Genomic DNA, 55,321 nt, shown 5'->3' with positions numbered 1-55,321 from the left:
CTGCTTGCGCATGTGCTGGAACACGGCACCGAAAAGGCCGATCGCACCGGCACGGGTACGCGCAGCGTGTTCGGCTGGCAGATGCGCTTCAACCTGGCCGATGGCTTCCCGCTGGTCACCACCAAGAAGCTGCACCTGCGCTCGATCATCCATGAGCTGCTGTGGTTCCTGAAGGGCGATACCAACACTGCCTACCTGAAGGAGCACCAGGTACGCATCTGGGACGAGTGGGCCGACGCCAACGGCGACCTCGGCCCGATCTACGGTAAGCAGTGGCGCAGCTGGGCCACGGCCGACGGCGGCAGCATCGACCAGATGCAGTGGCTGGTGGACGAGATCAAGCGCAACCCGGATTCGCGGCGGCTGGTGGTCAGCGCGTGGAATGTGGGCGAGCTGTCGCAGATGGCGTTGATGCCCTGCCACAACCTGTTCCAGTTCTACGTGGTGGACGGCAAGCTCAGCTGCCAGCTGTATCAGCGCAGCGGCGACATCTTCCTGGGCGTGCCGTTCAACATCGCCAGTTACGCGCTGCTCACCCACATGGTGGCGCAGGCCACCGGGCTGGGCGTGGGCGATTTCGTGCACACGCTGGGCGACGCGCACCTGTATTCCAACCACTACGAGCAGGCCCGCGAGCAGCTCTCGCGCGAACCGCGCGCGCTGCCCACGCTGTGGTTGAATCCGGCGGTCACCGACCTGTTCGGTTTCCAGTTCGACGACATCCGGATCGATGGCTACGACCCGCACCCGGCGATCAAGGCGCCGGTGGCGGTATGAGGCCGTTCGCAGGCCTGGCGCTCGGCTTGGCGCTGGCGGCGTTGCTTCCGCTGACGGTGCAGGCGGCGACGCCCTCGGCGGCGCTGGCCGCACAGGTCAACGCCCAGATCGTACAGCGGGAGGTGAACGAAGGCGTGGCCGCCATGGCCGGTGCCTCCGGTGCGGGGCTGATGCCGCGTGACCTGCCGGCCGGCTGTGAGCCGGCCATGCGGTCGGCGGTGGCGGGCATGTCCGCTCAACTGGTGCGCTTCATGCAGGCGGCGTTCAATGACCCGACCTACCAGCGCGCGTTCGAGCAGCAGTTGGCTCAGGCCTACACGGCGGAACAGCTGCAGGGGTTCCTCGATCGCCGGGAGGCCGGCGATCTGGATGGGCTGAGTGCCGACGTGATGTCCGCCCCCGGCCTCCAGGCGGCGCAGGACGCGCACCTGGCCAAGCTGACCGATGTGGCCGACGCGTCCATGGACGCCGACCCGGGCGTGCAGAAAGCGCTTGCGGCGGTACGCGGCGCGCAGGAGCGTTGCGACGCGCTGCGGATGGAAGCCGCCCAGGAATGAAACTCTCGTTGATCGCCGCGCTCGACCGCGACCATGGCATCGGCCATGACAACCAGCTGCCCTGGCAGTTGCCCGACGACCTCAAGCGCTTCAAGGCGCTCACGATCGGCAAGCCGATCCTGATGGGCCGCAAGACGGCCCAATCGCTGGGTCGCGCACTGCCCGGTCGCCCGAACCTGGTGCTGACCCGTTCGGGCCAGGTGCCGTTCGAGGGCATGCAGGCGGTGGCGTCCATCGACGAGGCGCTGCAGTTCGCGGCGGCCGCGGGCGCAGACGAGCTGTGCGTGATCGGCGGTGGCGAGATCTACCGCCTGGCCATGGCGCAGGCCACGGACCTGCACCTGACGTGGGTGGCGACGCAGGTACAGGCCGACACGCACTTCCCGCCGGTCGACCCACAGCAGTGGATCGAGACAACCCGCGAACACCGCCCGGCCGACGCGAAGCACGCGTTTGCATTCGATTTCGTGGATTACGTGCGGAAGTCGTAAGGCCAACGCCAACGCCGTGGTCTGCGAGTGCCGCCGGCCCAGGCCCGACACATTCGCAGACGAGAGCTCCAAGGCTTCTACGCGGTGGTGGGCGTGTTGTTGCCTTCGCTGCCCGCGGGTTCGCGGGGCTGGCGAGGCTGCTGCTGCGGGCGCTGGCCGCGGTTGCGCGGTTGCCCGTCGCGCTGGCGCGGGGGGCGGCCGTTGCCGGGCGGGGTGCCTTCGGCAGCCGGACGGCGGGCCGGTGGGCGTGGCGGTGTGGCCGGCTTGGGTACGTCGCGGCCGGGAACCTGGACCACGCGCAGCTCCTCGGTATCGAGCTGCAGCGCGGTGAGCTTGCCGCCCCAGACCGCGCCGGTGTCGATCGCGTGCACGCCCTGGGTGATCGTCAGACCCAGCGCCGACCAGTGGCCGCACACGATCTTCAGATCGCGCTCGACCCGGCCCGGCACTTCGAACCAGGGATAGAGGCCCTGTTCCTGCGTGCCCGGCGTGCCCTTGTCTTCGATCCCGATCCGCCCGCGCGGCGTGCAGTAGCGCATGCGCGTGAGCAGGTTGATGATCGCGCGCGAACGGTCGTAGCCCGCCAGCCCGGGCGACCAGCCCGGCTTGTCGCCGTACATGTTGCGGAACAGCTTGCGGTAGCCGCTGCCGTGCAGCTGCGCCTCCACCTCGCGCGCGTGCTTCTCGGCCAGCTGCGTGGTCCACTTCGGGGCCAGCCCGGCGTGCACCATCATCCAGCCCAGCTCGCGGTCCACGTGCACCAGCTTCTGCAGGCGCAGCCACTCCAGCAGCTCGTCGCGGTCCTCGGCCTGCACGATGCGCAGCAGGTCCGGGTTGACCTTGCGCTGCTCTTCCTCGGTGCGTGCACCGACGGCCAGCAGTGACAGGTCATGGTTGCCAAGCACCACCACGCTCTGGTCGCGCAGCGAATGCACCAGCCGCAGGGTTTCCAGCGATTGTCCACCGCGGTTGACCAGGTCGCCACAGAACCACAGTGTGTCCACCGCCGGGTCGAAGCGGATCTTCTCCAGCAGGCGCTGGGTGACGTCGTAACAGCCCTGCAGATCGCCGATGGCCCAGACACTCATGCGTGCGCCTCCATCAGTGCAGTGTGCGCGGAACGGTCAGCACGAACGGCGCGATGGGCGCGGCGAACTCGGTGCCATCGTCGGCGACCATGTCGTAATGCCCCTGCATCGTGCCGTGTTCAGTTTCCAGCATGACACCGGAGGTGTAACGGAAGTCTTCACCCGGGCGCAGCCGGGGCTGCTCACCGATCACCCCGTCGCCGTCCACGTGCTCCACCCGCCCATTGCCGTCGGTGATCCGCCAGTGGCGGGCCACCAGACGCGCCGCGACGCGGCCCTGGTTGTGGATGCGGATCGTGTAGGCGAACGCAAAGCGACCGTCCTCGGGAATGGACTGGTCATCAAGGAAACGCGGGGCGACCTCGACCGAGATCGCATAGTTTGCAGCGTCGTTCATGCAGGCAGTTTAGAGGGTGTTGTGCAGTTTGAGGTGAGCGCCGGTGGGACATGCCACGTTGGCGGCGCTACTCGACCGGCGCAACCGGTACGTTGGCCAGGGCAATGAACTGCGCGACGTCCAGCTGCTCGGCGCGTGCATCGCTGCGCACCCCGGCGGCCTCGAACTGCTCGGCGCTGATCACGCCGTTGAGGGCATTGCGCAGCGTCTTGCGACGTTGCCCGAAAGCGGCGCGGACCACGTCGGCAAAGCGCTTGCGATCATGGATGTCGACCGTGGCCGGGTCGCGCGGCACCAGTCGCACCACGGCGGAGTCCACCTTGGGCGGCGGCCGGAACGCGCCCGGCGGCACCACGAACAGCGAGGTGACCTTGCACCACGCCTGCAGCATCACGCTCAGGCGGCCATATACCTTGCTGCCAGGTTCGGCCGCCATGCGGTCGACGACCTCCTTCTGCAGCATGAAGTGCATGTCGCGGATGACCGCGGCGTGCTCCATGGCATGGAACAGGATCGGCGAGGAGATGTTGTAGGGCAGGTTGCCGACCAGGCGGATCTGGCCGTCGCCGGCCAGCTCGGTGAAGTTCACCTGCAGCACGTCGCGGTGCACGATGGTCAGCTCGCCCAGTGGTGCGGCGGCGGCCGTCAGCGGTGCGATCAGGTCACGATCGAACTCGATCACGGTCAGGTGCGGATGGCGGCGCAGCAGCGGCAGGGTGATGGCGCCCTGGCCCGGGCCGATCTCGACCAGGCGGTCGTCGTCCTTCGGGTTGACTGCCAGCACGATCTTGTCGATATAGCTGCGATCGGCCAGGAAGTGCTGGCCGAGCTGCTTTTTGGCCGGCGCGGTGAATCCGGCGGCAGAGGGGGAATACGGGGAAGTCATGGCGCCATCTTACGTTGCCGCGCCAGCCGGGCACACAGCCCGGTGGCAGCGAGGAGACTGGAGGGATCGGCCAGGCCACGCCCGGCCAGGTCCAGCGCGGTGCCGTGGTCAACCGCCACCCGGGGGTAGGGCAGGCCCAGCGTGATGTTGACCGCCTGCTCGAAACCGCTGTACTTCAGCACCGGCAGGCCCTGGTCGTGGTACATGGCCAGTACCGCGTCGAACCCGGCCAGTCTGGCCGGCAGGAAGGCGGTATCGGCCGGAAGCGGCCCGACCAGGTCCATGCCGGCGGCGCGCAGGCGCTCCAGCAGCGGGATGATCAGGTCCAGTTCTTCGCGACCCAGGTGGCCGTCTTCGCCGGCATGGGGGTTCAGTCCCAGTACGGCGATGCGCGGCGCGGCGATGCCGAACTGGCGGTGCATCGCGTCGTGCACGACGCGCAGTGTGCGGCCGAGGCCGTCGGCCGTGATCGCATCGGCCACCGCGCGCAGGGGCAGGTGGGTGGTGGCCAGGGCCACCCGGACGATGTCGTTGGCCAGCATCATCACCACCTCGACCCCGGCCTGGTCGGCCAGCAGTTCGGTGGTGCCGCTGTACGCAATGCCGCCCTGGTTGATCACCGCCTTGTGCACCGGCCCGGTGACCACCCCGTCCAGTGCGCCGGACAGGCAGGCCTGACCGGCCTGCAGCAGGGCGCCGATCACCGCGCTGGCGTTGGCCGGATCGGCCTGGCCAAAGCGCGACGGGACCGCATTGCGCACCTCGCGCAACGGCAGATCGCCCGGCCGGCGGGCGATGGCATCTTCAGGCAACAGTGCGAGCGGCAGCGACAGCGCGGTGGCAGCGGCGCGCAGCGTATCCGGGTCGGCGAATGCCAGCAGCCGGCAATCAGTGCGCGGCTGCTGGATCAGGCGAAGGCAGAGTTCCGGGCCGATCCCAGCGGGCTCGCCCGGTACCAGAGCGAGCTGCGGGATCATCTGGCCAACCTCAGGGCTTGGCCGGCGCCAGGGCCGGGGTGGCCTGGGCGCGATCACCGCTGCGCAGGTCAACGTAGGCTTCGCCACGCAGTTCCTGCAGGTAACGGTTGTACTCTTCTTCCAGCTTGCGACGGCCAATGGTCTCGCGGATCTGGGAGCGCTTGTTGTCGGTGCCCGCATCGGTCTGGCGGGTCGCCACGCGCTGCACGATGTGCCAGCCGGCGTCGGTGCGGAACGGCGGGCTGACGCCGCCATCGGTGAGGCCGGACACCTGCTTGCCGAAGTCCGGACCAAATGCGTCCGCCGGGAACCAGCCGAGGTCACCGCCCTGGCCCTTGCTGTTGGTGTCTTCCGACGATTCCTTGGCCACGGCCTCGAAATCGGCGCCACCGGCAATGCGCGCGCGCAGGGTGTCGATCTTGGCCTTGGCCGCCGCGTTGTCCTGCTGGTCGGTGACACGGATCAGGATATGGCGGCCGTGGAACTCGGTGATGGTCTGGCCGCCGGCGGCGGCGCTGGCGTCGCGCTTTTCCACCAGCTTGAGCAACTGGAAGCCGCTCGGGCCACGCAGCGGGCCGACCACGTCGCCGGCGTTCATCTGAGCCATCATCTGCGCGAACGCATTGGGGATCTCATCCTGCGTGCGCCAGCCGAGGTCGCCACCTTCCAGTGCGTTGGGGCTGTCGGAATAGCGCACGGCGGCGGCATTGAAGTCCAGCTCGCCCTTGTCCAGCAGCGCCTTCACGCCGTCCGCCTTCTTCTGGCCGGTGCTGATCTGCTCGGCCGTGGCGCCTTCGGGCAGCGCGATCAGGATGTGCGCCAGGTGGTACTGGGTACCCACGGTCGCTTCCTGCTTCAGCGCGGCATCCACTTCACCTTCGCTGACGCTGATGCGGCTCTGCGCGAAGCTCTGGCGCAGGCGCTGCACGGTGATTTCGTCGCGAACCGAGCTGCGGAAGTCGTTGAAATCCACGCCGTCGGCGGCCAGACGCTGGCGCAGCGCGTCCAGGTTCGAGCCGTTCTGCTGGGCAATGGCGTTCAGGGCCTGGTTCAATTCCTGATCGCTGACCTTGATGCCGCTGCCTTCGGCACGCGTCACCTGCAGCTTGACCAGCACCAGGCGTTCAAGCACCTGCCGGCTGAGCACGTCATCCGGCGGCAACTGGGCCTCGCGGCCGGCGTACTGGGCCTTGATGTTCTGGATGGCGCGGTCCAGCTCGCTCTGCAGCACCACGTCTTCGTCGACGATGGCGGCAATGCGGTCCAGCGACTGGGACTGCTGGGCCAGCACCTGCAACGGGGCGGACACCGTGGTGACCGCGAGCAGGGAAGCAAGGAGGACAGGAAGAGTCTTGGTCATGGGATCAGGTTCGGATCGTAGTCGTCGCGCGTGGGGGCGCCCGTGTTGCTGGGCGGCACGAGATAGAGGTCGTCTCGGTAGTAGCCGAGAATAGCACGGCGCAAAGTGCGGTCCGTGTTCTGGCCGATGGAGCTCAGGCCCTTGAGCACGAACTCGATCTGGAAGGAATTGTTGAGCTCACCCTCGCGGTTGCGCACGTAGCGGCGGGCCAGGGCGCGCACGGCCAGGCAGCAGCTGTCCCACTGCACGCCGCCGATGATTTCCAGCGGCGCCTTGTCGGCGATGGAGTAGTAGTAACGGCCCACCACGCTCCAGCGCTCGTTGATCGGGTACAGGAAGGACAGGTCCGCCTGTTCCAGCAGGGTGCGCTCTTCCTTGGTCGCGGTGCTCGAGGCGGCCGCATTGATGCGGTAGCGGTAGGTCAGGTTGACGATGCCGTCGTTGGACATCAGGTAGCGCGCACGCACGCTGGCCAGGTCCTCCCGCTTGTACTTGGGGTCCCACTGGTAGGTGGCGCCCAGGTTCCAGCGGTCGTTGATGGCGTAGTTCGCGTCGGCGATCCAGGCCGACTTGCCCTGTTCCACCTGCGAGGCGGTGCCGGGCAACGTCACCCGCGAATCGTCGAAGTACAGGATCTGGCCGATGCTGCCGGAGAAGCGCTCGCGTCCGGTTTCCTGGTTGATGAAGCGGGTGCTCACCGCCATGGTCAGCTGGTTGGCATCGTTCTGGCGGTCCGCACCGGTATAGCGCGAATCGCGGAACAGCTGGCCCCAGCTGAAGGTGAAGTCGCGGGTGTCGAAGATCGGCAGCTCGCTCTGGTCGCGGTACGGCGTCCGCAGGTAGAACAGGCGCGGTTCCAGCGTGTGCAGGTACGAGGTGCCGCCGATCTCGGTCTCGCGATCGAAGAACATGCCCGCGTCGAGGCTGGCGATGGGCACGCTGCGGTGCGGCGAGGTGTTGCCACGCAGCTGGTCGGGGGTCGGGTTGGTGATGCCCGCGTCGTTCAGTGCCTGCAGCCGGGTCTGGTCGGCCAGCCCGCGGTCCAGCTCGTAACCGGTGTAGCGGTAAGCCAGGGTCGGGGTGACGTACCAGGATGCGCCGGCGAAGGGCAGGGTGACATACGGCTTCACGTCCAGGCGCGAGCCGTTGTAATACGGCGTCACCACGCCATTGCGGACGTATTCGCCATCGGCGTCCACGACTTTCTGGTTGACGTCGTCATGGGTGAAGTGCACCGCTTCGGCATACACGCCCACTTCCAGCCACGGCAACAGCGGCTTGTCCCAATTGAAGAACGCGCGCGGCTGGCGCGCATAGGGCAGCGAGGATTCGGTCAGGGTGTAGTCGGTGAGCTGCCAGTAGTCGGCCATCAGCCCGCCGGTCCAGTTTTCACCGGTCCCGTAGATGCCGACCTGGCTCTGGATGCTGGAAGTGGTCACACCGAGCAGCTTGCTGGAGAAGTCTTCGGTATAGCGTTCGTCGCTCACCCAGCCGATGTTGGCGCGCGCCTGCCAGTTGGGGTTGAGGTTGTGGTACCCCTCGTACTGCACCTGGCCACGGTCTTTGTCGCGCAGCTTGTCGTTGGGCAGGTAAGCGGTCCGCAGCTCGCCACGGCCGCCGTCGTACAGGTAGCGGAATTCGTTGTCGAGCATGAAGCCGCGCTTGCTCATATAGCGCGGCGTCAGCGTGTCGTCGTAGTTCGGCGCCAGGTTGAAGTAGATCGGCTGCGCGTAGTCGAAGCCGTTGCGCCCGGACAGGCCCAGCTCCGGGTACAGCAGGCCCGTCTGGCGACGGTCGTCGATGGGGAACTTGAAGTACGGCGCCCACAGCACCGGCACCTTGCCGATGCGCAGTACCGCGTTGCGTGCGGTACCGAAGCCTTCGTCATTGTCCACGTCGATCTGCGGGGCCGACAGCTTCCAGATCGGCTGCGACGGATCGCAGGTGGTGTAGGTGGAGCGGTGCATCTGGCCCACCGCACCCTGCAGGTCGATGGATTCGGCACCGCCGTTGCCACGCCGGGACACCAGCTGGTACTTGATGTCGCTGATCTTGTGGGTGTCCGACTCCTGGTTGCCCTCGGCGCGCTTGGCGACCATCCGGATCGAGGAGTCCTGGTACCGCACGTTGCCTTCGGCAATGTAATTGCCGCTCTCGGTGTCGAAGCTCAGGTGGTCGGTGCCCAGGAACTGGTCGCCGCGCTTGAGCGCCACGTTGCCCTGGTACTGCGGCACCGTACTGGTACCGAACAGCGTGTCGCCTTCGATATCGGTAGGTTGCTGGTCGCGGGTTTCGGCCGCGGCCTTGTCCGCCACGGGGGCATCATCGAACACGGGCAGGACATCGGTTACCGGGCACAGGCCCCAGTTCACCGGTTTGTCGTCGGCCATGGCCGGCAGGCAGATGGCGATGCTCAGGGGGAGGGGTAGCAGGCGGAGGGCTCGGCGCACGCGGGCTTCGGATTCGGGCGAAAACGGATCGTAGCTTGCCCCATCCCTTGCATAGGGGCAATGAAGGCCTTTCGCGGGGCGGGGTTCAGGTTCATCCGGAGCGCGGTAGCGCCGGCCGTTGGCCGGCACCCATCACAGCATCGCCCCGACGTGGGCGACCGAGCATTCGGCCAAGGCCTGCAGGTCGTATCCGCCCTCCAGCATGGACACCACGCGGCCACCGCCATGGCGCCGGGCCAGGCCCCGCAGCTCGGCGGTGATCCAGGCGAAATCGTCGGTCTCCAGCATCAGGTCGGCCTGGGGATCGCGCAGGTGGGCGTCGAAGCCGGCCGAGATCAGCAGCAGCTGCGGCCGGAAATCATCGATCGCCGGCAGCATCTCGTCGGCCCAGGTATTGCGGAAGCGGAAGCTGCCGCTGCCCGGGGGCAGCAGGATGTTGAGCAGGTTGCCCGCGCCACGGTCGCGGCGCAGCCCCGAATTGGGGAACAGCCCGGCCTGGTGGGTGCTGTAGTAGGCCACCCGCGGGTCGGCAACGAAGATGTCCTGGGTGCCGTTGCCGTGGTGCACGTCGAAGTCGACCACCGCGATGCGCTCCAGGCCGTAGCGGTCACGTGCATAGGCGGCGGCGATGGCGATGTTGTTGAAGAGGCAGAAGCCCATCGCGGTGCTGGCGGTGGCGTGGTGGCCCGGCGGGCGGACCGCGCAGAACGCCACGGGGTCGTCGCCCAGCATCACCGCATCCACGGCGGCCACGCCGGCGCCGGCGGCGTGCAGGGCCGCGTTGGCCGAGCCGGGCGAGGTCATCGTGTCCATGTCGATCAGGCGCAGCGGCGCGGTCTGCGGCTTGAGCACCAGGTCGATCAGTTCGCTGTCGTGCACCCGCGCCAGCTCACCGAACTTGGCCGGCGGGGCCTGGCGCCAGTCCAGCCGGTCCGGGTAGGCCGCCTGCAGGGCATCAAGCACCACCTGCAGGCGCTGCGGGCATTCGGGATGGCCGCGGCCGGGATCGTGTTGCAGACAGGCAGGATGGGTGAAAACCAGCATGCGGACAGGGTTCCGGTGGGCGGCTCAGCCGTGGCGGCGCGTGTGCTGCCAGAGCACTTCGCCGTGGCCGTCGGCACGGGCCAGCACCCGCGCCAGCACGAACAGCAGGTCGGAGAGGCGGTTGAGGTAGTGCAGCGCCTCGGCGCGAACCGGCTCGTGGCGGGCCAGGCTGACGGTCTCGCGCTCGGCCCGGCGCACGATGGTGCGCGCCAGATGGCAGCGTGCGGCCGCTTCGCCGCCGGCCGGCAGGATGAATTCCTTCAGGTCGGGCAGGTCGGCGTTGTACTGGTCCAGCTGGCGTTCCAGTGCCGCCACGTCGGCGGCCTGGATGGCGGCGTGGCCCGGGATGCACAGCTCGCCGCCAAGGTCGAACAACTGGTGCTGCACGGTGGTGAGCAGCGCCCGCACGTCGTCGGGCAGGGCCACGGCCAGCAGCACGCCCAGTGCCGAGTTGGCCTCATCGACGGTGCCGAAGGCGTTGACCCGCAGCGCGTCCTTCGGCACGCGGCTGCCGTCGCCCAGACCGGTGGTGCCGTCGTCGCCGGTGCGTGTATAGATGCGCGACAGCCGGTTGCCCATGCTGGCGCAGCTCAGTGCAGGGCGTCGCGGCGGGCCTGCAGCAGCTTGGTCACCTGTTCGGTGGTCAGCTGCAGCGCGGCCGCCAAGCCGACATAGATCGAGGCCGTGCGCAGGTAGGGCAGGAACCAGTCTGCATAGTTCTTCAGCCAGCCCCCCGGCGTCGGCGCGGCGACCACGTCGCTGGTCCAGTAGAAGCCACTCTGCGCGAACAGGTGGCAGACCGCCACGGCCGCGATCAGCAATGCCGCCGCCTTGCCCAGTGCCGCCCAGCTGGCGCCGCGATACCCCTGGCGCAGCACCGCACCCCCCGCCCACATGGCGAAGTAGGCCGGCACCAGCAGGGCGGTGCCCGGCGAAACGCAGTAATGCTGCCAGTAGCCGATGCCGCTGGCGCGGATCACCAGCACGTCGATCACGATCGCCAGCACCATCAGCAACGGGAAGGCCCAGCGCGTCCAGCTGCGCAGGTAGAAGCCACCGATGAAGAACACGGCCCACGATGCATCGGGGATCGCCGCGAAGTGATTGACCCGGCTGGCCGCCATGAGCAGCACGAGCACGGACAGGACGAAGGCGCGTTGGGCGTGGGTGGTCATGGCAGCGGCGATGGGAGTCCAGCATTCATTCTAGCGCCTGTGGCGCCGGGGCGGTGCCGGGCGTCCCGGCGCTCATCTCCCGGCAGGTCGCACGCACTATCATGGGCGGCATGAGTGAACGTCATGACGTAGTGATCGTGGGCGGGGGGCTGGTGGGTGCCAGCCTGGCCATCGCGCTGGACCGGGCCGGACGCACGGTCGGGCTGGTCGAGGCCGCGCCGGCCGGGGTGCTGCCGCCTGTATTCGACCAGCGCAACCTCAGTTTTGCCGCCGCCACGGTCAACGCGCTGACGGCGCTGGGGGTGATGCCGCTGCTGGGATCGGCGGTGGGGCCGATCACACGCATCCATGTGAGCCGGGCGGGTGATTTCGGCCGGGTGCAGATGGACGCCGCGCAGTACCAGCGGCCCTGGTTCGGGCAGGTGGTGGTGGCGCGCGATGTCGGCCAGGCACTGGAGACCCGGCTGCAGTCGCTGCCGCACCTGACCCGGTATCGGCCGGCCCGCTTCGTGCGGCTGGGGGCGACGGTGGATGGCCATCGCCAGGTGTTCATCACCGATGAGGGCGGTGAACGCTGCCTGCTGGCGCGGCTGGTGGTGGGCGCCGACGGCACCCGCAGCGCGGTGCGCGAGGCGCTCGGCATCGGGGTGGACGAACACGATTTCCAGCAGACCCTGTTCGTAGCGCGGGTGCGTGCGGCGCGCGCGCCGGATGGCACCGCCTACGAGCGCTTCACCGATACCGGGCCGACGGCGCTGCTGCCGCGCGGCGACCGCCACTACGGTGCCGTGCACGGCGTTGCACGCGACCAGGCCGATGCGGTGCTGGCGCTGGATGACGCGGCCTGGTTGCAGCGGCTGCAGGGCGCGATCGGCTGGCGTGCCGGTCGCCTGCTCGAGAGCGGCCCGCGCAGCGCCTACCCGCTGATCCAGGTGCTGGCCCGCGCGCTGACCGGCGAGCGCAGCGTGCTGCTCGGCAATGCCGCGCAGACCATCCATCCGCTGGGCGCGCAGGGCTTCAACCTGGGCCTGCGCGATGCGCTGACGCTGGCCGAGCTGGTCGCCGAGGCCGGCGACGCCGGCAGCGACGCGCTGCTGCAGGCGCACGTCGCGCGCCGCGAAGAGGATCGCCGCCAGACCATCGCGTTCTCCGGCGGGCTGGCCCGCGTGACCAGCAACCCGGCGCCGCTGCTGCGTCCGCTGCGCAGTCTCGGCCTGCTTGCCGCGCAGGCCACGCCGATGCAGTCGATGCTGGTGGGCGGCGCAATGGGCTTCCGCGGTGAGGTTCCCGCACTGTGCCGTGGAGCGGGCGCATGAACCGCCGCGCGCGCGATGTGACCGTGGTGGGCGGGGGCGTGGTGGGGGCCGCCTGTGCGCTGGCCCTGGCCGACGCCGGGCTGGAGGTGACCCTGGTCGAGGGCCGCGAGCCACCGGCGTGGCAGCCGCAGCAACCGGACCTGCGCGTCTATGCCTTCGCTCCCGACAACGCGCAGCTGCTGCGCACCCTGGGGGTGTGGCCATCGGTACTGGCGGCACGCGCCTGCGCTTACCGGCGCATGCGCGTCTGGGACGCTGCCGGTGGTGAGGAGCTGCGCTTCGATGCCGACACGCTCGGCCGCGAACAACTGGGCTGGATCATCGAGAACGACCTGCTGGTCGATCGCCTGTGGGCGGCGTTGCCGGCAGCGGGGGTGCAGATCTGCTGCCCGGCCCGGGTGGAGGCGTTGGAGCAGGACGCCGATGGAGTGCGCCTGCGCCTGGACGATGGCCGTCGGCTGGAGTCGGCGCTGGCGATCGCCGCCGACGGCGCCGAATCCACCCTGCGCCGGCTGGCCGGGCTGGAGGTCACCCGGCAGGACTATGGGCAACGTGGCGTGGTGGCCTACGTCGACACCGAGCACGACAATCAAGCGACCGCCTGGCAGCGCTTCCTGGTGACCGGTCCGCTGGCGGTCCTGCCGACCGGCACCCGGCGCAGTTCGATCGTATGGACGCTGCCCGACGCCGACGCCGAACGTGTGCTCGCCCTGGACGAGGCGGCGTTCGGGCAGGAGCTGACCCGCGCGTTCGGTGCGCGACTGGGCGCCATGCGGCTGGCCTCGGTGCGGGCCGCGTTTCCGCTGCGGCGCCAGCTCGCCACGGAGTACGTGGCGGGCCGGGTGCTGACGCTGGGCGATGCAGCCCACGTGGTCCATCCGCTGGCCGGACAGGGCGTGAACCTGGGCCTGCGTGATGTGGCCGCGCTGCATGCGCTGGTGCTGCGCGCGCAGCAGCGTCGCCAGGACTGGGCGTCGCCGGACAAACTGCAGCGCTGGGCGCGCGAGCGCCGCAGCGACAATACGGTGTCCGCGTACGGCTTTGACGCAATCAACACGGTGTTCTCCAACGACGAGATGCACGTGACCCTTGCCCGCGGGCGCGCGCTCGGCTGCGTCGGCAAGTGGCCGCCGCTGGTGTCGGCGTTGTGGAAACGCGCGGCGGGGCTGTAGGCGCGTCCGCGCGCCGGGTGATGGAAACATGGAAGCGGTGTTGGGCCAGCTGGGGGATGCTTCCCGGGCTAGCAGCCCCGCCAGCGATCTGGAATATCCATGAAGACCCACCCATCCGCACAGCAACTCTTCCACAAGCTGATGAACTGGGGGCCCACGCGCACCGCGCAGCCGAAGGATCGCTCCGCTGACCAGCTCCGGGCGGTCAACGGGCTGCTGACCGAGGTGAAGAATACGTACCGTTCCACCCCGATGCTCAAGCGGGAGATCGCGCTCCAGGCCTTCGTTGCCAAGGCGGCGGCCGCACAGCAGAACGGTTCGCCGGCATTGCCAAAGGCCGTGCGCGACGATGCCGCGCAGCAGATGCGCGGTATCCAGGGCGAACTGAAGGCACAGCTCAGCGCGGCGCGCCGGGAGCGTGGCCAGCAAGGCAGTACGTCGCACCAGCGCTGCAGGGACCTGGCCGAACTCGTCGCCCAGTCACGCGATGCAAAGCGTCTGTTGAAGAAGTGAGCCGGATTCTGGCGTGCGGTAGTGCGCACGCCGATGTCGCAATTCGCCCACAGTGATCGAAACCTGAAAGTGGCAGCGCCTATGCAACCGGCAGACTGAGTTCGCGTCGTCGATGTGGATCGGATGGATCGGCGGCGCATTCCGTCTTCCAGGACCTGTCGGAGTTCCATGAGCCTCTCCATCAATCCTTTCAGCGCGCTTTGGCAGAAGGTGCGCACGGACACTCACCCCCAAGCCGCAAAGGCCATGGCGGCGAGCCCTGACGAGGCGGTGAAAAAACTGGGCGACCTGGTGCTGTTGATCACCAACAAGGGCCACGAGCACGGCGTCGGCTACACAAGCCGGCCCGCACTCGACGCCGGCACCGAGCTGCAGCGTGTTGTCGACGAACGCAGAACGAATGCAACCCCGCTGACACCGGAGTTCTTCGAGACCCAATTGATGCACGTCGGACAGTTGGAGCCAGACCTGCGGCGCCAGTTGGGCGCCGCGCAGACCGATGCGGCGCGGCAGGTGTTGCAGGAGGCACTGGCGCTGACGGTCCGCCTGCAGCGCTTCCCGGACTAGTCGCGGCTCAGGGCAGCAGCCAGCCGCGCAGCTGAGCGCGGTCCAGCCGGCCGCGGTGCAGGGTGTCGAGCGACGTGAATTCGTCGGCCAGGGCCGGTTTGGCCTGTGCCTCATCGCGGCTGATGAAGCCATCCCCGTCCAGGTCCAGCGTTTCGAAGGCGAAGCGGTACTGGCCGACGACGCTGTCCGGGCGAACAGACCGCACCGTCACCGTGGCTTCGCCGGCAATCGGTGGCAGGGTGACTGCATGGGTGACCTCGCCACTGGACAGCGGCTGGGTGCGTACGCTGGCCGGGACGTCCCGCAGCGGTTCGCTGATCGCCGGCGCGGGCGTGCGCACCTGGGCTGCCGCAGACAGCGGCAGCAGTGCAAGCAGGATCAGCGCCCGCAGGCGCCTCACCGTCCCCTCCACGCCAGCACCGTGATCTCTTCGCGGTCGTGGTAGAGCTGTTTGGCGCGCAGGTTGAGCGGTTTGCCCGCCTGCGCTTCGAACAGTTCCAGGCACAGGCGGGTTTCGTCCCAGCGCTTCTTCATGGGCAGTTTGAGGTTGAAGATCGCATGCCGGCACCAGCCCTCGCGGAACCAGGTGGCCATGCGTTCGGCCACGCGGCGCGGCTGCTCGACCATGTCGCAGACCATCCAGTCGAGTGGTGTTTCCGGTTGCCAGTGGAAGCCGTCCGCACGCAGGTGTTCCACCAGGCCGGTCTCCAGCACGTGCTCGCGCAGCGGGCCGTTGTCCACGCTGATCACGTGCATGTGCTGGCGGGTGAGCACCCAGGTCCAGCCGCCGGGCGCCGCGCCCAGGTCGGCCGCGCGCATGCCGGGTTTGACCAGCTGCTCGCGTTCTTCCGGGCTCATCAGGGTCAACAGCGCCTCGTCCAGCTTGAGCGCCGAGCGTGACGGCGCTTCGGTCAGCAGCTTCAGGCGCGGAATGCCCAGGGCCCACGGCGCGCTGTCGCGGGTGTCAGCCACGCAGACAAAGGCGTGGCGGCCATCCACGAATACCACGTGCAGGCGCGGCAGGCTGGTATTGGGCTTGTCTGTGAGCAGGCCGGCCTTGCGCAGCGCCGGGCGCAGCGCATTGCCGAACGCGCGGGCCAGGCCGGCCAGCGGCTTGCCTTCGTCCGAATCGGGATGTTCCACCCACATGTCGCCGAAGCGCTGCTGGCCCTCCAGAGCCGCCAGGATCGGGGTGATCCGGTCGGTGGGATCCAGTTCGCGCAGCTCGGCCAGCACCACCAGCTTCTGCCGGGCGAAGATCAGCGAGCGCCACGGCAGGGCCTTGGACAGCGCGGCGCCTTCTTCGGTGGCAAACAGCACGTAGCCATCGTTGCGCTGCGTACGCGCATAGCCGGCGATGTTCGCGTAGGCGGCGCGCTCGCTGAGCTCACCGGCCAGTTCTGGTTCGAATCCCTGCCGGCACAGGCACAGCAGCCCGCTCATCGGCGCACGCCCGTGGCGTGGAGATCAGTAATGCGCACCGTTGGTCTCTCCGTACTGGCGCAGTACCGCGCGCGCTGCATCGCGCTCGATGTCGCGCACGACCTCGATGCCACGCGTGTTGAGTTCACCGATCCAGTCGGCCGGCAGGGGGCCTTCGTCGAACGGAGTGAGTTCTTCGACATCCTGCGCGCTGGCGCCGATCAGCAGCCGGTCGATGCCGGCCCAGATGGTGGCGCCATAGCACTGGCAGCACGGCTGCGAGGAGGTGGCCAGGGTGATCGGGGCCAGCACATCGTTCAGGCGCGGCGTCTGCAGGCGCTGCTGGGCCAGCATGTAGGCCATGTTCTCGGCATGGGCGAGCGAGGTGCTGTGTGGCACCACGCGGTTCACGCCCGCGGCGATGACGCGGTCGTCCGGGCCGAACACCACCGCGCCGAACGGGCCGCCGGTCTGTGCCTCGACATTAAGGCGCGACAGCTCGATCGCCAGCGCGACCTTGTCGGCGTCACCGGGATAGGCACGGCCCAGGTCGATCTGGTCGTGGATCCAGGCGGGCAGGGTGAGGTGGACTTGCGCGTACAGCATCGGAATGGGGCCTATGGGTATTCGGGTGGGGCGGGCGCAGTGTATCGGGCCGGGCGTGGCGCCGCCGTGTCCGCGCTGAACGCTGGCACGCAGGCGCGCCCGGCCAACCCTGCCTGGGCAGGATCGGCGCGGTGGAGATGGCAGGGCCGGCGCAGCACGCCGGCCCGGGCGGCTTACGCCGACCAGGTATCGCGCAGGGTGACGCTGCGGTTGAACACCGGCGCGGCGGCGGTGTGGTCACGGCGGTCGGCGACGAAGTAGCCGGTGCGCTCGAACTGGAACGACTGCTCCGGTGCGGCGGTGGCCGCGGCCGGTTCGATGTAGCCGGTCACGGTGCGACGCGAGTCCGGGTTGAGGTAATCGCGGTAGGTCTTGCCCTCGGATTCGTCGTCCGGGTTGGGCACCGAGAACAGGCGGTCGTACAGGCGGATCTCGGCCGGCACGGCATGCGCGGCGCTGACCCAGTGGATGGTGCCCTTGACCTTGCGGTTGGCGCCTTCCATGCCCGGGCGCGATTCGGGATCCAGCCAGCCGCGCAGCTCGGTGATGGTGCCGGCGTCGTCCTTGATCACCTCATCGCAGCGGATGATGCCGGCGCCGCGCAGGCGCACTTCGCCGCCCGGCACCAGGCGCTTCCAGCCCTTGGGCGGAACCTCGGCAAAGTCCTCGCGCTCGATCCACAGTTCGCGTGCGAACGGAACCTCGCGGGTGCCGAATGCTTCGTCCTTGGGGTGATTGGAGAAGGTCAGGGTCTCTTCGTGGCCGTCGGGCAGGTTGGTCAGCACCAGCTTGACCGGATCGACCACCGCCATGCGGCGCGCGGCGGCGCTGTCGAGGTCTTCGCGCAGCGCGCCTTCCAGCACGCTGAAGTCGATCATGGAGTTCTGCTTGCTGATGCCCACGCGTTCGGCGAACAGGCGCATTGCCGCCGGGGTGTAGCCGCGGCGGCGCAGGCCCTGCAGGGTCGGCATGCGGGGATCTTCCCAGCCGTCGACCAGCTGTTCGGTGACCAGCGCCATCAGCTTGCGCTTGCTCATCACGGTGTAGTTGATGTTGAGGCGCGAGAATTCGATCTGGCGCGGCTTGGCGGCCTCACGCGGCAGGCCGCGATCCACCAGCGGCTGGGTCAGCGCATCGTTGTGGGCGAAATCGACGTTGTCCACGCACCAGTCGTACAGCGGGCGGTGGTCTTCGAACTCCAGCGTACACAGCGAGTGGGTGATGCCTTCGATGGAATCACCCAAGGCATGGGCGAAGTCGTACATCGGGTAGATCGGCCAGGCATTGCCGGTGTTCTGGTGCTCGACATGCTTGATGCGATACAGCGCCGGATCGCGCAGGTTGATGTTGCCGCTGGCCATGTCGATCTTGGCGCGTACGGTGCGTGCGCCGTCCGGGAATTCGCCGGCGCGCATGCGCGCGAACAGGTCCAGGTTTTCTTCAACGCTGCGTTCGCGCCACGGCGACGGACGGCCGGGTTCGGTCAGGGTGCCGCGGTAGGCGCGCACTTCCTCGGCCGAGAGGTCGCAGACATAGGCTTTGCCGTCGCGGATCAGCTTCTCGGCGGCGAGATAATAGGCGTCGAAGTAATCCGAGGCGTGGCGCAGCTCGTTCCATTCAAAACCGAGCCAGCGCACGTCGTCCTGGATCGCGGCCACGTACTCGGGATCTTCCTTGGCCGGGTTGGTGTCATCGAAGCGCAGGTTGCACACGCCGCTGAACTCGCCGGCGATGCCGAAGTTCAGGCAGATCGACTTGGCATGGCCGATGTGCAGGTAGCCGTTGGGTTCCGGCGGGAAGCGCGTCTTGATCGCGGAATGCTTGCCGGCGGCCAGGTCCTCGCGGACGATCTGACGGATGAAATCCCGCTTTTCGAGGGTTTCCGGAAGGGCGTCGGTAGGGGCGGCAATAGGCTCGGACATGATGCGCAGGCAGAAGGCAGAAAGATCGCCAGTCTAACGCGTCCCTCCGGGACGCGTTAGACAGCGAATTTCCGGTGCCGCCTGGAGCCGGCCAGCGGCCGGCACTACGCGAATTTCCGGTGCCGCCTGGCGCCGGCCAGCGGCCGTCACTACACGGTCTCCGGCGTATGCTGGCCCTGTCCCCCTTCCGGAGCCCCGCCCATGCACGTGATCTACCAGGCCGACAACCTGTTCGACGCCCATCTGGTCAAGCATGCGCTGGAGGCGGCGGGGATCCCGGCGTTCGTGTTCGGTGAGTCGCTGCTGGGCGGCATGGGCGAGCTGCCGCTGTTCGGGGTGCTGCGGGTCTGCGTTCCTGATCTGGCGCGGCCGGAGGCGGAGCAGATCGTGGCCGGGCTGGACTTGGGCGGGCCGCTGGACGACCCCATATTCGATGGTGACGAAAGCGCCGGCCTGTTGCCGGCCTAGGAGACCGCCATGTTGGGAATTGCCAAGGGCCTGTTGGGCATCGGTGCGTTCAAGCAGCGCCTGCCACGGCCGGAAGAGGCGCTGCCGGGCCGTGAGCACGCGCTGCCGCTGCACAACCAGCACTACGTCAACAGCCACCCGCTCAAGGACGGTTTCGCGGGCCTGCAGCGCATCCGCTTCGCGATGGGGTGTTTCTGGGGCGCCGAGCGCATGTTCTGGACGCTGCCAGGGGTCTACTCCACCTCGGTCGGCTACGCCGGCGGGGTGACCGCGAACCCGACCTATGAAGAGGTCTGCTCCGGTCTGACCGGGCACACCGAAATCGTGGACGTGGTGTTCGACCCCGCCATCATCAGCCAGGACGCGCTGCTGCAGGTGTTCTGGGAAAACCACAATCCCACCCAGGGCATGCGCCAGGGCAACGACACCGGCACCCAGTACCGCTCGGCGATCCACGCCACCAGCCAGGCCCAGTTCGATGCCGCCCTGGCCAGCCGTGATGTCTACCAGCAGCGCCTGACCGAGGCCGGCCTGGGTGAGATCACCACCGAGATCGTGTTCCCGGCCCCGGAGTATTACTACGCCGAGGATTACCACCAGCAGTATCTGGCCAAGAATCCGAATGGCTATTGCGGGATTGGTGGGACCGGGGTTAGTTGCCCAATCGGCGTTGGGGCTTGACAGCTCCGGATTGCAGATGATTCTGCGGCTGACGGGCTGACGGGCTGACGGGCTGACGGGCTGACGGGCTGACGGGCTGCCGGGCTGCCGGGCTGTCGCACGGCAGCTGCATGCATCTGGGCGAACAGCCGCTGTCCATTGCATGGTCTGAGTTGGGCCGGCGGGTGCGTAGGTAGCCACGGAAGTTCAACCGCGGTGCCGATGATTTTCATGCGTTACCGGGCGCGGTGGCGTTCCGTGCCGCCGTTCGGGAATCGACGCTACCGCCCCCAGGTCCATTCCGCGTAGAGCCACGCCCTGCGTGGCTGCCTGTTGCATCCGGGCGCGACTCACCATCTGGGGCTGGCCGACGGCCGCCCTGCTCGGATGAACTGAAATGCCAGCCGTTCGCGGAAACCCTAAAAAAACGGGACGGATGCGATCTCAGCATCCGTCCCGCTTTTACATCGTCAAACAACCAGTGCTTACAGCCGCTCGCGGATCGTCTGGCGCAGGGCTTCCAGGTCCTTGGCGAAGGCGTCGATGCCGGCGGCCAGCTTCTCGGTGGCCATCGGATCGGCGGCCAGGTCGGCGGCGAATTGCGCGGCGTTGATCGGCGTGACCGCGATCGATTCGGCTGCACCGGCCACCAGCTTGCGCGGCAGCTCGCCGTGGTCGGCGTCCAGCTTTTCCAGCAGGTCCGGCGAGATCGTCAGGCGGTCGCAACCGGCCAGCGCTTCGATCTGTGCCGTCGAACGGAACGAGGCGCCCATCACCACCGTCGGCGAACCGCGACGCTTGAACTCGGCGTACACGCCGCGCACGAACACCACGCCCGGGTCCGCATCGATGTCCGCCGGTGCCTGGCCATTGGCCACGTACCAGTCCAGGATGCGGCCCACGAACGGCGAGATCAGGAACGCGCCGGCCTCGCTGCAGGCCAGTGCCTGGGTTGGGTTGAAGATCAGCGTCAGATTGCAGTCGATGCCTTCGGCCTGCAGCTGGCGCGCTGCGTCCACGCCCTCCCAGGTCGCCGCGATCTTGATCAGCACCTTGCTGCGCGGTACGCCGGCCGCCTCGTACATCGCGATGAACTGCCGCGCCTTGGCCACCGTGGCAGCCGTATCGTGGGCCTGGTCCGCATCCACCTCGGTGGATACGCGGCCCGGCACCAGCGAGCTCAGCAGCGTGCCCACACCCACCGTCAGACGGTCGGCCACGGCGTGCACGATCGTCTCGCGCTCACCCTGCTGTTCCCGGCCCCAGGCCAGCGCGCGTTCGATCAGGTCCGCGTATACCGGCAGGTCCAACGCCTTCTTCACCAGCGTCGGGTTGGTCGTGCAGTCGACCGGCTTCAAGCGCTTGATCGCCTCATAGTCGCCCGTATCGGCAACGACAACGGAGAGATCACGCAGCTGGGTGAGTTTGGACGGCGATGCGGTGCTCATTGCGACTCCTGGAGCGGAACGTGGGCCCTGCGCGATGCGCGGCAGGGACGGTCAATTCGGGGTGGGGTTGTGGACGGCCGTGACCCGCAGGCGCAACTTGCGGCCACCCGGCGCATCCCAGTCCATCGACTGGCCGACGGCCAGGCCCAGCAAGGCGGTGCCTACCGGCGCAAGGATCGACACCTTGCCCTGGTCGACATCGGCTTCGCGCGGATAGACCAGCGTCAGCACGTGCTTGTCGCCGTGCAGCTCATCTTCGCACTCCACGCGCGAATGCATCATGACGATGCCCTCAGGCATCTCTTCCGGCGCCACGACGGTCGCACGGTTGAGTTCCTGGGCCAGCGCCTGGCCGGCCGGACTCTGGCCGTTGGCGGGCGATTCCAGCATGGCGTCCAGACGGTCCATGTCGCGGCTGGAAACAGTGATGGATGGGGGTAGTCCGCTGGAAGTGGACATATGAAGCTCCTTACGTGTGTGGAAGACCCATGCAAAAGGCGGCGCCTGCTGGCACCGCCTCGTTCTATTGTGCTGCCTATCGTGAACGGATGCGACCCGTCGCCGGGTCGCCTTGATACAGCCGGTTCAGCGTTGGCGGTCAGGCCCTCGGCCGCGCCCGCGGGGGCGCCAGCGCGGTATCGCTGCTGTCCAGCGAGAACAGGCCCTGCGGCAACTTCTTGAACTGCTCCGCCAGCTGTTCCAGGAACCCGGTCATGGCCGAACTGCGCCGCCAGGCCATCGCGATGCGCCGGCTGGGGCGGTCATCGCCCTTGAAGTCGAGCAGGCGGATGTTCTCCGAACGCGGTACCGGCGGCTTTACCGACAGCGTCGGCAGCAGGGTGATGCCGACATCGGCCGCGACCATCTGTCGCAGCGTCTCCAGGCTGGTGGCCCGGAACTCGGACTTCTCGTTCGCGCCGAACAGCCGGCAGACCGCCAGTGCCTGGTCGCGCAGGCAGTGGCCGTCCTCGAGCAGCAGCAGCTTCTGCGACGACAGCTCCTGCACGTCCAGGTGGTGGCGACGCGCCAGCGGGTGTTGGCCAGAAACGGCCAGCAGGAAGGGCTCTTCGAACAGGAACTCCGCATGCAGCTGGTCATCGTCCAGCGGCAGCGCCAGCAGGGCCGCGTCGAGCCGACCCTCGCGGAGCCGGGTCAGCAGCTCGTCGCTCTTTTCTTCCACCAGCAGCAGTTCCAGGTTCGGGAACCGCCCCCGGATGTTGGGGATCACGTGCGGCAACAGGTACGGGCCGAGGGTGGGGAAGATGCCCAGCCGTACCGTGCCCGCTTCCGGGTCGCGGCTGCGCCGTGCAGCTTCCTTCATCTGTTCCACTTCGGCCACGATGGAGCGGGCGCGAGCGGCCGCCTCCACGCCTGCCGGGGTGAGCATGACCTTGCGCGGTGCGCGCTCGACCAACGGCAGGCCCAGCTCATCCTCGAGCTTGCGGATCTGGGTCGACAGCGTGGGTTGGCTGACGAAGCAGGAAGCAGCAGCCCGACCAAAGTGTCGATGGTCGGCCAGCGCCACCAGATATTTCAGATCACGTAGGTTCATTTCCTTGTACCTCTAGACGGTAATGGACCGGGTGATGGCGTGGTTTACCCAGCAGGTAAAAAAGGTTCCCGGCGAACCGGGAACCCGACGTTTCAGGCAGCTTCGGCGACAGCGCCGCTGCTCTTGGGAACGGATGTACGGATCAGGTGATCAAAGGCGCTCAACGCGGCCGTCGAACCGGCGCCCATCGCGATGATGATCTGCTTGTACGGCACGGTAGTGCAATCACCTGCTGCAAACACGCCGGGAATACTGGTCTGGCCGCGGTCGTCAATGACCACTTCGCCGCGCGGCGACAGCGCCACCGAGTCTTTCAGCCATTCGGTGTTCGGTAGCAGCCCGATCTGCACGAAGATGCCTTCGAGCTCGACCCGGTGCGCATCGCCACCGACGCGGTCTTTGTAGACCAGCCCGTTCACCTTCTGGCCATCGCCCAGCACTTCCTGGGTCAGGGCGCTGGTGATGATGGTGACGTTGCCGAGGCTGCGCAGCTTCTTCTGCAGCACTTCATCGGCGCGCAGTGTCTCATCAAACTCCAGAAGGGTCACATGCGTCACCAGGCCGGCCAGATCGATCGCCGCCTCGACGCCGGAGTTGCCGCCGCCGATCACCGCCACGCGCTTGCCCTTGAACAGCGGGCCGTCGCAGTGCGGGCAGTAGGCCACGCCCTTGTTGCGGTACTGGTCTTCGCCGGGCACGTTCATCTGGCGCCAGCGCGCACCGGTGGACAGGATCACCGAGCGCGACTTCAGCGACGCGCCGTTCTCCAGCTTGATCTCCACCAGGCCGTCGTCGCTGGCGGGCACCAGCGCGCTCGCGCGCTGCAGGTTCATGATGTCCACGTCGTATTCGCGCACATGCTGTTCCAGCGCCGTGGCCAGCTTGGGGCCTTCGGTTTCCTTGACCGAAATGAAGTTCTCGATCGCCATGGTGTCCAGCACCTGCCCACCGAAGCGCTCGGCGGCCACACCGGTGCGGATGCCCTTGCGCGCGGCGTAGATCGCCGCCGCCGCACCGGCCGGACCGCCGCCGATGACCAGCACGTCGTACGGAGCCTTGGCGGCGATCTTCGCGGCGTCGCGCTTGGCCGAACCGGTATCCAGCTTGGCCACGATCTGCTCCAGGCTCATGCGGCCCTGGTCGAAGATCTCGCCGTTGAGGTACACGGTGGGCACCGACATGATCTGGCGGGCCTCGACCTCGGCCGGGAACAGCCCGCCGTCGATCGCCACGTGCTGGATGCGCGGATTCAGCACGGCGGCCAGGTTCAGTGCCTGGACCACGTCCGGGCAGTTCTGGCACGACAGCGAGAAATAGGTCTCGAACTTGAAGTCGCCTTCCAGCCCCTGCACCTGCTCGATCACCTCGGCCGTCGCCTTGGACGGGTGGCCGCCCACCTGCAGCAGGGCCAGCACCAGCGAGGTGAACTCGTGGCCCATCGGCAGGCCGGCGAACGCCAGGTGGATGTCCTGGCCGGGCGTGGTCAATGCGAAGGAGGGGGTGCGCTCGGCGCCATCGCGGCGCACGTCCAGCGTGATCTGGTTCGACAGGCTCACCAGGGTCTCGAGCAGCTCCAGCATTTCCTGCGACTTCGCGCCGTCGTCCGCATGGGCGGTGATCTGGATCGGACGGGTGACGCGTTCCAGGTAGGTCTTCAGCTGGGACTGGAGGGTGGCATCCAACATCGAAAAACTCCTTGATTCAGGCAAAGGAACGGCGTCGACGTACCGCTACGGTACATCTGGGCGGCGTAGGGGTGAACCGAAGCGGGCGCGGCGCGCACCGGCTTCGGTTCACCCCCACCCCCGTCGGGACGGGAATGGGGATGAGGCGTTGCGGGATTAGATCTTGCCGACCAGGTCCAGCGACGGGGTCAGGGTCTTCTCGCCTTCCTTCCACTTGGCCGGGCACACCTGGTTCGGGTTGGCGGCGGTGAACTGGGCAGCCTTCAGCTTGCGCAGGGTCTCGGAGACGTCACGGGCGATCTCGTTGGAGTGGATCTCCAGGGTCTTGATCACGCCTTCCGGGTTGATGATGAAGGTGCCGCGCAGGGCCAGGCCTTCTTCGGCAATGTGCACGCCGAAGGCATTTGTCAGCTGGTGGGTCGGGTCGCCGACCAGCGGGAACTGGGCCTTGCCGACGGCCGGCGAGGTTTCGTGCCACACCTTGTGCGAGAAGTGGGTGTCGGTGGTGACGATGTACACCTCGGCACCGGCCTTCTGGAACTCGGCGTAATGGTCAGCCGCGTCTTCGATCTCGGTCGGGCAGTTGAAGGTGAAGGCGGCCGGCATGAAGATCAGCACGGACCACTGGCCCTTCAGGGTGCTGTCGGAGACCTTGATGAACTCGCCATTCTGGTAGGCATTGGCTTCAAACGGCTTGATCTGGGTGTTGATGAGCGACATCGATATTCCTCTTGGTGAAGGGCATGGGTGGAGCGACCAACACAGGTTAGCGGCTCCATTCCCATAAGGACAATCCATTGATTCCATCTATGCAATAGATACAGTCTATTGAAAAGGCCTGATCGGTAGATGAACATCAATGGCTATTTCAACCAGATCCTTTATGCCGCAAGGGTTTTGGCAAAATGACCGCTGACAGCAGCCGATAGTTTTTGCTTATCCGGGCGTTGAACAGGCTGAACAGCCGCGCGCGGGCCGTGGCCGTCGCGACCTTCGGTCGCAGACCGGGCGTTGCCCTACACTGCCGCCCCACTATTGCCCGGACCCGCCGATGACCGCCGCCCCGCAGGAGATCCGCCAGCTGCTTGCCGATGCCGCCCGCGACCTGCCCGGGGTGGAGGCGCGGCATGAGGCCGAACTGCTGCTGCTGCACGTGCTGGGCCGCGACCGCAGCTGGCTGTTCGCGCATGCCACCGACCCGGTCGACGCCGACATCGCGACCGCCTTCCATGTGCTGCTCCAGCGCCGAACGGCCGGCGAACCGGTGGCGTACCTGCTCGGCCGGCGTGGCTTCTGGACGCTGGACCTCGCCGTCAGCCCTGCCACCCTGATTCCCCGGCCCGAGACCGAGCGGCTGGTGGAACTGGCGCTGGACCGCCTGCCCGGCGACCAGCCGCTGCGGATCGCCGACTTGGGCACCGGCAGCGGTGCCATCGCGCTGGCGCTGGCCAGCGAGCGGCCGCTGGCCCAGGTGCTGGCCACCGACCTGAGCGCGGAGGCGCTGGCCGTGGCCGGTGCCAACGCCCGCCAGCACGCGCTGGGCAACGTCGGCTTCCGGCAGGGTGGCTGGTATGCGCCGCTGGCGGGCGAGCGCTTCGATCTGATCGCCAGCAATCCGCCGTACATCGCCAGCGACGATCCGCACCTGGCGCGTGGCGACCTGCGCTTCGAGCCGGCCACCGCGCTTGCCTCGGGTCCCGACGGGCTGGATGACATCCGACAGATCATCGACGGCGCCCCCGACCATCTGCGCCCGGGCGGCTGGCTGCTGCTCGAGCATGGCTGGGACCAGGGCGGGGCGATCCGCGCGCTGCTGGACGCTCACGGCTTCGTCGATGTCGCCACCGAGGTGGATCTGGAGCAGCGCGACCGGGTCAGCCTGGGCCGGCTGCCGGGCACGCCCGGCGCCGGCAGCCGCCGCGCGCAACGTTAGAATGAAGGCCCGCAGCGGGGCATGGCCTGATCGCCGCTGCGGCCGTTCATTCCACATGGAGTCACCCACATGCGCACGCTGTATCCCGCCATCACCCCTTACGACGTCGGCAGCCTGAAGGTCGACGACCGCCACACGCTGTACTTCGAACAGTGTGGCAACCCGGACGGCAAGCCGGTGGTGATGCTGCACGGTGGCCCGGGTGGCGGCTGCAGCGACAAGATGCGCCAGTTCCACGACCCGGCCAAGTACCGGATCATCCTGTTCGACCAGCGCGGTGCCGGGCGCTCCACCCCGCACGCCGACCTGGTGGACAACACCACCTGGGACCTGGTGGCCGACATCGAGACGCTGCGCGAACACCTCAAGGTGGAGCGCTGGCAGGTGTTCGGCGGCAGCTGGGGCTCGACGTTGGCACTGGCCTACGCACAGACCCACCCGGCGCGCGTGACCGAACTGGTGCTGCGCGGCATCTTCATGCTGCGCCGCTGGGAGCTGGAATGGTTCTACCAGGAAGGCGCCAATCGCCTGTTCCCCGACGCGTGGGAGCACTACCTCGCACCGATCCCGGTGGTGGAGCGGCATGACCTGATCTCCGCCTTCCATCGCCGCCTGACCAGCGACGACGAAGCCACCCGGCTGGCAGCGGCCAAGGCGTGGAGCGTGTGGGAAGGTGCCACCAGCTTCCTGCATGTCGACGACGACTTCGTCAACAGCCACCAGGACCCGCAGTTCGCGTTGGCGTTCGCCCGGATCGAGAACCATTACTTCGTCAATGGCGGCTTCTTCGAGGTGGAAGAACAGCTGCTGCGCGACGCGCACCGCATCGCCGACATTCCCGGTGTGATCGTGCACGGCCGCTACGACGTGGTGTGCCCGCTGCAGAATGCATGGGAACTGCACAAGGCGTGGCCGACGTCCACGCTGGAGATCAGCCCGGCCTCGGGCCACTCGGCGTTCGAAGCGGAGAACATCGACGCGCTGGTGCGCGCGACGGATCGTTTCGCCGGTTGATCCGGCGTGCCGACCAACGGTCGGCACCTGCCGGCGTGTCGTGGCGCCACCAGCCGGTAGGCCACGAAAGGAGCGGCGCAGCCGCGAGTAACGTCGCATCGCGACGGCCCCCAAGGGGTGCACGGCAACGCCGTGCATACCGTTGGTCGTGGCTGGCGTCACCAGGTGCCGGCGGACAATGCCTCCGCCAGCACCGTCAGTTTCGGAGACGCCTGCCGCGACGGTGGATACACCAGCGACAGCGCGCGGGTGCGGCCCTCGAACGGTTCCAGCACGCGCTTCAGGCGTCCGTCCGCCAGTGCGTCGGCCACCGCGAAGTCCATGACCTGCACGATGCCGATGCCGGCCAGTGCACCTTCCACCAGCGGATCGCCGCTGTCGAACACCATCCGCGCCGGCGCGGTGAACTCGCGCAGTTCGCCGCCTTCGCGGAACTGCCAATCCACCAGCCGGCCGCTGCGCAGGTTGCGCACCGCCAGGCAGGCGTGATCGTGCAGGGCATCGACCGTAGCCGGCGCGCCGTGCCGGGCGATGTAAGCGGGTGATGCCACCGTCACCCAGCGCAGCGGCCGCAGCGGCCGCGCCACCAGGCGCACGTCGCTGATCGGACCGGTGCGCAGCGCGGCGTCGAAGCCTTCTTCGGCAAGGTCCACCAGCCGGTCGTTGAGCACCAGCTCGAACTGCAGGTGCGGGTAAGCCGCCATCAGCGTTCCGGCCAGGGGCACCAGCACCTTGCGCCCGAACATCGACGGTGCGGTGACCTTCAACACGCCCGACGGCGTGCACGGCCGATCGCCCAGCCGGCGCTCGGCATCTTCCAGTCCGCACAGCAACGGCGTGCAGTGCTCCACGAACTGGCGCCCGTCCGGGGTGAGGCTCACTGCGCGCGTGGTGCGGTGGAGCAGGCGCACGCCCAGCTCGGTTTCGAGGCGACCGATCGCGCGCGACAGCCCCGACTGGCTGATGCCCAGCTGCCCCGCGGCCGCCGTGAAGCTGCGCGCTTCGGCCACCTGCACCAGCATGCGCACGGCGTTGAGATCCATGGCGGTCTCCGATTGATGCGAAAATGCATGACAGAAATCGAAGTATCCGGGTTTATTTGTTGAGCGTCATCAATGAGACTGCCCGCCTCCCCCTCGCACCGACCGGCATGACCCACTCTCCGTCTTCCTTCCCGCCGCGCCTGGCGCTGACCCTGCTGGCGATGGCGCAGCTGATCATTGCGCTGGACGCCACCATCATCTTCGTCGCGCTGCACGAGATGGGGGTGCAGCTGCAGATCAACGCGCAGCAGCTGCAGTGGATCGTCAGTGCCTACACGGTGGCCTTCGGCGGCTGCCTGCTGCTGGGCGGTCGCGCGGCGGACCTGCTGGGCCGGCGCCGGGTGTATCGCACCGGTATGGCCGTGTTCGCGCTGGCCTCGCTGGTCGGCGGCTTCAGCGACAGCGCTTTGCTGCTGATCGCGGCGCGCGCGGTGCAGGGCATTGGCGCGGCGCTGTTGTTTCCCGCCACGCTCTCGCTGATCAACACGATCTACGCCGAAGGCGCGCCGCGCAACCGCGCACTGGCGATCTGGTCGATGGCCAGTGCCGGTGGCCTGGCGCTGGGCACGCTGCTGGGCGGCGTGCTGACCCAGAGCTTCGGCTGGTCGTCGGTGCTGCTGGTGATCGTGCCCTTCGCCAGCGCCTGCGCGGTGCTGGGCGGCTGGTGGCTGCCGCGCGACGCGGCGGTAACGCGCGGACGTTCGTTCGACCTGGCCGGCTGCATCACAGTGACCGTGGGTGGCAGCCTGCTGGTGACCACGCTGGTGCAGGCGCCGGAATGGGGATGGTTGGCACCACGCACGCTGGCCTGCCTGCTGGCTTCGCTGGTGCTGCTGGCCGCGTTCGTGGTGATCGAACAGCGCAGCCGCGACCCGTTGATGCAGTTCTCGCTGCTGCGCCTGCGCAGCCTGCGTGCGGCGATGCTGCTGACCATGGTGTTCATGAGCAGCTTCGGCGTGCAGTACTACTTCCTGGCGCTGTACTTCCAGGACGGGTACGGCTGGACCGCGCTGCAGGCCGGGCTGGCGTTCCTGCCGCCGACGCTGGTGTGCACGTTCGGCATACGGATCAGCGAACACATGCTGCGCCGCCGTTCGCCGCGCCAGGTGCTGGCGCTGGGCATGGGCGCAGGCGCGCTCGGCATCGGCGCGGTAGCCGTGGCGTTGCCGTTTGGTGCCACCTACTGGGCGCTTTTGCCGGGGATCGTGGTGCTGAGCATCGGCCAGGGCATGACCTGGACGGCGATGTGGATCGTGGCCGGGCAGGGCGTGCCCGCCGCGCAGCAGGGCGTGGCTTCGGGCATGGCGGCCACGGCGCAGCAGATTGGCGGTGCGCTGGGGTTGGCGCTGCTGGTGATGCTGGCCAACGCGGGACGCGCCGCAGGTTCCGCCGGCACCGGCCCAGAGGCATTGCAGGGCCTAGTGAACGCGCAATACGGCGCGGCGCTGTTCGCGCTGCTGGGGGTGGGCGTGGCAGTGTGGTTGCGGCCGGAAAAAAACGCTGCGCACCCGCAGGATGTCCTGGAGCCGACTGGGTAGAGCCGACTGTTAGTCGGCTGCCGTCGGCGGGGTGTTGGGTCATTGCGCGGAGATCAGCCGACTAACAGTCGGCTCTACCCCGTCGTTAGCCCATCGGTACCCCGTGTGGGCCCCCCGTTGGCGCGCACCCCGTCGGTTTTATCCGCGCACGGTCTCCAACCGCGCAAACACGCGCGCCAACCGTTCCGCCCACGCCTGCTGCCCTTTCGCGTCCGCAATCAGGTCCTGGCGGATCTCCAGCTCCACATGCAGCAGGCCACGGCCTTCGCCGTGCACAGGCACCGCGTAATCGCTGGTGCTGCTGACCGAATACGGTTCGTTGTCGCCCACCACCAGGTCGCCTTCATCGTGCAGCGCCTGCAGCAGGGCATGCGCCAGCCGCGTGTCCTGGTGGTACAGCACGCCGGCATGCCACGGTCGCCGCACGTCGTTCATGCGCGGGGTGAAGCTGTGCATCATCACCAGCAGCGTTGGCCGGTTGTCGTTGGCGCGCGCGTCCAGTTCCGCCGCGATGCGCGCGTGGTACGGCGCGTGGATCGCGGCGATGCGCTGCTGTCGCTGTGCATCCGACAGCCCCGCGTTGCCGGGAACCACGGTGTGGTCGCTGATCTCGGGGATCAGCGTTGGCGACGCCAGCGGGCGGTTGCAGTCAATCACCAGGCGCGAATAGGTCTGGGTGATCGCCCACGCATCGAGCAGGCCCGACAGCGCGGTGGTCACGCCGGCGATGCCGATGTCCCAGCCGATGTGGCGATCGCGTTCGGCCTGCGCCAGGCCCAGCTCCGCCAGTGCCGCCGGGACCTGCTGTCCGGCGTGGTCGGCGATCAGTACGAACGGCGAGCGCCCGTGTGCCTGGTGCACTGTGAACGGTGCGGGGTCCGCGGTCCCCAGCAGCGGTGTGGCATGCAGCGGGTGGGCCAGCGCATCAGCCACGCGGGGTGCCGTCCAGGTGGTGCTCGATCATCCACAGCCCCGCCCACAACTTGGCATCGAGCTCGTAGCCCTGGCCCATCTTTTCCACCAGCCACGCGGCGGCGCGGGCGCGTGGCACCTCATGCACGATGATGTCCTCGCTGGCATCGCCACCGCCCTCGCCAACCTTGCGCAGGCCGGTGGCGCGCACGAAGGCGATCTTCTCGCTGCTGGCGCCTGACGAGGTCGGGCCGATCATCAGCACCTCGGCGTGCGCGGCGGTCCAGCCGGTTTCTTCCTCAAGCTCGCGCACCGCCGAGTCTTCGATCGACTCGCCCGCATCGACGTCGCCCACCAGCCCGGCCGGCATCTCGATGGTGCTGGCCTGCAGCGGCACGCGGAACTGCTCGACAAACAGCACGTTGTCTTCGGGGGTCACGGCGATGATGATCGCGGCCAGGCCACCGGCGTGGGTGCGCTCGCTGTATTCCCAGGTGCCGCGCACGACCATGCGCTGGTACTTGCCTTCATAGACGATCTTGGGGGCTTGCGTAGTGGGGCTCATGCGAACTCGCTGGAAGGGGAAGAGGCGTCGGACAGGCCGGCGGCCGTGAACAGCCGGCGACGGGTCAACGGACCGAAGCGCAGCGCGTCGCACAGGCCCTGCAGCATCTGTGCGTCGGCAGTGGAGCGGCTGAAGTCGGCCTGGGCCGCGTCGAGCGGCGCATCCAGCGCGATGGTGGTCAGCTGCCGCCACAGCAGCGCATGTTCGCGCTGCTCGCGCAGGCGCACGGCCATCTGGGCGGCACCCCGCAGGCGCAGGAACGGCACTTCGTCCAGGCGTTCATACAGGGTGTCCAGGCTGCCGAAGTGGGCCAGCAGTACTGCAGCGGTCTTGGCGCCCACCCCGGTCACGCCCGGGATGTTGTCGACCGCGTCGCCACACAGCGCCAGGTAGTCGGCGATCTGGTGCGCGTGCACGCCGTGGCGCGCCTTGACCCCGGCCATGCCCCAGCGCTGGTTGCGCGCGTAGTCCCACTGCTCGTCGTGCTCGTACAGCAGCTGGGACAGATCCTTGTCGGCGGAGATGATCACCCCGCGCATGCCGGCGTCGCGGCGCGCGTGCAGCGCGCTGCCGATCAGATCGTCGGCCTCGTATTCGTGGTGGGCCAGTACGGTGAGGCCCAGCGCCACGCACAGCGCCTTGCAATGCGCGAACTGGCGGCGCAGCGCATCGGGGGCCGGGTCGCGGTTGGCCTTGTAGGCGGCGTAGAGCCCATGCCGGAAGCAGCTGTCCAGTGCCTCGTCGAAGGCAATGGCGATGTGCCGCGGGCGCTCGCGTTCCAGCAGGTCGAGCAGGAAACGGGCGAAGCCGTGCACCGCATTGGTGGGCCAGCCCTGTTGGTCCTGGAACTCATCCGGCATCGAATGCCAGGCGCGGAACACATACAGGCTGGCGTCGACCAGGTACAGCGGCTGGCGTGGCGGCGGAACGGCAACGACCGACATCTCAGCCCACCCAGTCCTGCAGCAGCGCTGCCGGGTCGGGACGCTCGCGTTCGGGTACGGCGGTCTTGGGCGTGCCGATGTGGATGAAGCCGGCGATGCGCTCATCGGCGGCCAGGCCGAGGTGGGCATGCACGGCCGGGTCGAACGCCATCCAGGCGGTCAGCCACTGCGCGCCGAAGCCCAGCGCCTGTGCGGCCTGCAGCAGGGCGAAGCAGACGCAGCCGGCGGTCATCAGCTGCTCCAGCTCGGGCACTTTGGGGCTTGGCGTGGGGCGGGCGATGACCGTGATGATCAGTGGGGCGTGCGAGAAGCGCTGCCGGTCCTTCTCCACCTGTGCGTCGGAGGCGATGGGATCGCGCTCGCGGCTGCGCCGGGCCAGGAACTCGCCCAGCTGCGCTCGGGCATCCCCGGCGATGCGCAGGAAACGGAACGGCACCTTCTTGCCGTGGTCGGGCACGCGCACCGCCGAGGCCAGCATGCGCAGCAGCGTTTCCGGGTCCGGTCCGGGCGCGCCCAGTTGAAGGGCGGGGACCGAGCGGCGGGCGTCCAGGGCGTGCAGGGCAGGGGAGTCGAGCATGGGATCTCAATAGGCGTCGCAGTGCCGTTGATTATAGTCGGGGCAGTTTGTGACACGGACTTGGGCAATCTCTGGTCCATTTGCGACAAAGCGTGATGAACCGCACTTAATTAATGGCAATCCTTCACGTCGCTGTACTCGCTTCCCAAGGGCGCTGGCCTTACGATACAAGGCCTGCCGGCGCCCGGGTCATGAGGTTCAAAGTGCGGACTGTTTCACTGTCCCTGACCGGTGGGCCGTCCTACCATCCGTGTGCCGGTGTCTTGGGGACGCCCGTACCCGTTGTATCCATGTTGCATTCTGTACCTGCGAAGGTGGGGAGCCTTCTCGCATGAACGCCACGCCCAACGTACCAGGGCAGCCGGGTCGTGACCCGGCGCTGTTGAAGCTTGCGCGCGAGGCCGCCCTTCCCGGACTGGTCGAGTCGTTTGCGACCGTGCTGGCACGCTTTGACGATGTGCTGTTCGACCGTGCCGGTACCGCTGGCGCGTCGCAGCTGCTGTTCCTGGATGGCATGCGCGAGCTGCGCCGCCGCCGGGACGACATCGTGGGCGGGTTCCGCGGTCATCTGGGGCGGGCCTGGGAGGCGCTGGAGCGCGGCGAGCCGCTGTCGGCGGAAGCCACCCTGGCCGGCCAGGTCGAGGACGGCCTGAGCCTGGTGCCCGAACACGTGCTGGAATCCCGCCTGGCGGTCCGCAACTTCGCCACCGTGCTGCTGCGCGACTGGAAGCCGGTGCTGGGACGGCTGGACCGTCGCCTGGGCTGGATCGCCGGCGGCCTGGAACTCACGGCAGACCTCAACCCGATCAGCCCCGAGCATATCGGCGTGGCGATCCACGAGGCCTTCGCAGACTGTGAACTGGCGCCGGAAGTGCGTCTGGTCCTGATCAAGCTGTGCGAGCGCGACCTGCACGCGCCGATCGGCAAGCGCTACGAGAAGCTCGACGAGCAGTTGGCCGCCGCCGGGGTGATGCCGCAGATGTCCGCGCCGCGCCGTCCTGCCCCGCGGCCGCCGACGGCACGCCAGGAGCTGGACGAGCTGGTCGATGCGCTCGATCCGGACGCGCAGAACGCCGACGATGCCGCAGCGCCCGCGTGGGCACGGCGCTTCGCGGACCGGTGGGCGGCCAGTCGTGGCCGCATGCAGTCCGCGCAGGCCGCGCATGAACACGCCGACGGCGGCGACAACCTCAGCGGCAACCAGGGCATGCTGCTGGAGGCGCTGCACGAGCTGCTGCAGCAGACCCGGCACGTGCGCGAGGACGCCACCTCCGCCGCCAGCGTGGCGGTGGGGCAGCAACGCCCGCTCAGCCAGCGCGAGATGATGTCGGTGCTGTCGCTGCTGCAGGCCACGCCGAGCGCGACGCTGCGCGCGGCCATTGGCGAAGATGGTGAATCGCTGGCCCAGCGGCTGAAGAGCGAAGTGCTGTCCGGAGCGACCCGGCTCGGCGTGGATCCGGCGCAGGCACGCCTGGACCCGCAGGACGAGGACGCGATCGACCTGGTGGGCATGCTGTTCGATGTGATGCTGGACGAACGCGACCTGGAGGGCCGCTCGCGTGAGCTGATCGGCCGGCTGGTAGTGCCGTTCGTCAAGGTCGCCATGCTCGACCGCCGCATGTTCGTGCAGAAGACCCACCCGGCACGCAAGCTGCTCAACTCGCTGGCCGAGGCCTGCGAAGGCAATACGGGCGAAAGCCAGGCCGAGCGCGTGTTGATGGGCAAGGTCGAAGAGATCATCGAGCGCCTGGTGGCCGAGTTCAACGAGAACCTGGCGATCTTCCTGACGCTGGAAGAAGAATTCCGCGATTTCCTGACCCAGCACCGCCGCCGCATCGAGATTGCCGAGCGCCGTGCGGCGGAGACCCAGCGCGGCCAGGAAAAGCTGGAGATGGCGCGCACCCGCGCGGCCATGGAGCTGGACTGGCGCATCGACGATACGGCGCTGCCGCAGGCCATTGGCGAGTTCCTGCGCCAGCCGTGGCAGCACCATGTGACCCTGACCGTTCTGCGCGAAGGCGACGACGGTCCGTCGGTAAGTGAGGCGCTCGCGCTGGCCGATGGGGTGCTGGAAGAAGTGTCCGAGGCGCGCCGGCAGATCGTCGGCAAGCCATGGCTGCAGGCCTGGCAGCCGGCGCTGCGCAAGGTGTTCGCCAGTGTCGGCGTGCATGCGGATGCGGCCACGGCTGCGATCGATACGCTGCACGACACGTTGCAGTCCATTGCGGAATCGCGCCCGGAACTGGAGCGCGCGCTGCCCGAGCTGCCGCAGGTGGTGCTGCCCGCGCCGCCGGCACCGGAGAGCGGTGGGGTGGAACTGGGCAGCAAAGTGGATGTCAGCGATTTCGATAATGCCGACGCCGACCGCTTCCGCGGGCTGGAGATCGGCAGCTGGCTCGACTTCGTCGACAAGGACGGCAAGGTCCAGGCCGGCAAGCTGTCCTGGGTGAGCCCGATCTCCCAGCGCCTCCTGTTCGTCAACCGCCGTGGGGTGCGCTTCTGCGTGGCCTCGCCGGAAGAGCTGGCCGTCATGGTGCGCCTGGGCCGCCTGCGCGCGCACATCGACGACGGCGCGTTCGACAGCGCCATGCAGGGTGTGATCGATCGCCTGGACACCAAGGGCGCTACGGTTCACTGAGGTTGCGTTCAACGTCAACGTCCGAAGGCAGCGTTTCAGGTGCTGCGTGCTGGGGCGGCCGTCGGGTAGCCCCGCTCCGGGACACGCCGTGAACCGCCCTCCGGGCCCCGGCCCAACCGCAAGCGGTTGTGCGTTCAGTCGCACGCGAGGTATGCCTCGCAAGCAGTGCGCCTTCACCCATGGGGGCTGCTAGAAAACATCCATGTTTTCTAGCGTCCCTCCGGGGGCTACCCGACGGCCGCCCCCGATGGATGGCCGCATGCGGTAAGGAAGAGCAGACACGCAACAGAATCATGCCCCGTTGATGCGGATACCCCTGGGCGCGTGGCGACGCGTTCATCGCGATGGCGCACGCCGGTCATAGGGCGCGGCGTGTCCCTACGCGGTCCCGTCATCGCGTGGTTGCGAGGGCGATGTAGGGTCGGTTCCGGAACGACTGCCATTGCACATTCCCCGCCCGATAACGCATTGAATTGATCGAAATCGCTCTCGACCATGGCCACCGACCCACTGTCAAAGGCGGGTCGGGGTGGGTTTGCGGGGGCATGAGCCGCATGGATGCGGCGACTGAGCTTACATGGACGTACTTGCAGCGTCCCCCGCAAACCCACACCGTCCCGCCAACTCCAGTGAACCGCTGGCTACAGGCTGTCCGCCCAAATGCATGATGCTGTCGGCCAACGGCCGGCACGCTCGCGACGCCGGATTTCACGCGGTGCGTCTCGCGGAAGGGCTCCGTAGCCGATCAATCGGGTTACGATCCCCTCACTTACCGCTGCTCGGGGACATGCATGGCTGTCGAGGTGTTGGGGGTCAAGGAACATGCGCCGGGCGAACGGCGCGTCGCGCTGACGCCGGAAACGGCGCGCAAATTCATCGCGCTGGGTGCCTCGGTGTGGGTCGAACCCAGTGCCGGTACGCGCGCCGGCTTCACCGACCAGGCGTATCTGGACGTCGGCGTCCAGCTGGCGGACGACGCCCGGCTTGGCCAGGCCGATATCGTGCTGTGCGTGCAGCCGCCGGCAACGGCGCGGCTGGGCCAGCTCAAATCCGGTGCCAGCCTGGTGGGCATGCTGCATCCGCAGGCCGATGCCGGGCGCGCCGGGATGATCCAGTCGCGCGGGCTGCAGGCCTTCCCGCTGGAGCGGTTGCCGCGCACGACGCGGGCGCAGTCGATGGACGTACTCAGTTCGCAGGCCGGCATGGCCGGTTACAAGGCCACGCTGATCGCCGCGCAGTTGGCGCCGCGCTTCTTTCCGATGTTGACCACCGCCGCCGGCACGATCCGGCCGTCGCGGGTGCTGGTCGTGGGCGCGGGCGTGGCCGGGTTGCAGGCGATCGCCACCGCGCGCCGGTTGGGGGCGCAGGTGGAAGGGTTTGATGTGCGCCCGGAAACGCGCGAGCAGATCGAATCGCTGGGCGGCAAGTTCCTGGATCTCGGTGTGAGCGCGGTGGGCGAGGGCGGGTATGCGCGGCCATTGACCGAGGAGGAGCGGGCGGAGCAGCAGCGTCGGCTGGGCGAGCATCTGCGGCTGGTCGATGTGGTGATCTGCACGGCGGCCGTTCCCGGACGTCCGGCGCCGAAGATCATCAGCAGCGCGATGGTGGCAGGCATGCGCCCGGGCAGCGTGATCGTCGACCTGGCCGCGGAGACCGGCGGCAACTGCGAGGCCACCCGTCCGGGTGAAACGGTGGAGGTGGGTGGGGTGACCGTGGACGGTCCACTGGACCTGGCCAGCATGGGCGCGGTGCACGCGAGCGAGATGTATGCGCGCAACCTGTACAACTTCGTGGCGCTGTTCGTGAAGGACGGTGCGCTGGCGTTCGACTGGGACGATGAGCTGCTGGCGAAGACGCGGTGGATTGCCAATTGATACCGCGCAGCCACGCAGGGCGTGGCCTTACGGACGGGCGGCGGTAGATCCACGCCCTGCGTGGCTGCGCCGCTCTACGGATGGCCGGCGGTAGAGCCACGCCCTGCGTGGCTGCGCCGCTCTACAGATGGGCGGCGGTAGAGCCACGCCCTGCGTGGCTGCGCGGAGACGGATCACCGTTTCGGCGGCAGATCCTTCACCGGATTGGCCTTCAACCAGTCCTGGCGCTGCTCCGGGCTCATGCTCGCCCAGCGTTCGCGCAGGGCATCGCGCTGGGCCGGGGTCATTCCGCGCATCTGCGCGAACAATGCGCGGGCCTGTTCGCGCTGCTCCGGGCTCATGTTCTCGAACCGGTGGCGGCCGCGCCGGGCCAGCTCGCGCTGCTCGGGCGTCATGCTCTGCCAGCGTTGGCCGTGCTGCAGCATGCGCTCGCGCTGCGGCGGGGGGGCATCATTCCAGCGGTCGCGCACGGGCGCGATCAACGCCTCGCGCTGCTGCGGGGTCAGCCGGTCCCAGTCGGGCAGTGCCGGGTTCTGCGCCCCGCTCGTCGCGCTCAGCGACACCAGCAGCAACGCCAGGGTCAGTTGCAGTTTCATGATCACTCCATTGCCAGGTCGGTCGTGCCCAGCCACACGTACAGGTCGGGATTTTCGTCGAGCACGTCGCCATTGTCATCGGTCGCGGTGGCGGCGACCTGCACCGGCGGCGTCACCGGCGGATGGAGGGTGAAACTGTAGCCCAGGCCCAGTGCGACCACCGCCGAACAGGCGGTGGCCAGCCACCAGCCGTGTGCGCGCGTGCGCCGGGGGGCGGCGTGGCGCGCGCTGCGCAGCCGCGCCAGCGTGGCCGGGGAAAGCTGGGCCACCGCCTGCGCGTGCAGCTGCTGCAGGGAGGCGTCGTCGTGGGTGGGGGAAAGCGGGCGGCTCACAGTTCGATCTCCAGGTGCTGCTGCAGCGCCTGCCGGGCGCGCGAAAGGTGGGTTTTGACGGCGCCTTCGCTGCAGCCCATGGCGGCGGCGGTGGTGGCGCCATCGAGCTGTTGCAGGACGCGCAAGGTGAAGGCCTCGCGCTGGCGTGCCGGCAGTTCGCGCAGCGCCTTCACCAGCTGGGCGTACTGGTCGCGCTGCTCATGCGCCTGGGCGGGCCCCGGCGCGGGATCGGCCCAGTCGATGTCGTGGTCGCCGGCCACATCGTCGTTGCTGCGCCAGAACCGCAGGCGGAACCCGCGACGGCGCTGCAGGTCCACCACCCGGCGGCGCAGGATGCTCCAGAACAGGGGCGACCACTCGCCGGCGGGCTTGTCGCGGTAGGCCAGCATGCGCAGCATCGCGTCCTGCACCGCATCCAGCGCATCGTCGCGCTGGCGCAGGCCTGCTTCGGCGAAGCGGAACGCGCGCGGGCCGATCCCGGCCAGGAACACGTCGAGCGAGACCGGCAGCACGGTGTCGGCGTCGGCATCGGCGGGCAGCGTCGGCAGGGAGGGGCTCACCAGCACAGGGTAGCGCTCGCGCAGGGGGGATACGGTGACAACGCGCCAGGGCGGCAACGGTTGACCGCGCTGCAGAACGGTTCAGCGCATGGTTATGATGCAGGGGACGGGATGACCGCCTGGAAGAGGGACTGCAATGAGCGACGGGTTCGTGGCGTTGTACATCTTCATGCTGGCCGCGATCGCGGGCCACGTGATCATTTCGCGGGTGCCGGTGATCCTGCATACCCCCCTGATGTCAGGGTCCAACTTCATCCACGGCATCGTGCTGATCGGTGCGATGGTGGTCCTGGGCCACGCGCAGACCCCGCTGGAGAAGATCATCGGGTTCATCGCCGTGGTGCTGGGCGCGGGCAACGCGGCGGGCGGCTACGTGGTGACCGAACGCATGCTGGACATGTTCAAGCCCAGCCAGAAGCGGGATACCGGGGAGAAGGCACCTTGAACGTCACTACGGCGCAACTGCTGCAGTGGCTGGTGCAGGTGAGCTACCTGGTGGCCGCCACCCTGTTCCTGCTGGGCCTGCAGCGCATGGCCTCGCCGATGACCGCCCGCAGCGGTATCCGCTGGGCCGGGCTGGGCATGCTGATCGCCACCGTGGCGACCTTCTTCCTGCCCGAGCTGCACAACGTGCCGCTGATCCTGGCGGCGGTGGCGATCGGTACCGGCGTGGCCTGGTGGTCGGCCAAGCGGGTGGCGATCACCGACATGCCGCAGATGGTGGCGTTGTACAACGGCATGGGCGGCGGTTCGGCCGCTGCGATCGGCGCGGTGGAGCTGCTGCGTTTCTCGTTCCTGGCCAGCCGCGATACGAGCCACTGGAGCGAGCAGGCCATCGCCGAACTGGCCGCGCGCCAGCCCTCGGTCACGGTGCTGGTGCTGGCCATCATCGGTTCGGCGATCGGTGCGGTGTCGCTGTCCGGCTCGATCATTGCCTGGGCCAAGCTGGACGGGCGGCTGGACCGGCGCGTGACCTTCCCCGGCCAGCAGGCCTTCAACCTGCTGGTGGCGGTGGCCATGGTCGGGCTGGGGATCTGGGCCGGGGTAAGCCTGAGCCCGGTGGCGATCGTCAGCTTCTTCGTGGTCGCGCTGGCGCTGGGCGTATTGATGACGCTGCCGATCGGCGGCGCCGACATGCCGGTGGTGATCTCGCTGTACAACGCGTTCACCGGCCTGGCCGTGGCCTTCGAGGGCTACGTGCTGGGCAATGAGGCATTGATCATCGCCGGCATGATGGTGGGTGCCGCCGGCATCCTGCTGACCCGGCTGATGGCCAAGGCAATGAACCGGCCGATCAGCGGCGTGCTGTTCTCCAACTTCGGCGGCGGCGGTACCGCGCAGGAAATCAGCGGTGCACAGAAGCCGATCGAGGCCAGCGACGTGGCCGCGATGCTGGCGTTCGCCGAACGGGTGGTGATCGTGCCGGGCTACGGCATGGCCGTGGCCCAGGCCCAGCACAAGGTGTGGGAGCTGGCGCAGCGGCTGATCGAGCGCGGGATCAAGGTGAAGTTCGCCATCCACCCGGTGGCCGGGCGCATGCCCGGGCACATGAACGTCCTGCTGGCCGAAGCCGGGGTGCCGTACGACCTGATCGCCGACATGGACGACATCAATCCGGAGTTCCCCAACACCGACGTGGTGCTGGTGATCGGCGCCAACGACGTGGTCAATCCGGTCGCGCGCACCGACCCGGCCAGCCCGATCTACGGCATGCCGATCCTGGACGTGGTCAACGCGCGCAACGTGGTGGTGATCAAGCGCGGCAAGGGCACCGGCTTTGCCGGCATCGAGAATGCGCTGTTCTACGCCGACAACGCCCGCATGCTCTACGGCGACGGGTCTGGCGCGGCCAGCGCCCTGGTCAGCGAACTCAAGGCATTGGATGGCGGGCATTGACCCATTGCCGCGAAAAAAGGGGACGTACCCTGTTAATTCCCGGATTAACAGGGTACGTCCCCTTTTTTATGAGGCGCTTACCGCGCGACCCACCACCCCACGACCAGGGCGACGCCCAGCCACAGCAGCTCGCCGGCACCATTGGCCAGCTGCACCAGGGTGAACGCCATGAAGGGGCCCATGCGCAACGCTGAATCCCACGGATCCAGCCCCATCGAGCCGCCCAGGTAGGCCGAGGCGATGCCCCAGTTGGCGGCCACGGCCACCAGCAGGGTGAAGGCCAGGGTCAGCACGACCCGCAGCGGACCGGCCCGCAGGTTGCCCAGGCGCAGCATGAAACCCAGCTCCAGTGCGGCCAGCACGGCCATCCAGCCGGCCTGGCGGCCGCTCAGCAGCGCGATGAACAACCAGGCCAGCGTGGCCGTGACGACTCCAATCAGCAACAGCGGGGGCCAGAGCCAGTGGACGGACCTGGCGGGCGCAGACGTGGGCGACATGCATTCTTCCTGTAAGTCCCCACAGGATACCGGCTTGCGTGGTGACCGGCGCGTGGGCGGCCACTGGGCTAAAATGTCCGCCTTGCGGGAATTGGCCGCGACCCCCATATCGATCCACATGTACTCCCGTAGCAGCGAACCTGTCCACTTCGAACGCGACTGCGAGGCCGTCATGGTCCCGCAGGGCGAAACGGTCACCCTGCCGGCCGGCAGCTATGGCTATATCACCCAGGCACTGGGTGGCAGCTACACGGTGTTCGTCGAAGGCAATCTGTTCCGCATCGCCGGCAAGGACGGCGACGCCATCGGCAAGGAACCGCCGCCGGCCCTGGAACTGCCCGCCGACGCCTCCGACGAGGAGGTCGAAAAACTGGTGTGGCAGCAGCTGCGCACCTGCTTCGATCCCGAGATCCCCTTCAACATCGTCGACCTCGGCCTGGTGTACGAAGTGGAGCTCAAGCACCTGGACGACGGCCAGCGCGAGGTGGACATCAAGATGACCCTCACCGCGCCCGGCTGTGGCATGGGCGACATCCTGGTGGATGACGTGCGCAGCAAGCTGGAAATGATCCCGACCGTTGCCGAAGCGGATGTGGAGCTGGTGTTCGACCCGCCGTGGAACCAGCACATGATGTCCGAGGCCGCACGCCTCGAAACCGGCATGCTGTAATTGACCCGCCGCAGCTGTGCCGGCGGCGTGTGTTCCCCGTAACCAGAACAGGAAATATCCGGTGTCCCAGTCTTCCGTGAGCTTCACCACCACCCGTTCCGCCCAGCCGCGCAGCAGCGAGGAGCGTGATCGCATCCTGGCCGCCCCCGGTTTTGGTCTGCACTTCACCGACCACATGGTGGAAGTGCGCTGGGACAAGGACACCGGCTGGCACGATGCCAGCGTGCGCCCGTACGGCCCGCTGCAGCTGGACCCGGCCGCCGCCGTGCTGCACTACGGCCAGGAAATCTTCGAAGGCATCAAGGCGTACCGCCATGCCGACGGCTCGATCTGGACCTTCCGCCCCGATGCCAACGGCCGCCGCCTGCAGCGTTCGGCGCAGCGCCTGGCGCTGCCGGAGCTGCCGGTGGACATCTTTGTCGAATCGCTGAAGCAGATGATCGCCGTGGATGCGGACTGGGTGCCGTCGGCCGACGAATCCAGCCTGTACTTCCGCCCGTTCATGATTGGCGACGAAGCCTTCCTCGGCGTGCGCGGCGCGCAGAAGGCCGGTTACTACGTGATTGCCAGCCCGGCGGGCCCGTACTTCGCCAAGGGCGTGGCGCCGGTGTCGATCTGGCTGTCCACCGAGTATGCGCGCGCGGCCAAGGGCGGTACCGGCGCGGCCAAGTGCGGCGGCAACTACGCCGCGTCGCTGCTGCCGCAGCAGAAGGCGCAGGCGCAGGGCTGCTCGCAGGTGCTGTTCCTGGACCCGGTCGAGGGCAAGTACCTGGAAGAACTGGGCGGCATGAACGTGTTCCTGGTCTACAAGGACGGCACGCTGGTGACGCCCGAACTGTCCGGCAGCATCCTGGAAGGCATCACCCGCGAGAGCATCCTGCAGCTGGCCCGCGACCGCGGCATGAAGGTGGTGGAGCGCAAGGTGACCATCGACGAGTGGAAGCAGGGCGTGGCCTCGGGCGAGATCGCCGAGGTGTTCGCCTGCGGCACCGCCGCCGTGGTCACCCCGATCGGCCAGCTCAAAGGCGACGGCTTCGCGGTGGGCGACCTGAACGCCCCGGCCGGCGAAGTGACGATGTCGCTGCGCAAGGAGCTGACCGACATCCAGTACGGCCGCCTGCCTGACCGCCACGGTTGGCTGGTGCGCCTGGGCTGATCGGTCGATCCGCCGCTGGACCTGAAAGGCCCGCCTGGCAACAGGCGGGCCTTTTTCATGGGCGCCCGTAGAGCCACGCCCTGCGTGGCTGCGCAGTGCCCGGTAGAGCCACGCCCTGCGTGGCTGCGCAGTGCCCGGTAGAGCCACGCCCATGCGTGGCTGCGCGGTGCCCGGTAGAGCCACGCCCTGCGTGGCTGACGCCCTCCCGCCGAAACACGCCTCTAAACGATCCAAATCTCCCTAACCAATTGATGCGCAAGCAATGTCTTGCCCCTGACGCACAAGACAGTGACGCAGGACACGGAATTCCCTCCCGCAGACACGCCGCCTATCAAAAAGTTTCTTCACATTCACAAACCCTTGACCCTGGATGTCTCAGATCGAAACTTTCACAACACTGAAAGCGGGCTGAAACGTTGTTGGGGTGGGTCGAAACCACTAGCGTCCGGGATCGGGCGGTTCATCAGGGGAAACCGATCCATCTTTCAGGCTCGATCCGCGCCATCTCTCCACAGCGACCGGATTGCGCCGACCTCCGCCGCATTGACGGCATCCTTCAGTCTTAAAGGGAAATCCGATGTCTCATGATTCGCAGCACCGCTTGCGTCAGCGCGCATTGGTTGTACTGGGTGGTTCGGTTCTCTCGACCCTGCTGCTTGCCGCCCCGGCCTTCGCCGGCGATGTGCAGTTGAGCGGGCTGTCGTCCGCGCCGACCCATCAGCGCTTCATCGTGAAGTACCGTAACGGCGCCACCGACGTGGCCAACCCGACGGTGCTGGCCAGCTCGCTCAAGGCGGCGGCATCGGCGGTACCGGCTGCGCAGGGGCGCGCGCTGGGCCTGCAGAAGCTGCGCCAGCTGGCCATCGGGCCGACCGTGGTCAAGGCGGACCGTCCGTTGGACGCGGCCGAATCCGAACTGCTGATGCGCCGCCTGGCGGCCGATCCCAACGTGGAGTACGTGGAAGTCGATCAGCTGATGCAGGCCACGCTGGTGCCCAATGACGCGCGCCTGTCCGAGCAGTGGGGCTTCGGCACCAGCAATGCCTCGATCAACGTGCGTCCGGCGTGGGACAAGGCCACCGGCACCGGCGTGGTGGTGGCCGTGATCGATACCGGCATCACCAACCATCCCGATCTCAACGCCAACATCCTGCCCGGCTACGACTTCATCAGCGACGCGGCAATGGCGCGCGATGGTGGCGGCCGTGACAACAATGCCAACGACGAAGGCGACTGGTACGCCGCCAACGAATGCGGCGCCGGCTATCCGGCCTCCAATTCCAGCTGGCACGGCACGCACGTGGCCGGCACCATCGCCGCGGTGACCAACAACACCACCGGCGTGGCGGGCACCGCGTACAACGCCAAGGTGGTTCCGGTGCGCGTGCTCGGCAAGTGCGGCGGTTACACCTCCGACATCGCCGATGCGATCGTGTGGGCATCCGGTGGCACCGTCAGCGGCGTGCCGGCCAATGCCAACCCGGCCGAAGTGATCAACATGTCGCTGGGCGGCGGTGGCACCTGTTCCACCACCTACCAGAACGCCATCAACGGCGCGGTGTCGCGCGGCACCACCGTGGTGGTGGCAGCGGGCAACAGCAACGCCAACGTGTCCTCGTCGGTACCGGCCAACTGCGCCAACGTGATCGCGGTGGCGGCCACCACCTCGGCCGGTGCGCGTGCCAGCTTCTCCAACTACGGTGCCGGCATCGATATCTCGGCCCCGGGCCAGGCGATCCTGTCCACGCTCAACAGCGGCACCACGGTGCCGGGCACCGCCTCCTACGCGTCCTACAACGGCACCTCGATGGCGGCGCCGCATGTGGCCGGCGTGGTTGCGCTGGTGCAGTCGGTCGCGCCGACCGCGCTGTCGCCGGCGGCCGTGGAGACCCTGCTCAAGAGCACCGCACGGGCCCTGCCGGGCGCCTGCAGTGGCGGCTGCGGTGCGGGCATCGTCAATGCCGACGCCGCCGTGACCGCCGCACTCAACGGCACCAACCCGAACCCGGGCACCGGCACCGTGCTGCAGAACAACGTGCCGGTCACCGGCCTGGGCGCGGCCAGCGGTGCCGCACTGGCCTACACGGTCACCGTCCCGTCGGGCAGTTCGCAGCTGAAGGTGACCATCACCGGCGGTAGCGGCGATGCCGACCTGTACGTGCGCTCGGGCAGCGCGCCGACCGACACCGTCTACAACTGCCGCCCGTACCTGAGCGGCAACAACGAGACCTGCACCATCAGCGCGCCGGCCGCCGGCACCTGGCATGTGCGGCTGAAGGCGTACAGCACCTTCTCCGGCGTGACGCTGACCGCGCAGTACTGAGCCCAGCCCCTCTCCAGTGGGCAACGCCCCGGCCTCGGCCGGGGCGTTCTTGTTCATCGGTACGATGGACGAGAACGCGTGGGCACCCACCGTCGGTAGGCACACATACCGTTCAAAGGTCGCCCGACCAGCGGTCGGTGGCTACCGACGCTGGAGGCGGTTCCCGCCTCACGCGTCTTCGAACCGATTCGCGGCCACGTTCTTGCGCACGTGTTCGGGATTCCAGATGCGGCCGTTCATGGCGATGTACACGCCCGGCTGCAGCGACTGCACCGCGCCGATCGCGCAGCCGATGTTGAACTCGGCGTCCGAACCACGGAAGCGCGCCGGGCTCAGCGCACCGGTCATCACGATGGTCTTGTCGGTGATGCTCCTGAGCACCTGGCCGGTCTGCACCATCGAGTCGGTGCCGTGGGTCACCAGCACGTGGCGGGTCGGCTGGGCCGCGATGGTGGCGCGGATCAGTTCCCGGTCCTCGTCGGTGATGTGCAGCGAGTCCTTGCGCAGGATCGGAATCACGTTGAAACGGAAGGTCACGCCAAGCTCGCGCAGGATCATCCCGATCTGTGGATCGCCAATCTGGTAGTCCGACTTGTCGTCGAAGTAGATCTTGTCGATCGTGCCACCGGTGGTGATGATCAGTAGTTCTTCCATTGCAGCAATCCTGGTTGACGGTGAGCTGCGCGGAGACGCCGCGCCATGCGCCAATGATACGGCGGGTCTACGCGTTGCGCTTCCCGAAGCGGCGGCGCAGGCCCGGCGCGCTGGCGACACCGATGACGGCCAGTGCCAGCAGCAGCTCCAGCCAGGCCCACCGCGCGGTGTCGGGATGGCTCCAGGCGCTCATGACCCCATGGCTGAACCAGAACAGGGCCAGCACGCCCGCCCAGAACTCGGCCTTGCCGCGTCCGCTCAGCACGCCAATGGCAAGCAGCAGCGGCGGTGCCGTGAAAACCAGCTGGCTGGCCAGCCAGTGCCGGTCGTTGGCGAACCAGACCGCGAACACCACCGCCAAGGCGAGCAGCAGCGCGGCCAACGTTCCCTTCTGCGCGCGCGGGCTCATCCCAGCCGCCGGGCGATGTCGGCCACGCGGCGGCCCAGCGCCCTGGCCAGGATCGCCTCGTCCTCGCTGGGTACCGGGTTGTCGTCCGCGCCAGCTACATGGCTGGCGCCATAGGGCGTGCCGCCGGTGGTGGTATGGCTGAGCGCCGGTTCGGTGAAGGGAATGCCCACGATCAGGCAGCCGTGGTGGAGCAGCGGAACCTGCATCGACAGCAGCGTGGACTCCTGGCCGCCGTGCAGCGATGCGGTGGAGGTGAACACCCCCGCCGGCTTGCCGGCCAAAGTGCCGTTGACCCATTCGGCGCCCAGCCCGTCCAGGAAGTGCTTCACCGGCGCGGCCATGTTGCCGAAACGGGTGGGGCTGCCCAGCAGCAGCCCGGCGCACTCGGCCAGGTCGTCCACGCTTACGTAGGGGGCGCCTTCGTCGGGCACCGGCGGCCGTGCGGTCTGCGTCACTGCCGCGACCGGCGGCACCGTGCGCAGGCGTGCGCCCATGCCGGGCACTTCGCCGATGCCGCGCGCGATCTGGCGGGCAAGCCGTGCCACCGAACCGCCGCGGCTGTAGTACAGCACCAGGATCTCCGCCATCTCGCTTCCGTTGTGTCCAGTCGAACCGCAGTATGGCAATGCCGGTCGCCAAGGGCGAGCGTACGGTGCTGCGAATACGTATCCGTCTCCCCGCATCGGGTACGCTTGCCCCGATGGAACCCCTGGATACCCTCAACCTGTGGATGGAGCGCGTGCGTGACCGCGCGCGTACCGCCAGCTTCGGTCGCTTCCTGTGGCGCCGCTTCCTGGACGATCGCCTGTTCCAGGCCGCCGCCTCGCTGGCCTACACCACGGTGTTCGCGCTGGTGCCCCTGGCCATCGTGGTCTTCGGCGTGCTCTCGGCGTTCCCCGTGTTCGACCGCTGGAGCGACACGCTCAGCGACTACGTGTTCTCCAACTTCGTACCCAATGCGGCGCGCGCCGCCGAGGGCTACCTGCGCCAGTTCTCGGCCAGCGCCGGCCAGCTCACCGCCGCCGGTTTCATCGCGCTGGTGGTGTCGCTGCTGATCACCCTCAACAGCGTGGAGCAGACCTTCAACCAGATCTGGCGCGTCAGTTCGGCGCGACCCAGGCTCACCCGCTTCCTGGTGTACTGGACGGTGTTGACGCTGGGCGCGATGCTTGCCGCCGCCTCACTGGCGGTGTCGGCACGGGTGTTTGCGCTGCCCCTGTTCGGCACCAGCGAAGGCCGCCTGCTGGCCAACGCCTCGCTGACGCTGGCGCCGATCCTGATCGAATTCGTCTGCATCATGCTCGTCTACCGCGTGGTTCCGCATCACGTGGTGAAGTGGCGGCATGCCATCCCCGGCGCGATCCTGGCGGCGGTGATGCTGGAGCTGGTGAAGTGGGGCATGGGCGCCTACCTGGGCAGCTTCCAGTCCTACCAGAAGCTCTACGGCACGGTGGCCTTCGTGCCGATCCTGCTGCTGTGGATCTACCTGTGCTGGGTCTCGGTGCTGCTTGGCGCTTCGCTGGCGTCGTCGATCGCCGCGTTCCGCTACCAGCCGGCCGAGCTGCGCCTGCCCACCGGCTATGAGATCTACGGCCTGCTGCGCCTGATCGGGCGCCTGCAGCAGGCGCGCGTCGATGGGCGCGGGCTGGATGAGGACGAGATCATGCGGCTGGAGCCGATGCTGACCGATTCGCTGTTGCAGACCATGCTCTGCGACCTCGAGGCGATCCGCGTGGTACGCCGCGACGAGCGGGGCGAATGGCTGCTCTCGCGCGACCTGGAGAAGCTCACCCTGGCCGATCTCTACGAAACCACGCAGATGCGCATTCCGGTGAAGGAAGCCTACCTGCCGTACCGCGACGACAGCCTCGGCACGGCCTCGGTGGCCGCGCTGGACACGTTGCGGCTGCCCCTGCGCGAGCTGCTCAAGCGCCGCGTCAGTGATATCTATTCCACGCCTGGAGACACACCATGACCCTCAAGCCCCTGCTGCTGGCCGTCAGCCTGTTGGCCCTGGCCGGCTGCAACAAGCCGACCGCCCAGCCTGATGCCACCCCGCCGGCGCCGGCACCTGCGCCGGTCACCGAGCCGGCGACGCCTGCCGCGCCTGACGCCGCGCCCGAGGCCGAGCGCAAGACCGTCGACCAGCCGCGGCTGGTATTGCCGGCGGTGGACGGCAGCACCTACGACCTTGCCGCGCACCGTGGCAAGTGGGTGGTGGTGAACTTCTGGGCCACCTGGTGCGCACCGTGCCGCAAGGAAATGCCGGAGCTGTCCGCGCTGCATGCCATGCGCGAGGAGATCGAGGTGGTGGGCCTGGCCTACGAGGACATCGAGCCGGGCGAGATGAAGGCGTTTCTGCAGAAGCGTCCCGTCACCTATCCGATCGTGATCGTGGACACCTACAACCCGCCGGAAGATTTCGCCATCCCGCGCGGCCTGCCGATGACCTACCTGATTGCGCCGGACGGCAAGGTCGCCAAGGAATTCCTGGGCCCGGTAACGGCGCATGACATTGAACAGCGGATCGCGCAGCGCTAGACCGAAGGCGTAGACCCGACGGGACGGCCCGACCGGGTAGAGCCGACTGGGTAGAGCCGACTGGGTAGAGCCGACTGTTAGTCGGCTGCCCTCCATCAACGCGCCACATTGCTCAGACGTTGATAGGCTTCAAGACCCCGAAGTGTTCCTCATGCAGCTTGCCCTTCAACGGCGGCAGCTCGAGGATCGGCTCATCGACGCTGGTATCCGGCAGGCGATCCAGCAGGTTGCGGATCAGGCCCAGCCGGCCGCGCTTCTGGTCGTTGAAGTCCACCAGCGTCCAAGGCGCCTCCTCGCGATGGGTGGCGCGCAGCATCGCTTCGCGCGCCTCGGTATAGGCGGTGTACCTGCTGCGCGACTTCAGGTCGACCGGCGACAGCTTCCAGCCCTTGAGCGGGTCGATGTGGCGCTCGGCGAACCGCTTTTCCTGCTGCACCTGGTCCACGGTGAGCCAGTACTTGAAGAGCAGAATGCCGTCGTCCACCAGCAGCTTTTCGAAGACCGGCGTCTGTGCCAGGAAGGCGTGGTACTGCGCTTCCGTGCAATACCCCATCACGTGCTCGACCCCGGCGCGGTTGTACCAGCTGCGGTCCATCAGCACGATCTCGCCGGCGGCCGGCAGGTGCGACACATAGCGCTGGAAGTACCACTGCCTGCTTTCCCGGTCGGTGGGCTTGGGCAGCGCCACCACCTTGCACTGGCGTGGATTGAGGTGTTCGGCGATGGCCTGGATCGCGCCTCCCTTGCCGGCGGTGTCACGCCCCTCCAGCAGGACCAGCACGCGTTGCCCGGTGTGCTGCACCCAGCGCGCCATCGTGGTGAGTTCCAGCTGCATCGGTTCGAGCAGTTCCTGATAGTCCTTGCGCTTGAGCTTGCCCATGCGTGCCTCATGGTGAACAGGAGTTCCAAGGTTACACGGGAGCACCTGATGGGCCTGTAACGGTTCATGGCGAACGGCTCGCCGATGCCGCCCGGCAGAGCCGATCAGAGGCCCTGCCAGCCGTTTTCCCTGGCCATCCCCTCGACCTGCACACGGAAGTCCTGCGCAAACGCCGCCATGTCGAACACGCCGCTGGTGTCCCGTGCGCTGGCCAACCTGTCGCGCAGCGCCGCCAGGGCCGCCGGGTCGTTGCCAAGCGCGATCGCCGTGGCGACGAAGGCGCGATCGTCGGCGGCATTCATCTCCGCCATCTGCAGGTGGTGGTTGAGACTGCCGGCCACCCGCGAGGCGAACGTGTCTCCTGGGCAGGTGAGCACCGGGCACCCGGCCCACAGGGCGTCGGACGCGGTGGTGTGCGCGTTGTACGGATGCGTGTCCAGGAACAGGTCGGCGTGCTGGTAGCGCGCCAGGTAGGTGGGATGCGGCAGCTTCGGCATGAACACCAGCCGGGCCGCATCCAGCCCGGCCTCGCTCGCCGCCGCACGCAGCCGTGCATCGGCGTTGCCGGGCCCGGACAGCAGCCACAGCACGCTGCCCGGCACGCCGTGCAGCACCGCGAACGCGCGCTGCACGCTGCGCGGGTTGAGCTTGTAGCTGTTGTTGAAGCAGCAGAACACCAGGCCGCGTGACGGCAGCCCGCAGGCCTCGCGGGCGGGTGCGGCCTCCAGCGCGCGGGTGTTGTCCGAGGGCTGGAACGCACGCGGCAGCCGGCGCACCGTTTCGCTGAAGGCGGCTGCCAGGGCGTCGGGCAGCACGAAGCGATCGGCCAGCACGTAGTCGATCCAGCGCGCGCCGGAGGTGCCGGGGTAGGCCAGCCAGTTCACCTGTACCGGGGCGGGGCGCATCGCCAGGACCGTCGGCGTGCCGCCACCGCCCCAGCCGCGCAGGTCGAACAGCACATCGATGCCAGTGTCGCGGATGCGCGCGGCGATCGACTGGTGCGGCAGCGACGCAACATCGTGCAGCGTATCGGCGGCGGCCTGCAGGCGGGCACGGATCGCGCTGCGGTCATCGCCGTTGAGCGCGAACAGGTGCAGCTCCAGCGTACCCAGTGTGCGCAGCTGCTCGAACAGCGCCACGGTCAGCAGCCCGGTCGGGTGCGCGCCGAAGCCATTGGACAGAAAGCCCACCCGCAGCCGCCCCTGCCGGCGCACCTGTGCCGGTGGCAGCGGGCGCAACCCGTCGGCAATTCCCGCCGCGCGTTGCCGCGCGCAGGCCAGCTGCTCGGCGGCGCTGGCGTCTTCGCTCAGGAACGCGAACGGCTCGACCACCGCATGGCCCTGCGCCACGGCCTGGCGGACCTGGTTGGACAGGGCCTCCAGCCCGCGCCAGTCGCACAGCCGGCGCTGCCAGTTGAGCAGCTGCGCGGTGATGTAGGGCTCGCCGGGCAGCAGGCGATGCGCATGCCGGTAGGCATCGGCGGCGGCTTCCGGTTGCCCGGCGTCTTCCAGTGCGTGGCCGAGCCACAGCGCGATTCCCGGGTGTTCGGGCACCAGACGCGCGGCCTGCCGCAGCAGCGCGGCAGCCTCGTCGTGGCGGCCCTGCATCCAGCGCGTGCGACCCTGCCGCGCCAGCGCCTCGGGGTGGCCGGGACGCAGCTGCAGCGCGCGCGTGGCGGCGTGGTCGCCGGCGTTGATGTCGCCGGCCTCCAGCTCGGCATCGGCCAGCATCACCCAGGCGATGAAGTCGTGCGGGTTGCGCTGCACCGCCCCGCGCAGCTGTTCGCGCTGCGGGTCCATGCTCACGCGCCTGCGGAGAGCTGGGCCAGTTCGTCGGCCTGGTGTTCGTGGATCAAGCGTTCGACCAGCGTATCCAGCTCGCCGGCGATGATGTTGGGCAGGTCGTACAGGGTCAGGCCCTCGACGCGGTGGTCGGTGATCCGGCCCTGCGGGAAGCTGTAGGTGCGGATGCGCTGGCTGCGGTCGCCACTGCCCACCTGCAGCCGGCGGCTTTCGGCGGTGGCCGCGGCCTGCTTGCTGCGCTCGCTGTCCAGCAGCTGCGCCTTCAAGCGCTTCATCGCCTTGTCGCGGTTGGCGTGCTGGCTGCGTTCGGTCTGGCACTCCACCACCACGCCGCTTGGCATGTGGGTGATGCGGATGGCCGACTCGGTCTTGTTGACGTGCTGGCCGCCGGCGCCGGACGAACGGAAGGTATCCACCCGCAGGTCGGCCGGGTTGATCACGATCTCATCGACCTCGTCGGCCTCGGGAATGATCGCCACCGTGGCCGCCGAGGTGTGGATGCGGCCCTGCGATTCGGTGGCCGGAACGCGCTGCACGCGGTGGGTGCCGGACTCGAACTTCAGCTTCGAGTACGCGCCGCGCCCGACCACGCGTGCCACGATCTCCTTGTAGCCGCCGTGTTCGCCCGGGCTGTCCGATTCGATCTCGACCTTCCAGCCCTGGCGCTCGGCGTAGCGTGCGTACATGCGGAACAGATCGCCGGCGAAGATCGCCGCTTCGTCGCCACCGGTACCCGCGCGCACTTCCAGGAACAGGTTGCCTTCATCGCGCGGATCGCGCGGCACCAGCAGCAGCGCCAGGTCCTGGTCCAGCTGCTGCAGGCGTTCCTGCGCGGCGGTGATTTCTTCTTCGGCCAGCTCGCGCAGGTCCGGGTCGGCGCGCATCGCTTCGGCGGCGGCCAGGTCGGCCAGCGCGCGCGATTCATCGGCCAGGGCGGTGGCGATCGGCTGCAGCTGCGCGAACTCGCGCGAGAAGCTGCGGAAGCGGTCGTTGTCGCTTACCACGGCCGGGTCCGCCAGCAGGCGTTCAAGTTCTTCGCGGCGCTCGGCCAGCGCTTCCAGCTTACGGCGCAGGGTCGGCGTCATCGTTGCTCACAGAAACAGGAGGGTGTTGGTAACCCGGCTTGGCCGGGAACAGGCGCTCGGCGGCGCGGGTCAGTTCGGTATCGCCGGTGAGGGCGGCCGCACGCAGTGCCGCCGTCGGCGGGTGCAGCAGGCGGTTGGTCAGGCCGTGCGCGAGCAGCTCCAGCACCTCGTCCGGCGATTTGCCGTGGGCCAGCTGCTGGCGGGCTTTCTCCAGCATCTCCACGCGGGTGGCCTCGCCGTAGGCGCGCAGTTGCAGCAGCGGCGCCTGGTGGGCACTGGCCTGCAGCGTTTCGACGAAGCGCGCGACCTGCAGCTCGATGATCGCCTCGGCTTCGGCGGCGGCCTCGCGGCGGCTGCGGCGGTTGTCTTCCACCGCGCGCTCCAGGTCGTCCACCGTGTACAGGAACGCATCCTGCAGCTCGCCCACGCCGCTTTCGATGTCGCGCGGCACCGCCAGGTCGAACAGCAGCATCGGCTTGTGCTTGCGCGAGCGCAGCGCGGCGGCGACCTGCGCGCGCGTGATCACCGGCTCGCGCGCGGCGGTCGCCGAGAACACCACGTCGGCGTCGCCCAGGTGGCGCTCCAGCTCGGTCAACGGCAGCGCCACGCCGCCGTGGCGGCTGGCCAGCTCCTGGGCGTGGGCGAGGGTGCGGTTGGCGATCAGCAGGCGGCGCACGCGGCCCTCGCTGAGGTGCCGGGCCGCCAGCTCGATGGTCTCGCCTGCACCGACCAGCAGCACCGTTGAATCCTCAAGGCGTGCGAACGAGTGCTGGGCCAGGCGCACTGCGGTGGATGCCACCGAGACCGGGTTGGCGCCCACGCGGGTGTCGGTGCGGGCCCGCTTGGCCACCGAGAAGGTCTGCTGGAACAGCCGGTCCAGCCGCTGCCCGAGCAGGCCATGGTCGCGCGCGGTGGCCCAGGCGTCCTTGACCTGGCCCAGGATCTGCGGCTCGCCCAGCACCATCGAGTCCAGTCCGGTGGCGACCCGGAACAGGTGGCGCACCGCGTCGGCATCGGCGTGCTGGTACAGGTACCCCTGCAGCTGCCCGGCATGGGACTCCAGCCACTGGGCCAGCGCATCGCCGGATTCGGCCACCGCGTAGAGCTCGGTACGGTTGCAGGTGGAGAGCAGCACCGCCTCGGCCACCTGTGGGGTATCGCGCAGCGACGCCAATGCCTGGGGCAGGGCGTCGCCGCCAAAGGACACGCGTTCGCGCAGTTCCACTGGCGCGGTCTGGTGATTCAGTCCGAGCACCCACAGGGTCATTGTTCAGTTGCTTGCGATAAGCTGCTGGCCATTCAAGTCGTCATTTTAAGGCCAGAAGCCCCCGATGCCCGCATTGATTCGCATCTCCAGCGTTCTGCTGCTGTCCCTTGTCGCCGCCAGCGCCGTCGCGGCGGTGCCGAAGGCGCCTGCCGGCAAGGCCGCGCAGGCCGAACCGGCATCGCTGACCCCGGTCATGGCCGGCGAATTCGCGCTGCAGGCCGGCAAGCTGGCCGACGCCGCGCGCTGGTACCTGGAGGCGGCCGAGGCCGGCCGCGACGACGCCGGCCTGGCCGAGCGGGCCACCCGCATCGCCATGCTGGCCGACGATGACACCCGCGCCGCGCGCGCCCTCGCCCTGTGGGAGCAGCGCGCCCCGCGCACGCTGGCCATGCGCAGCAGCGCCGCCGCGCTGGATCTGCGCAAGGGTGATGTGAAGGCCGCGCGCACCGAGCTGGCAGCCCTGCTGCGCGATCCGGATCCGCGTGGCTGGAAGTTCGCCCTGGCCGCCCTGGTGGGTGGCAGCCGCGACCCGGCTGCCGCCGCGGACGTGCTGGCGTTGCTGGTCGACGACAACGCCATTCCGGACCAGCTGGAGCCGTGGCAGGAGTTCGGCCGGCTGTCGATGCGCATGGACCGGCCGGAGCTGGCCAAGCGGATGGTCGATGAAGTGGTGCGCCGCTTCCCGAACGAACCGCGGGTGGCCCTGTTGAACGCCAGCCTGCTGTTCCAGGCCGGCAAGGCCGACGAGGCGCTGGCCGCGCTGCGCACGGTCGAGCCGCGCACCCGCGAAGACCCCGAGCTGCGCAATGCGGTGGCCATTGCCTACGACGCCATGGGCGATACCGGCGCGGCCGCGCGCGTGCTGTCGGTGGGCCCGCAGAACGTGCAGACCTGGGGCATGCGTGCCTCGCTGCTGGCCAAACAGAAAGACGACGTGGCCCTGGCCGCGCTGTACGCGGACCTCTCCAAGCAGGCCACCAGGCCGGACCCCGCGCAGCGCCTGCTGCTGGGCAAGATCGCCGAATACCTGAAGCGCAATGCCGAAGCGGTGGACTGGTACCACAGCGTGCCCGGTGGCGAAG

55 protein-coding genes and 1 pseudogene (1 of these 56 cut by a window edge) are annotated in these 55,321 nt (G+C 68.3%); 22 read left to right on the top strand and 34 right to left on the bottom strand.

The features are described from left to right. The 3 genes in view from RT456_RS12200 to RT456_RS12190 are tightly spaced (each overlapping or abutting the next) and all read left to right on the top strand, a layout consistent with a single transcriptional unit that may run on beyond the window. Nucleotides 1–777, top strand: the 3' portion of a protein-coding gene (locus RT456_RS12200; protein WP_313346954.1) for a thymidylate synthase. 18 nt of this gene lie to the left of the window's left edge; the window shows 777 of its 795 coding nt (coding positions 19–795); the start codon falls outside the window, past its left edge; the stop codon is at nt 775–777. Next, nucleotides 774–1,334, top strand: a complete 561-nt coding sequence (locus RT456_RS12195; RefSeq protein WP_313346951.1) for a hypothetical protein — start codon at nt 774–776, stop codon at nt 1,332–1,334. The genes RT456_RS12200 and RT456_RS12195 overlap by 4 nt, the downstream gene beginning before the upstream one ends. Then, nucleotides 1,331–1,825 (top strand): dihydrofolate reductase, encoded by a 495-nt coding sequence (locus RT456_RS12190; protein ID WP_313346948.1) that lies wholly within the window; start codon nt 1,331–1,333, stop codon nt 1,823–1,825. Before RT456_RS12195 ends, RT456_RS12190 begins: the two co-directional genes overlap by 4 nt. 77 nt (nt 1,826–1,902) lie before the next feature. Here RT456_RS12190 and RT456_RS12185 read toward each other — a convergent pair whose 3' ends face one another. From RT456_RS12185 to RT456_RS12145, 9 genes are all read right to left on the bottom strand, one after another. After that, on the bottom strand, nt 1,903–2,913 hold the full coding sequence (locus RT456_RS12185; RefSeq protein ID WP_313346946.1) for a symmetrical bis(5'-nucleosyl)-tetraphosphatase: 1,011 nt from the start codon (nt 2,911–2,913) through the stop codon (nt 1,903–1,905). 13 nt (nt 2,914–2,926) lie between these two features. After that, nucleotides 2,927–3,310 (bottom strand): Co2+/Mg2+ efflux protein ApaG, encoded by a 384-nt coding sequence (gene apaG, locus RT456_RS12180; RefSeq protein WP_313346944.1) that lies wholly within the window; start codon nt 3,308–3,310, stop codon nt 2,927–2,929. Between the two features lie 67 nt (nt 3,311–3,377). Continuing rightward, nucleotides 3,378–4,196 carry a 16S rRNA (adenine(1518)-N(6)/adenine(1519)-N(6))-dimethyltransferase RsmA gene (gene rsmA, locus RT456_RS12175; protein ID WP_313346942.1) on the bottom strand — a complete coding sequence of 273 codons (819 nt, stop codon included), beginning with the start codon at nt 4,194–4,196 and terminating at the stop codon, nt 3,378–3,380. Further along, nucleotides 4,193–5,173 (bottom strand): 4-hydroxythreonine-4-phosphate dehydrogenase PdxA, encoded by a 981-nt coding sequence (gene pdxA, locus RT456_RS12170; RefSeq protein ID WP_313346940.1) that lies wholly within the window; start codon nt 5,171–5,173, stop codon nt 4,193–4,195. Before pdxA ends, rsmA begins: the two co-directional genes overlap by 4 nt. Nucleotides 5,174–5,183: 10 nt before the next feature. Then, nucleotides 5,184–6,533 carry a peptidylprolyl isomerase gene (locus RT456_RS12165; RefSeq protein WP_313346937.1) on the bottom strand — a complete coding sequence of 450 codons (1,350 nt, stop codon included), beginning with the start codon at nt 6,531–6,533 and terminating at the stop codon, nt 5,184–5,186. Beyond that, on the bottom strand, nt 6,530–8,983 hold the full coding sequence (lptD, locus tag RT456_RS12160; protein ID WP_313346934.1) for an LPS-assembly protein LptD: 2,454 nt from the start codon (nt 8,981–8,983) through the stop codon (nt 6,530–6,532). Before lptD ends, RT456_RS12165 begins: the two co-directional genes overlap by 4 nt. Nucleotides 8,984–9,115: 132 nt before the next feature. Further along, nucleotides 9,116–10,027 (bottom strand): histone deacetylase family protein, encoded by a 912-nt coding sequence (locus RT456_RS12155; protein ID WP_313346931.1) that lies wholly within the window; start codon nt 10,025–10,027, stop codon nt 9,116–9,118. 24 nt (nt 10,028–10,051) lie between these two features. Continuing rightward, complete coding sequence (locus RT456_RS12150; protein WP_313346928.1) at nt 10,052–10,606, bottom strand: cob(I)yrinic acid a,c-diamide adenosyltransferase; 555 nt, start codon at nt 10,604–10,606, stop codon at nt 10,052–10,054. A gap of 11 nt (nt 10,607–10,617) precedes the next feature. Next, nucleotides 10,618–11,202 (bottom strand): hypothetical protein, encoded by a 585-nt coding sequence (locus tag RT456_RS12145; protein ID WP_313346925.1) that lies wholly within the window; start codon nt 11,200–11,202, stop codon nt 10,618–10,620. Nucleotides 11,203–11,312: 110 nt separating this feature from the next. On the opposite strand from RT456_RS12145, the gene ubiH reads away from it, so the two are divergent. The 4 genes from ubiH (at nt 11,313) to RT456_RS12125 (ending at nt 14,770) form a co-directional block, all read left to right on the top strand. Further along, on the top strand, nt 11,313–12,518 hold the full coding sequence (gene ubiH, locus RT456_RS12140; protein ID WP_313346922.1) for a 2-octaprenyl-6-methoxyphenyl hydroxylase: 1,206 nt from the start codon (nt 11,313–11,315) through the stop codon (nt 12,516–12,518). Then, entirely contained in the window at nt 12,515–13,690 is a 1,176-nt protein-coding gene (locus RT456_RS12135; RefSeq protein ID WP_313346918.1) for a UbiH/UbiF family hydroxylase, read from the top strand. Before ubiH ends, RT456_RS12135 begins: the two co-directional genes overlap by 4 nt. A gap of 99 nt (nt 13,691–13,789) precedes the next feature. Beyond that, a complete protein-coding gene (locus tag RT456_RS12130) occupies nt 13,790–14,203 on the top strand; it encodes a hypothetical protein (RefSeq protein WP_313346916.1) in 414 nt (137 codons plus the stop codon). 168 nt (nt 14,204–14,371) lie between these two features. Next, nucleotides 14,372–14,770, top strand: a complete 399-nt coding sequence (locus tag RT456_RS12125) for a hypothetical protein (RefSeq protein ID WP_313346914.1) — start codon at nt 14,372–14,374, stop codon at nt 14,768–14,770. Nucleotides 14,771–14,777: 7 nt separating this feature from the next. On the opposite strand, the gene RT456_RS12120 is transcribed toward RT456_RS12125, so the two are convergent. The 4 genes from RT456_RS12120 to RT456_RS12105 form a co-directional block, all read right to left on the bottom strand. After that, nucleotides 14,778–15,161, bottom strand: coding sequence for an EF-hand domain-containing protein (locus tag RT456_RS12120; protein WP_313347070.1), 384 nt, complete (start codon nt 15,159–15,161; stop codon nt 14,778–14,780). A gap of 5 nt (nt 15,162–15,166) precedes the next feature. Continuing rightward, the gene (rlmM, locus tag RT456_RS12115; protein ID WP_313346911.1) at nt 15,167–16,213 is read right to left on the bottom strand and encodes a 23S rRNA (cytidine(2498)-2'-O)-methyltransferase RlmM; all 1,047 of its coding nucleotides are present in this window, start codon (nt 16,211–16,213) and stop codon (nt 15,167–15,169) included. A gap of 24 nt (nt 16,214–16,237) precedes the next feature. After that, on the bottom strand, nt 16,238–16,798 hold the full coding sequence (locus tag RT456_RS12110) for a nucleoside deaminase (RefSeq protein WP_313346908.1): 561 nt from the start codon (nt 16,796–16,798) through the stop codon (nt 16,238–16,240). A 173-nt stretch (nt 16,799–16,971) separates the two neighbouring features. Continuing rightward, entirely contained in the window at nt 16,972–18,720 is a 1,749-nt protein-coding gene (locus RT456_RS12105; protein WP_313346906.1) for a glutamine--tRNA ligase/YqeY domain fusion protein, read from the bottom strand. A gap of 201 nt (nt 18,721–18,921) precedes the next feature. Between RT456_RS12105 and RT456_RS12100 the strand changes: the two genes are divergently transcribed. After that, nucleotides 18,922–19,188, top strand: a complete 267-nt coding sequence (locus tag RT456_RS12100; protein WP_313346903.1) for a DUF2007 domain-containing protein — start codon at nt 18,922–18,924, stop codon at nt 19,186–19,188. A gap of 30 nt (nt 19,189–19,218) precedes the next feature. Beyond that, entirely contained in the window at nt 19,219–19,869 is a 651-nt protein-coding gene (gene msrA / locus RT456_RS12095) for a peptide-methionine (S)-S-oxide reductase MsrA (protein ID WP_313347068.1), read from the top strand. Nucleotides 19,870–20,333: 464 nt separating this feature from the next. On the opposite strand, the gene RT456_RS12090 is transcribed toward msrA, so the two are convergent. The 5 genes from RT456_RS12090 to ahpC form a co-directional block, all read right to left on the bottom strand. Then, nucleotides 20,334–21,296: a transaldolase gene (locus RT456_RS12090; protein WP_313346901.1), complete on the bottom strand. Its 963-nt coding sequence runs from the start codon at nt 21,294–21,296 to the stop codon at nt 20,334–20,336. Nucleotides 21,297–21,347: 51 nt separating this feature from the next. Continuing rightward, the gene (gene rnk / locus RT456_RS12085; RefSeq protein ID WP_313346899.1) at nt 21,348–21,755 is read right to left on the bottom strand and encodes a nucleoside diphosphate kinase regulator; all 408 of its coding nucleotides are present in this window, start codon (nt 21,753–21,755) and stop codon (nt 21,348–21,350) included. Nucleotides 21,756–21,894: 139 nt separating this feature from the next. After that, on the bottom strand, nt 21,895–22,848 hold the full coding sequence (gene oxyR, locus RT456_RS12080) for a DNA-binding transcriptional regulator OxyR (RefSeq protein WP_313346897.1): 954 nt from the start codon (nt 22,846–22,848) through the stop codon (nt 21,895–21,897). Nucleotides 22,849–22,940: 92 nt separating this feature from the next. Further along, nucleotides 22,941–24,533: an alkyl hydroperoxide reductase subunit F gene (gene ahpF / locus RT456_RS12075; protein WP_313346894.1), complete on the bottom strand. Its 1,593-nt coding sequence runs from the start codon at nt 24,531–24,533 to the stop codon at nt 22,941–22,943. Between the two features lie 156 nt (nt 24,534–24,689). After that, complete coding sequence (gene ahpC, locus RT456_RS12070) at nt 24,690–25,253, bottom strand: alkyl hydroperoxide reductase subunit C (protein ID WP_068849365.1); 564 nt, start codon at nt 25,251–25,253, stop codon at nt 24,690–24,692. A gap of 331 nt (nt 25,254–25,584) precedes the next feature. On the opposite strand from ahpC, the gene prmC reads away from it, so the two are divergent. Both prmC and pip read left to right on the top strand, forming a co-directional pair. Beyond that, nucleotides 25,585–26,466: a peptide chain release factor N(5)-glutamine methyltransferase gene (prmC, locus tag RT456_RS12065; RefSeq protein WP_313346890.1), complete on the top strand. Its 882-nt coding sequence runs from the start codon at nt 25,585–25,587 to the stop codon at nt 26,464–26,466. Nucleotides 26,467–26,535: 69 nt separating this feature from the next. Further along, nucleotides 26,536–27,480, top strand: a complete 945-nt coding sequence (gene pip / locus RT456_RS12060; protein WP_313346888.1) for a prolyl aminopeptidase — start codon at nt 26,536–26,538, stop codon at nt 27,478–27,480. A 158-nt stretch (nt 27,481–27,638) separates the two neighbouring features. Here pip and RT456_RS12055 read toward each other — a convergent pair whose 3' ends face one another. Further along, on the bottom strand, nt 27,639–28,523 hold the full coding sequence (locus RT456_RS12055; protein ID WP_313346885.1) for a LysR family transcriptional regulator: 885 nt from the start codon (nt 28,521–28,523) through the stop codon (nt 27,639–27,641). Nucleotides 28,524–28,630: 107 nt separating this feature from the next. Between RT456_RS12055 and RT456_RS12050 the strand changes: the two genes are divergently transcribed. Beyond that, nucleotides 28,631–30,061, top strand: coding sequence for an MFS transporter (locus RT456_RS12050; RefSeq protein WP_313346882.1), 1,431 nt, complete (start codon nt 28,631–28,633; stop codon nt 30,059–30,061). 138 nt (nt 30,062–30,199) lie between these two features. On the opposite strand, the gene RT456_RS12045 is transcribed toward RT456_RS12050, so the two are convergent. The 4 genes from RT456_RS12045 to RT456_RS12030 are packed head-to-tail and all read right to left on the bottom strand — an operon-like array spanning nt 30,200 to nt 33,059. Next, on the bottom strand, nt 30,200–30,994 hold the full coding sequence (locus tag RT456_RS12045; RefSeq protein ID WP_313346879.1) for an N-formylglutamate amidohydrolase: 795 nt from the start codon (nt 30,992–30,994) through the stop codon (nt 30,200–30,202). Next, a complete protein-coding gene (locus RT456_RS12040) occupies nt 30,987–31,538 on the bottom strand; it encodes an NUDIX hydrolase (protein ID WP_313346876.1) in 552 nt (183 codons plus the stop codon). The genes RT456_RS12045 and RT456_RS12040 overlap by 8 nt, the downstream gene beginning before the upstream one ends. After that, complete coding sequence (locus RT456_RS12035) at nt 31,535–32,482, bottom strand: 5'-3' exonuclease H3TH domain-containing protein (RefSeq protein ID WP_313346873.1); 948 nt, start codon at nt 32,480–32,482, stop codon at nt 31,535–31,537. The genes RT456_RS12040 and RT456_RS12035 overlap by 4 nt, the downstream gene beginning before the upstream one ends. Before the next feature lies 1 nt (nt 32,483). Beyond that, on the bottom strand, nt 32,484–33,059 hold the full coding sequence (locus RT456_RS12030; RefSeq protein ID WP_313346871.1) for a nitroreductase: 576 nt from the start codon (nt 33,057–33,059) through the stop codon (nt 32,484–32,486). A gap of 331 nt (nt 33,060–33,390) precedes the next feature. Between RT456_RS12030 and RT456_RS12025 the strand changes: the two genes are divergently transcribed. Together RT456_RS12025 and RT456_RS12020 are read left to right on the top strand one after the other, a co-directional pair. Then, nucleotides 33,391–35,697 carry a DUF1631 domain-containing protein gene (locus RT456_RS12025; protein ID WP_313346869.1) on the top strand — a complete coding sequence of 769 codons (2,307 nt, stop codon included), beginning with the start codon at nt 33,391–33,393 and terminating at the stop codon, nt 35,695–35,697. Nucleotides 35,698–36,488: 791 nt separating this feature from the next. Beyond that, nucleotides 36,489–37,571, top strand: a complete 1,083-nt coding sequence (locus tag RT456_RS12020; protein WP_313346867.1) for an NAD(P) transhydrogenase subunit alpha — start codon at nt 36,489–36,491, stop codon at nt 37,569–37,571. A 173-nt stretch (nt 37,572–37,744) separates the two neighbouring features. On the opposite strand, the gene RT456_RS12015 is transcribed toward RT456_RS12020, so the two are convergent. From RT456_RS12015 to RT456_RS12005, 3 genes are read right to left on the bottom strand one after another with little or no spacing between them, the layout of a single operon-like run. Further along, nucleotides 37,745–38,167, bottom strand: a complete 423-nt coding sequence (locus tag RT456_RS12015; protein WP_313346864.1) for a DUF3106 domain-containing protein — start codon at nt 38,165–38,167, stop codon at nt 37,745–37,747. Nucleotides 38,168–38,169: 2 nt separating this feature from the next. Next, nucleotides 38,170–38,499 (bottom strand): hypothetical protein, encoded by a 330-nt coding sequence (locus RT456_RS12010; RefSeq protein WP_313346861.1) that lies wholly within the window; start codon nt 38,497–38,499, stop codon nt 38,170–38,172. Next, entirely contained in the window at nt 38,496–39,065 is a 570-nt protein-coding gene (locus tag RT456_RS12005; protein WP_313347065.1) for an RNA polymerase sigma factor, read from the bottom strand. Before RT456_RS12005 ends, RT456_RS12010 begins: the two co-directional genes overlap by 4 nt. A 130-nt stretch (nt 39,066–39,195) precedes the next feature. Between RT456_RS12005 and RT456_RS12000 the strand changes: the two genes are divergently transcribed. Both RT456_RS12000 and RT456_RS11995 read left to right on the top strand, forming a co-directional pair. After that, a complete protein-coding gene (locus RT456_RS12000) occupies nt 39,196–39,504 on the top strand; it encodes an NAD(P) transhydrogenase subunit alpha (protein ID WP_313346858.1) in 309 nt (102 codons plus the stop codon). Further along, a complete protein-coding gene (locus tag RT456_RS11995) occupies nt 39,501–40,955 on the top strand; it encodes an NAD(P)(+) transhydrogenase (Re/Si-specific) subunit beta (protein ID WP_313346855.1) in 1,455 nt (484 codons plus the stop codon). The genes RT456_RS12000 and RT456_RS11995 overlap by 4 nt, the downstream gene beginning before the upstream one ends. A 77-nt stretch (nt 40,956–41,032) precedes the next feature. Here RT456_RS11995 and RT456_RS11990 read toward each other — a convergent pair whose 3' ends face one another. Next, the gene (locus RT456_RS11990) at nt 41,033–41,452 is read right to left on the bottom strand and encodes a hypothetical protein (protein WP_313346853.1); all 420 of its coding nucleotides are present in this window, start codon (nt 41,450–41,452) and stop codon (nt 41,033–41,035) included. A gap of 118 nt (nt 41,453–41,570) precedes the next feature. On the opposite strand from RT456_RS11990, the gene sufT reads away from it, so the two are divergent. The 3 genes from sufT to RT456_RS11975 all read left to right on the top strand — a co-directional run bounded on the left by sufT (nt 41,571) and on the right by RT456_RS11975 (nt 45,601). Then, complete coding sequence (sufT, locus tag RT456_RS11985) at nt 41,571–42,122, top strand: putative Fe-S cluster assembly protein SufT (protein ID WP_171966895.1); 552 nt, start codon at nt 41,571–41,573, stop codon at nt 42,120–42,122. 61 nt (nt 42,123–42,183) lie between these two features. After that, on the top strand, nt 42,184–43,278 hold the full coding sequence (locus RT456_RS11980; RefSeq protein WP_313346851.1) for a branched-chain amino acid aminotransferase: 1,095 nt from the start codon (nt 42,184–42,186) through the stop codon (nt 43,276–43,278). 577 nt (nt 43,279–43,855) lie between these two features. Next, a complete protein-coding gene (locus RT456_RS11975) occupies nt 43,856–45,601 on the top strand; it encodes a S8 family peptidase (protein WP_313346848.1) in 1,746 nt (581 codons plus the stop codon). A 168-nt stretch (nt 45,602–45,769) separates the two neighbouring features. On the opposite strand, the gene RT456_RS11970 is transcribed toward RT456_RS11975, so the two are convergent. The 3 genes from RT456_RS11970 to wrbA all read right to left on the bottom strand — a co-directional run bounded on the left by RT456_RS11970 (nt 45,770) and on the right by wrbA (nt 47,251). Then, a complete protein-coding gene (locus tag RT456_RS11970; RefSeq protein WP_313346846.1) occupies nt 45,770–46,255 on the bottom strand; it encodes an asparaginase domain-containing protein in 486 nt (161 codons plus the stop codon). Nucleotides 46,256–46,322: 67 nt separating this feature from the next. Continuing rightward, nucleotides 46,323–46,664 carry a DUF2069 domain-containing protein gene (locus RT456_RS11965; protein WP_313346844.1) on the bottom strand — a complete coding sequence of 114 codons (342 nt, stop codon included), beginning with the start codon at nt 46,662–46,664 and terminating at the stop codon, nt 46,323–46,325. Next, nucleotides 46,661–47,251, bottom strand: coding sequence for an NAD(P)H:quinone oxidoreductase (gene wrbA, locus RT456_RS11960; RefSeq protein WP_313346841.1), 591 nt, complete (start codon nt 47,249–47,251; stop codon nt 46,661–46,663). Before wrbA ends, RT456_RS11965 begins: the two co-directional genes overlap by 4 nt. A 113-nt stretch (nt 47,252–47,364) precedes the next feature. Here wrbA and RT456_RS11955 point away from each other — a divergent pair, with 113 nt between their 5' ends. Together RT456_RS11955 and RT456_RS11950 are read left to right on the top strand one after the other, a co-directional pair. After that, nucleotides 47,365–48,639, top strand: a complete 1,275-nt coding sequence (locus RT456_RS11955; protein ID WP_313347062.1) for a YihY family inner membrane protein — start codon at nt 47,365–47,367, stop codon at nt 48,637–48,639. Further along, on the top strand, nt 48,636–49,205 hold the full coding sequence (locus RT456_RS11950; RefSeq protein WP_313346838.1) for a TlpA disulfide reductase family protein: 570 nt from the start codon (nt 48,636–48,638) through the stop codon (nt 49,203–49,205). Before RT456_RS11955 ends, RT456_RS11950 begins: the two co-directional genes overlap by 4 nt. A 112-nt stretch (nt 49,206–49,317) precedes the next feature. Here RT456_RS11950 and ppk2 read toward each other — a convergent pair whose 3' ends face one another. The 4 genes from ppk2 to hemA form a co-directional block, all read right to left on the bottom strand. Next, nucleotides 49,318–50,085 carry a polyphosphate kinase 2 gene (gene ppk2 / locus RT456_RS11945; protein ID WP_313346836.1) on the bottom strand — a complete coding sequence of 256 codons (768 nt, stop codon included), beginning with the start codon at nt 50,083–50,085 and terminating at the stop codon, nt 49,318–49,320. Between the two features lie 104 nt (nt 50,086–50,189). After that, on the bottom strand, nt 50,190–51,890 hold the full coding sequence (locus tag RT456_RS11940) for a tetratricopeptide repeat protein (protein ID WP_313346833.1): 1,701 nt from the start codon (nt 51,888–51,890) through the stop codon (nt 50,190–50,192). After that, complete coding sequence (prfA, locus tag RT456_RS11935; protein WP_313346830.1) at nt 51,887–52,972, bottom strand: peptide chain release factor 1; 1,086 nt, start codon at nt 52,970–52,972, stop codon at nt 51,887–51,889. The genes RT456_RS11940 and prfA overlap by 4 nt, the downstream gene beginning before the upstream one ends. Next, complete coding sequence (gene hemA / locus RT456_RS11930; RefSeq protein WP_313346828.1) at nt 52,950–54,239, bottom strand: glutamyl-tRNA reductase; 1,290 nt, start codon at nt 54,237–54,239, stop codon at nt 52,950–52,952. The genes prfA and hemA overlap by 23 nt, the downstream gene beginning before the upstream one ends. A gap of 64 nt (nt 54,240–54,303) precedes the next feature. On the opposite strand from hemA, the pseudogene RT456_RS11925 reads away from it, so the two are divergent. Next, nucleotides 54,304–55,321: pseudogene (locus RT456_RS11925) on the top strand (hypothetical protein); the annotation flags it as partial.

The organism is Stenotrophomonas sp. (assembly GCF_032099025.1).
GTDB lineage: Bacteria > Pseudomonadota > Gammaproteobacteria > Xanthomonadales > Xanthomonadaceae > Stenotrophomonas.
This window is presented reverse-complemented; position numbering and strand designations above follow the sequence as displayed.

Coding starts and splice junctions, on each gene's coding strand:
- RT456_RS12105 (WP_313346906.1), bottom strand. CDS start 18,720: ATGTCCGAGCCTATTGCCGCCCCTACCGACGCCCTTCCGGAAACCCTC.
- RT456_RS12165 (WP_313346937.1), bottom strand. CDS start 6,533: ATGACCAAGACTCTTCCTGTCCTCCTTGCTTCCCTGCTCGCGGTCACC.
- oxyR (WP_313346897.1), bottom strand. CDS start 22,848: ATGAACCTACGTGATCTGAAATATCTGGTGGCGCTGGCCGACCATCGA.
- RT456_RS11990 (WP_313346853.1), bottom strand. CDS start 41,452: ATGTCGCCCACGTCTGCGCCCGCCAGGTCCGTCCACTGGCTCTGGCCC.
- RT456_RS12110 (WP_313346908.1), bottom strand. CDS start 16,798: ATGCTGTACGCGCAAGTCCACCTCACCCTGCCCGCCTGGATCCACGAC.
- RT456_RS12125 (WP_313346914.1), top strand. CDS start 14,372: ATGAGCCTCTCCATCAATCCTTTCAGCGCGCTTTGGCAGAAGGTGCGC.
- RT456_RS12190 (WP_313346948.1), top strand. CDS start 1,331: ATGAAACTCTCGTTGATCGCCGCGCTCGACCGCGACCATGGCATCGGC.
- prfA (WP_313346830.1), bottom strand. CDS start 52,972: ATGACGCCGACCCTGCGCCGTAAGCTGGAAGCGCTGGCCGAGCGCCGC.
- sufT (WP_171966895.1), top strand. CDS start 41,571: ATGTACTCCCGTAGCAGCGAACCTGTCCACTTCGAACGCGACTGCGAG.
- ppk2 (WP_313346836.1), bottom strand. CDS start 50,085: ATGGGCAAGCTCAAGCGCAAGGACTATCAGGAACTGCTCGAACCGATG.
- rnk (WP_313346899.1), bottom strand. CDS start 21,755: ATGTCCACTTCCAGCGGACTACCCCCATCCATCACTGTTTCCAGCCGC.
- RT456_RS12020 (WP_313346867.1), top strand. CDS start 36,489: ATGGCTGTCGAGGTGTTGGGGGTCAAGGAACATGCGCCGGGCGAACGG.
- RT456_RS12195 (WP_313346951.1), top strand. CDS start 774: ATGAGGCCGTTCGCAGGCCTGGCGCTCGGCTTGGCGCTGGCGGCGTTG.
- RT456_RS12000 (WP_313346858.1), top strand. CDS start 39,196: ATGAGCGACGGGTTCGTGGCGTTGTACATCTTCATGCTGGCCGCGATC.
- RT456_RS11965 (WP_313346844.1), bottom strand. CDS start 46,664: ATGAGCCCGCGCGCGCAGAAGGGAACGTTGGCCGCGCTGCTGCTCGCC.
- apaG (WP_313346944.1), bottom strand. CDS start 3,310: ATGAACGACGCTGCAAACTATGCGATCTCGGTCGAGGTCGCCCCGCGT.
- RT456_RS12040 (WP_313346876.1), bottom strand. CDS start 31,538: ATGAGCCCCACTACGCAAGCCCCCAAGATCGTCTATGAAGGCAAGTAC.
- wrbA (WP_313346841.1), bottom strand. CDS start 47,251: ATGGCGGAGATCCTGGTGCTGTACTACAGCCGCGGCGGTTCGGTGGCA.
- RT456_RS12090 (WP_313346901.1), bottom strand. CDS start 21,296: ATGAGCACCGCATCGCCGTCCAAACTCACCCAGCTGCGTGATCTCTCC.
- RT456_RS12130 (WP_313346916.1), top strand. CDS start 13,790: ATGAAGACCCACCCATCCGCACAGCAACTCTTCCACAAGCTGATGAAC.
- RT456_RS11955 (WP_313347062.1), top strand. CDS start 47,365: ATGGAACCCCTGGATACCCTCAACCTGTGGATGGAGCGCGTGCGTGAC.
- RT456_RS12035 (WP_313346873.1), bottom strand. CDS start 32,482: ATGTCGGTCGTTGCCGTTCCGCCGCCACGCCAGCCGCTGTACCTGGTC.
- RT456_RS11970 (WP_313346846.1), bottom strand. CDS start 46,255: ATGGAAGAACTACTGATCATCACCACCGGTGGCACGATCGACAAGATC.
- pip (WP_313346888.1), top strand. CDS start 26,536: ATGCGCACGCTGTATCCCGCCATCACCCCTTACGACGTCGGCAGCCTG.
- RT456_RS12025 (WP_313346869.1), top strand. CDS start 33,391: ATGAACGCCACGCCCAACGTACCAGGGCAGCCGGGTCGTGACCCGGCG.
- ubiH (WP_313346922.1), top strand. CDS start 11,313: ATGAGTGAACGTCATGACGTAGTGATCGTGGGCGGGGGGCTGGTGGGT.
- rlmM (WP_313346911.1), bottom strand. CDS start 16,213: ATGAGCGGGCTGCTGTGCCTGTGCCGGCAGGGATTCGAACCAGAACTG.
- RT456_RS12150 (WP_313346928.1), bottom strand. CDS start 10,606: ATGGGCAACCGGCTGTCGCGCATCTATACACGCACCGGCGACGACGGC.
- pdxA (WP_313346940.1), bottom strand. CDS start 5,173: ATGATCCCGCAGCTCGCTCTGGTACCGGGCGAGCCCGCTGGGATCGGC.
- ahpC (WP_068849365.1), bottom strand. CDS start 25,253: ATGTCGCTCATCAACACCCAGATCAAGCCGTTTGAAGCCAATGCCTAC.
- RT456_RS12155 (WP_313346931.1), bottom strand. CDS start 10,027: ATGCTGGTTTTCACCCATCCTGCCTGTCTGCAACACGATCCCGGCCGC.
- RT456_RS12145 (WP_313346925.1), bottom strand. CDS start 11,202: ATGACCACCCACGCCCAACGCGCCTTCGTCCTGTCCGTGCTCGTGCTG.
- RT456_RS11950 (WP_313346838.1), top strand. CDS start 48,636: ATGACCCTCAAGCCCCTGCTGCTGGCCGTCAGCCTGTTGGCCCTGGCC.
- RT456_RS12050 (WP_313346882.1), top strand. CDS start 28,631: ATGACCCACTCTCCGTCTTCCTTCCCGCCGCGCCTGGCGCTGACCCTG.
- ahpF (WP_313346894.1), bottom strand. CDS start 24,533: ATGTTGGATGCCACCCTCCAGTCCCAGCTGAAGACCTACCTGGAACGC.
- RT456_RS12030 (WP_313346871.1), bottom strand. CDS start 33,059: ATGCTCGACTCCCCTGCCCTGCACGCCCTGGACGCCCGCCGCTCGGTC.
- prmC (WP_313346890.1), top strand. CDS start 25,585: ATGACCGCCGCCCCGCAGGAGATCCGCCAGCTGCTTGCCGATGCCGCC.
- RT456_RS11975 (WP_313346848.1), top strand. CDS start 43,856: ATGTCTCATGATTCGCAGCACCGCTTGCGTCAGCGCGCATTGGTTGTA.
- hemA (WP_313346828.1), bottom strand. CDS start 54,239: ATGACCCTGTGGGTGCTCGGACTGAATCACCAGACCGCGCCAGTGGAA.
- RT456_RS12185 (WP_313346946.1), bottom strand. CDS start 2,913: ATGAGTGTCTGGGCCATCGGCGATCTGCAGGGCTGTTACGACGTCACC.
- rsmA (WP_313346942.1), bottom strand. CDS start 4,196: ATGACTTCCCCGTATTCCCCCTCTGCCGCCGGATTCACCGCGCCGGCC.
- RT456_RS12015 (WP_313346864.1), bottom strand. CDS start 38,167: ATGAAACTGCAACTGACCCTGGCGTTGCTGCTGGTGTCGCTGAGCGCG.
- RT456_RS12100 (WP_313346903.1), top strand. CDS start 18,922: ATGCACGTGATCTACCAGGCCGACAACCTGTTCGACGCCCATCTGGTC.
- RT456_RS12055 (WP_313346885.1), bottom strand. CDS start 28,523: ATGGATCTCAACGCCGTGCGCATGCTGGTGCAGGTGGCCGAAGCGCGC.
- RT456_RS12135 (WP_313346918.1), top strand. CDS start 12,515: ATGAACCGCCGCGCGCGCGATGTGACCGTGGTGGGCGGGGGCGTGGTG.